The 50,758-nt window shown below is 72.1% G+C and carries 43 protein-coding genes, 1 pseudogene and 1 riboswitch; of the genes and pseudogenes, 25 read left to right on the top strand and 19 right to left on the bottom strand.

Going from position 1 to position 50,758, the window contains the following annotated elements; all coding sequences use genetic code 11:
• Positions 1-167 (bottom strand): annotated as a pseudogene (locus AB0L74_RS31185) (DNA primase); the annotation flags it as partial.
• Positions 168-785: 618 nt separating this feature from the next.
• Between AB0L74_RS31185 and AB0L74_RS31180 the strand changes: the two are divergent.
• Both AB0L74_RS31180 and AB0L74_RS31175 read left to right on the top strand, forming a co-directional pair.
• The gene (locus AB0L74_RS31180; protein WP_365659774.1) at positions 786-2,189 is read left to right on the top strand and encodes a PP2C family protein-serine/threonine phosphatase; all 1,404 of its coding nucleotides are present in this window, start codon (positions 786-788) and stop codon (positions 2,187-2,189) included.
• Between the two features lie 110 nt (positions 2,190-2,299).
• A complete protein-coding gene (locus AB0L74_RS31175) occupies positions 2,300-3,763 on the top strand; it encodes an aminopeptidase P family protein (protein WP_365659771.1) in 1,464 nt (487 codons plus the stop codon).
• A gap of 209 nt (positions 3,764-3,972) precedes the next feature.
• Here the strand turns inward: AB0L74_RS31175 and AB0L74_RS31170 are convergent, their stop codons facing one another.
• Positions 3,973-4,437 (bottom strand): ATP-binding protein, encoded by a 465-nt coding sequence (locus AB0L74_RS31170; protein WP_365659768.1) that lies wholly within the window; start codon positions 4,435-4,437, stop codon positions 3,973-3,975.
• 222 nt (positions 4,438-4,659) lie between these two features.
• Between AB0L74_RS31170 and AB0L74_RS31165 the strand changes: the two genes are divergently transcribed.
• From AB0L74_RS31165 to AB0L74_RS31125, 9 genes are all read left to right on the top strand, one after another.
• The gene (locus tag AB0L74_RS31165) at positions 4,660-5,547 is read left to right on the top strand and encodes a hypothetical protein (protein ID WP_365659765.1); all 888 of its coding nucleotides are present in this window, start codon (positions 4,660-4,662) and stop codon (positions 5,545-5,547) included.
• A gap of 440 nt (positions 5,548-5,987) precedes the next feature.
• Complete coding sequence (locus AB0L74_RS31160) at positions 5,988-6,728, top strand: YcnI family protein (RefSeq protein WP_365659762.1); 741 nt, start codon at positions 5,988-5,990, stop codon at positions 6,726-6,728.
• Positions 6,729-6,817: 89 nt separating this feature from the next.
• Positions 6,818-7,474 carry an SCO family protein gene (locus tag AB0L74_RS31155; protein WP_365659759.1) on the top strand — a complete coding sequence of 219 codons (657 nt, stop codon included), beginning with the start codon at positions 6,818-6,820 and terminating at the stop codon, positions 7,472-7,474.
• Positions 7,471-7,926 carry a copper chaperone PCu(A)C gene (locus AB0L74_RS31150; RefSeq protein WP_365659757.1) on the top strand — a complete coding sequence of 152 codons (456 nt, stop codon included), beginning with the start codon at positions 7,471-7,473 and terminating at the stop codon, positions 7,924-7,926. The genes AB0L74_RS31155 and AB0L74_RS31150 overlap by 4 nt, the downstream gene beginning before the upstream one ends.
• Before the next feature lie 10 nt (positions 7,927-7,936).
• Positions 7,937-9,892 (top strand): copper resistance protein CopC, encoded by a 1,956-nt coding sequence (locus AB0L74_RS31145; RefSeq protein WP_365659753.1) that lies wholly within the window; start codon positions 7,937-7,939, stop codon positions 9,890-9,892.
• Positions 9,893-9,900: 8 nt separating this feature from the next.
• Entirely contained in the window at positions 9,901-11,193 is a 1,293-nt protein-coding gene (gene efeB, locus AB0L74_RS31140) for an iron uptake transporter deferrochelatase/peroxidase subunit (RefSeq protein ID WP_365659750.1), read from the top strand.
• A gap of 70 nt (positions 11,194-11,263) precedes the next feature.
• Positions 11,264-12,196, top strand: coding sequence for a prephenate dehydratase (pheA, locus tag AB0L74_RS31135; protein ID WP_365659747.1), 933 nt, complete (start codon positions 11,264-11,266; stop codon positions 12,194-12,196).
• 719 nt (positions 12,197-12,915) lie between these two features.
• Positions 12,916-14,193, top strand: coding sequence for a serine--tRNA ligase (serS, locus tag AB0L74_RS31130; RefSeq protein ID WP_365659744.1), 1,278 nt, complete (start codon positions 12,916-12,918; stop codon positions 14,191-14,193).
• The gene (locus tag AB0L74_RS31125) at positions 14,190-15,008 is read left to right on the top strand and encodes an HAD family hydrolase (RefSeq protein WP_365659741.1); all 819 of its coding nucleotides are present in this window, start codon (positions 14,190-14,192) and stop codon (positions 15,006-15,008) included. Before serS ends, AB0L74_RS31125 begins: the two co-directional genes overlap by 4 nt.
• Before the next feature lie 72 nt (positions 15,009-15,080).
• Here the strand turns inward: AB0L74_RS31125 and AB0L74_RS31120 are convergent, their stop codons facing one another.
• From AB0L74_RS31120 to AB0L74_RS31105, 4 genes are read right to left on the bottom strand one after another with little or no spacing between them, the layout of a single operon-like run.
• Entirely contained in the window at positions 15,081-15,800 is a 720-nt protein-coding gene (locus AB0L74_RS31120; protein ID WP_365659738.1) for an ABC transporter permease, read from the bottom strand.
• 10 nt (positions 15,801-15,810) lie between these two features.
• Positions 15,811-16,722 (bottom strand): ABC transporter ATP-binding protein, encoded by a 912-nt coding sequence (locus tag AB0L74_RS31115; RefSeq protein ID WP_365659735.1) that lies wholly within the window; start codon positions 16,720-16,722, stop codon positions 15,811-15,813.
• A gap of 52 nt (positions 16,723-16,774) precedes the next feature.
• Positions 16,775-17,683 (bottom strand): ABC transporter permease, encoded by a 909-nt coding sequence (locus AB0L74_RS31110; protein WP_365659732.1) that lies wholly within the window; start codon positions 17,681-17,683, stop codon positions 16,775-16,777.
• A complete protein-coding gene (locus tag AB0L74_RS31105) occupies positions 17,673-18,653 on the bottom strand; it encodes an ABC transporter ATP-binding protein (protein WP_365659788.1) in 981 nt (326 codons plus the stop codon). Before AB0L74_RS31105 ends, AB0L74_RS31110 begins: the two co-directional genes overlap by 11 nt.
• A gap of 424 nt (positions 18,654-19,077) precedes the next feature.
• Here AB0L74_RS31105 and AB0L74_RS31100 point away from each other — a divergent pair, with 424 nt between their 5' ends.
• The 3 genes from AB0L74_RS31100 to AB0L74_RS31090 all read left to right on the top strand — a co-directional run bounded on the left by AB0L74_RS31100 (position 19,078) and on the right by AB0L74_RS31090 (position 23,011).
• On the top strand, positions 19,078-20,835 hold the full coding sequence (locus AB0L74_RS31100) for an SDR family oxidoreductase (protein ID WP_365659729.1): 1,758 nt from the start codon (positions 19,078-19,080) through the stop codon (positions 20,833-20,835).
• Between the two features lie 58 nt (positions 20,836-20,893).
• On the top strand, positions 20,894-21,796 hold the full coding sequence (locus AB0L74_RS31095) for an LLM class flavin-dependent oxidoreductase (protein ID WP_365659726.1): 903 nt from the start codon (positions 20,894-20,896) through the stop codon (positions 21,794-21,796).
• A 327-nt stretch (positions 21,797-22,123) separates the two neighbouring features.
• Positions 22,124-23,011 (top strand): Cof-type HAD-IIB family hydrolase, encoded by an 888-nt coding sequence (locus AB0L74_RS31090; protein ID WP_365659724.1) that lies wholly within the window; start codon positions 22,124-22,126, stop codon positions 23,009-23,011.
• Positions 23,012-23,032: 21 nt separating this feature from the next.
• On the opposite strand, the gene AB0L74_RS31085 is transcribed toward AB0L74_RS31090, so the two are convergent.
• The 5 genes from AB0L74_RS31085 to AB0L74_RS31065 all read right to left on the bottom strand — a co-directional run bounded on the left by AB0L74_RS31085 (position 23,033) and on the right by AB0L74_RS31065 (position 32,260).
• Positions 23,033-24,082 carry a M23 family metallopeptidase gene (locus AB0L74_RS31085; RefSeq protein ID WP_365659721.1) on the bottom strand — a complete coding sequence of 350 codons (1,050 nt, stop codon included), beginning with the start codon at positions 24,080-24,082 and terminating at the stop codon, positions 23,033-23,035.
• 165 nt (positions 24,083-24,247) lie between these two features.
• Positions 24,248-25,930 carry a GAF domain-containing protein gene (locus AB0L74_RS31080; protein WP_365659718.1) on the bottom strand — a complete coding sequence of 561 codons (1,683 nt, stop codon included), beginning with the start codon at positions 25,928-25,930 and terminating at the stop codon, positions 24,248-24,250.
• A gap of 217 nt (positions 25,931-26,147) precedes the next feature.
• Positions 26,148-29,678 (bottom strand): thiol reductant ABC exporter subunit CydD, encoded by a 3,531-nt coding sequence (cydD, locus tag AB0L74_RS31075; protein WP_365659785.1) that lies wholly within the window; start codon positions 29,676-29,678, stop codon positions 26,148-26,150.
• A gap of 51 nt (positions 29,679-29,729) precedes the next feature.
• Positions 29,730-30,734 carry a cytochrome d ubiquinol oxidase subunit II gene (cydB, locus tag AB0L74_RS31070; protein ID WP_365659715.1) on the bottom strand — a complete coding sequence of 335 codons (1,005 nt, stop codon included), beginning with the start codon at positions 30,732-30,734 and terminating at the stop codon, positions 29,730-29,732.
• Positions 30,735-30,754: 20 nt separating this feature from the next.
• The gene (locus tag AB0L74_RS31065; protein WP_365659713.1) at positions 30,755-32,260 is read right to left on the bottom strand and encodes a cytochrome ubiquinol oxidase subunit I; all 1,506 of its coding nucleotides are present in this window, start codon (positions 32,258-32,260) and stop codon (positions 30,755-30,757) included.
• Between the two features lie 202 nt (positions 32,261-32,462).
• Here AB0L74_RS31065 and AB0L74_RS31060 point away from each other — a divergent pair, with 202 nt between their 5' ends.
• Positions 32,463-32,858, top strand: a complete 396-nt coding sequence (locus AB0L74_RS31060; protein ID WP_365659711.1) for a cyclophilin-like fold protein — start codon at positions 32,463-32,465, stop codon at positions 32,856-32,858.
• 19 nt (positions 32,859-32,877) lie between these two features.
• Here the strand turns inward: AB0L74_RS31060 and hisC are convergent, their stop codons facing one another.
• A complete protein-coding gene (gene hisC, locus AB0L74_RS31055) occupies positions 32,878-33,957 on the bottom strand; it encodes a histidinol-phosphate transaminase (RefSeq protein ID WP_365659708.1) in 1,080 nt (359 codons plus the stop codon).
• A 466-nt stretch (positions 33,958-34,423) separates the two neighbouring features.
• Between hisC and AB0L74_RS31050 the strand changes: the two genes are divergently transcribed.
• The 3 genes from AB0L74_RS31050 to AB0L74_RS31040 all read left to right on the top strand — a co-directional run bounded on the left by AB0L74_RS31050 (position 34,424) and on the right by AB0L74_RS31040 (position 38,007).
• Positions 34,424-35,536: a LacI family DNA-binding transcriptional regulator gene (locus tag AB0L74_RS31050; RefSeq protein ID WP_365659705.1), complete on the top strand. Its 1,113-nt coding sequence runs from the start codon at positions 34,424-34,426 to the stop codon at positions 35,534-35,536.
• A gap of 302 nt (positions 35,537-35,838) precedes the next feature.
• Positions 35,839-36,930 carry a metallophosphoesterase gene (locus AB0L74_RS31045; protein WP_365659702.1) on the top strand — a complete coding sequence of 364 codons (1,092 nt, stop codon included), beginning with the start codon at positions 35,839-35,841 and terminating at the stop codon, positions 36,928-36,930.
• A 204-nt stretch (positions 36,931-37,134) separates the two neighbouring features.
• Positions 37,135-38,007: a hypothetical protein gene (locus AB0L74_RS31040; RefSeq protein ID WP_365659700.1), complete on the top strand. Its 873-nt coding sequence runs from the start codon at positions 37,135-37,137 to the stop codon at positions 38,005-38,007.
• A 169-nt stretch (positions 38,008-38,176) separates the two neighbouring features.
• Here the strand turns inward: AB0L74_RS31040 and thiC are convergent, their stop codons facing one another.
• Positions 38,177-39,970 (bottom strand): phosphomethylpyrimidine synthase ThiC, encoded by a 1,794-nt coding sequence (gene thiC / locus AB0L74_RS31035; protein WP_365659698.1) that lies wholly within the window; start codon positions 39,968-39,970, stop codon positions 38,177-38,179.
• A riboswitch (TPP riboswitch) is annotated at positions 39,963-40,152 on the bottom strand. (Overlaps the previous gene by 8 nt.)
• Positions 40,153-40,223: 71 nt before the next feature.
• Between thiC and AB0L74_RS31030 the strand changes: the two genes are divergently transcribed.
• On the top strand, positions 40,224-41,663 hold the full coding sequence (locus AB0L74_RS31030; protein WP_365659695.1) for a YibE/F family protein: 1,440 nt from the start codon (positions 40,224-40,226) through the stop codon (positions 41,661-41,663).
• Between the two features lie 49 nt (positions 41,664-41,712).
• On the opposite strand, the gene AB0L74_RS31025 is transcribed toward AB0L74_RS31030, so the two are convergent.
• From AB0L74_RS31025 to AB0L74_RS31010, 4 genes are all read right to left on the bottom strand, one after another.
• Complete coding sequence (locus AB0L74_RS31025; RefSeq protein ID WP_164389489.1) at positions 41,713-42,150, bottom strand: SsgA family sporulation/cell division regulator; 438 nt, start codon at positions 42,148-42,150, stop codon at positions 41,713-41,715.
• 99 nt (positions 42,151-42,249) lie between these two features.
• On the bottom strand, positions 42,250-43,047 hold the full coding sequence (locus AB0L74_RS31020; protein WP_365659782.1) for an IclR family transcriptional regulator C-terminal domain-containing protein: 798 nt from the start codon (positions 43,045-43,047) through the stop codon (positions 42,250-42,252).
• Positions 43,048-43,286: 239 nt separating this feature from the next.
• On the bottom strand, positions 43,287-43,499 hold the full coding sequence (locus AB0L74_RS31015; RefSeq protein WP_365659692.1) for a DUF5326 family protein: 213 nt from the start codon (positions 43,497-43,499) through the stop codon (positions 43,287-43,289).
• A gap of 156 nt (positions 43,500-43,655) precedes the next feature.
• Positions 43,656-43,973, bottom strand: a complete 318-nt coding sequence (locus AB0L74_RS31010; RefSeq protein ID WP_365659779.1) for a cupin domain-containing protein — start codon at positions 43,971-43,973, stop codon at positions 43,656-43,658.
• Between the two features lie 58 nt (positions 43,974-44,031).
• Here AB0L74_RS31010 and AB0L74_RS31005 point away from each other — a divergent pair, with 58 nt between their 5' ends.
• The 6 genes from AB0L74_RS31005 to AB0L74_RS30980 all read left to right on the top strand — a co-directional run bounded on the left by AB0L74_RS31005 (position 44,032) and on the right by AB0L74_RS30980 (position 48,835).
• A complete protein-coding gene (locus AB0L74_RS31005) occupies positions 44,032-44,409 on the top strand; it encodes a phage holin family protein (RefSeq protein ID WP_365659690.1) in 378 nt (125 codons plus the stop codon).
• A gap of 4 nt (positions 44,410-44,413) precedes the next feature.
• A complete protein-coding gene (locus AB0L74_RS31000; RefSeq protein WP_365659688.1) occupies positions 44,414-44,908 on the top strand; it encodes a low molecular weight protein-tyrosine-phosphatase in 495 nt (164 codons plus the stop codon).
• Positions 44,905-46,113 carry a cystathionine gamma-lyase gene (locus AB0L74_RS30995; RefSeq protein ID WP_365659686.1) on the top strand — a complete coding sequence of 403 codons (1,209 nt, stop codon included), beginning with the start codon at positions 44,905-44,907 and terminating at the stop codon, positions 46,111-46,113. The genes AB0L74_RS31000 and AB0L74_RS30995 overlap by 4 nt, the downstream gene beginning before the upstream one ends.
• Positions 46,114-46,335: 222 nt before the next feature.
• A complete protein-coding gene (locus tag AB0L74_RS30990) occupies positions 46,336-47,241 on the top strand; it encodes a LysR family transcriptional regulator (RefSeq protein ID WP_365659777.1) in 906 nt (301 codons plus the stop codon).
• A gap of 96 nt (positions 47,242-47,337) precedes the next feature.
• Positions 47,338-47,820, top strand: coding sequence for an NUDIX hydrolase (locus AB0L74_RS30985; protein WP_365659683.1), 483 nt, complete (start codon positions 47,338-47,340; stop codon positions 47,818-47,820).
• 148 nt (positions 47,821-47,968) lie between these two features.
• Positions 47,969-48,835: a GNAT family N-acetyltransferase gene (locus AB0L74_RS30980; protein ID WP_365659680.1), complete on the top strand. Its 867-nt coding sequence runs from the start codon at positions 47,969-47,971 to the stop codon at positions 48,833-48,835.
• A gap of 112 nt (positions 48,836-48,947) precedes the next feature.
• On the opposite strand, the gene AB0L74_RS30975 is transcribed toward AB0L74_RS30980, so the two are convergent.
• Together AB0L74_RS30975 and AB0L74_RS30970 are read right to left on the bottom strand one after the other, a co-directional pair.
• Positions 48,948-49,367 carry a heme-binding protein gene (locus AB0L74_RS30975; protein ID WP_365659677.1) on the bottom strand — a complete coding sequence of 140 codons (420 nt, stop codon included), beginning with the start codon at positions 49,365-49,367 and terminating at the stop codon, positions 48,948-48,950.
• Between the two features lie 184 nt (positions 49,368-49,551).
• Positions 49,552-50,758, bottom strand: a 1,207-nt coding sequence (locus tag AB0L74_RS30970) for an MFS transporter (RefSeq protein WP_365659674.1), incomplete at its 5' end; no start/stop codon positions are given.

The raw sequence follows: 50,758 nt of genomic DNA, 5'->3' as shown, positions 1-50,758 counted from the left end.
GGGTCCGGGCAGCCGCAGCGGGACCGTCCCCGCGAGCCGGCCGTCACGCCCGGAACTACGGGCCACTGCCATCGAGTCGCGAAGGTCAGGGCCGCGCTGATCGACTCAGGCTTCCCGTCCCTTCGCTGGGACAGGAGCCTGCGTCGCCTTCCGAGGATCTCGCGCATGAGCGCTCGTTCCTTTCCGTTGCACGCCTGGCAACACCGTGGTCCACATCACACCATGCGTCGATCTCTTCACTGTGCGTACCTGCTGGCGCATCACACCCCCGCGGCGGGCAGGGGACACCCCTCCGGGCCGAGCATGGACTGCGTCCGCGGCCACGGGTCCGTGCCGGTTCCATCAAAAGCACGGGCGTGGCGCGGGGGTGGCGAAGTCCGGCGTTTTGCCGTCGCGCGAATTTCTCTCCGCCTCCGCCACGGGAGGTTGGGGCACGGTCGTCGTGGTTAAGACGCCCGGGTCCGCCGCCAGGTTCCGGGTGGTACCCACCACCCCTGGTCTTCACCGAGTACGTACCCATCACGACCGCTGTGACGCTCTGTGGAGCACCCCCAGTCGACCGCAACAAGACGTCCTCTCGGGCAGTTTCAAGCCAAATTCGTTTCTCTGCAAGGGGGTCGGACCACACCTCGCTCACCTTCCCCGGACACCAGGAATCCTCGCAGGACAATGCTGGACATCTCCTCACGAGTGCGTGTACATGTGGAGACACTGCTAGCGGCGCAGAAGACATGGGGGTTTGCGATGCTTTTCAGCAGTACGCACCGGCCGGAAAGCCGGTTGCCATGAACGCCCCGCACCCTCCGAAAGTGGCCGGAATCGATTCGACGGTTCCGGCGCCCGCCCACACTGTCGCGTCCGCCGCCGGCACCGCCCCGGTCTGTCCGCGCCCCGCCCCGGCCGCCCCCGGCGCCCTCCTCCAGGACCGGCTGGCCGGCTGGGTCTCCGACCTCACGACCCTGCACGAGCTCACGGAACGCCTGGCGCGCACCGGCACGCTCGCCGAGGCCCTGCATGAGGTGCTGCGCGCGGGCTCCGCCCTGGTGGGCGCCCGGCGCGGGCTCGCCGTCCTGGAACCGTCCGACGGACTCGGCCCCGACACCACCGTCGGCCTGGGCCTGGCCCGCGCCGACCTCGGTCACCTGGAGACCGTGCCGCGCGGCTCGCTGCCGTACGGGCGGCTGCTCGACGCACCGGCCGCGCCGGCCGACGGCGAGAGCGGCATCGCCCAGCCCGACCTGCTCGCCGAGGAAGGGCTCGACCCGCGCCACCGCGAGGTTGCCGCCCGTCTCGGCTACGCCGCCAGCTACGCGCTCCCCCTGTCCACCGAGGCCGCGGGCCGCCTGGGCGCCGCCGTCTGGCTGTACGACGAGCCCACCGAGCCCGACCGCCGCCGGCGCCACCTCGTCGGGCTGTACTCCCGCTACGCCACCGCGCACCTCGCCCGGCTCCTGGAGGTCGAGCGCACACGCGCGTGGACGGCGACGATGTCCGAGGAGCTGCTGCCCTCGCGCCTGCCGCGCGTCGCCGGGGTCCGGCTGGCCGCCCGGCACCGCACCGGGCCGCGCGGCGGCGGCGACTGGTACGACGCGCTGCCGCTGCCCGAGGCCGCGCTCGGCCTGGCCGTGGGATCGGTCACCGGTTCGGGGCCCAGCGCGGTCGCCGCGATGGGCCGGCTGCGCGCCTCCCTGCGGGCGTACGCCGTGATGGAGGGCGAGGACCCGGTCGCCGTCCTGTCCGACCTGGAGCTGCTGCTGCGCCTGACCGAGCCGGCCCGCTCGGCCACCGCGCTGTTCGGCTACTGCGAGCCCGCGCTGCGCCGGATCACGCTCGCCGGGGCCGGGCACAGCCCGCCGCTGCTGGTCGGGGAGCGGCGCACCGAGTTCGTGGAGACCTCCGTCTCCGCCCCGCTGGGCATGCTCGCGTGCTGGGAGGCGCCCAGCGTGGAGATCGACGCGGAGCCGGGAGAGACGGTTCTGTTGTACACCGACGGGCTGCTGCGGCGCACCGGTGAACCGGCCGACCGCGCCTTCGCCCGGCTGCACGCGGCGGCGGCCGGCGTGCCGCGGGCGGCACGCCCCGACCCGGACGCCGTGGCCGAACACGTGCTGCGCACGGTGCTGCCGGACGGCCTGGACCGGACGCCGGACGAGGAGGACGTCGTCCTGCTGGCGGTCCGCTTCGACTAGCGCCGCGGCGAGAGATCCGCTCCGTGCGGCTCCTGTAAGGGTCCTTCGGCCCTGGGCCCCCTTCGTCCCGTCCGTACGATGGGGGGAGGTCCAGTGCCGTATCGAGGAGGATGACCGTGGCGGAGGAGCTCCCGGAGACCCCGGAGACTTCTGAGGAAGAGCCGATCAAGCAGCGCAAGAACGGCCTGTACCCGGGCGTGTCCGACGAGCTGGCCGAGAACATGAAGACCGGCTGGGCCGACACCGAGCTGCGCGACCTGGAGCCGATCGCCCAGGCCGCCGAGACCGCCGCCCGCCGGGCCGCGCTGTCCGCCCGCTTCCCGGGCGAGCGCCTGGTCGTCCCCGCGGGCAACCTGAAGACCCGCTCGAACGACACCGAGTACCCCTTCCGCGCCTCGGTCGAGTACGCGTACCTGACCGGCAACCAGACCGAGGACGGCGTTCTCGTCCTGGAGCCGAAGGGCGAGGGCCACGAGGCCACGGTCTACCTCCTGCCGCGCTCCGACCGCGAGAACGGCGAGTTCTGGCTCGACGGCCAGGGCGAGCTGTGGGTCGGCCGCCGCCACTCCCTCACCGAGGCGGAGAAGCTCTACGGCATCCCGGCCTCCGACGTGCGCGAGCTCACCGGCAAGCTGCGCGAGGCCACCGGGCCGGTGCGCGTCGTGCGCGGGTATGACGCCGGGGTCGAGGCCGCGCTGACCGACAAGGTCACCGCCGAGCGCGACGAGGAGCTGCGGGTCTTCCTCTCCGAGATGCGGCTGGTCAAGGACGACTTCGAGATCGGCGAGCTGCAGAAGGCCGTCGACTCCACCGTGCGCGGCTTCGAGGACGTCGTGAAGGTCCTCGACAAGGCCGAGGCGACGAGCGAGCGCTACATCGAGGGCACCTTCTTCCTCCGGGCGCGCGTGGAGGGCAACGACGTCGGCTACGGCACCATCGCCGCCGCCGGCCCGCACGCCTGCACCCTGCACTGGGTCCGCAACGACGGCCCGGTCCGCTCCGGTGACCTGCTGCTGCTCGACGCGGGCGTGGAGACGCACACGTACTACACCGCCGACGTCACGCGGACGCTGCCGGTCAACGGCCGCTTCAGCGAGATCCAGAAGAAGATCTACGACGCCGTGTACGAGGCCCAGGAGGCCGGGATCGCCGCGGTGAGGCCGGGCGCCAAGTACCGCGACTTCCACGACGCGGCGCAGCGCGTGTTGGCCGGGAAGCTGGTCGAGTGGGGCCTGGTCGAGGGCCCGGTGGAGCGGGTGCTGGAGCTGGGACTCCAGCGCCGCTGGACGCTGCACGGCACCGGCCACATGCTCGGCATGGACGTCCACGACTGCGCCGCCGCGCGGACCGAGACGTACGTCGACGGCGTCCTGGAGCCGGGCATGTGCCTGACCGTGGAGCCGGGCCTGTACTTCCAGGCCGACGACCTGACCGTGCCGGAGGAGTACCGGGGCATCGGCGTCCGCATCGAGGACGACATCCTGGTCACCGAGGACGGCAACCGGAACCTGTCCGCCGCGCTGCCCCGGAGCTCCGCCGACGTCGAGGCGTGGATGGCCTCGCTGAAGGGCTGACGGACGCGAGAGCTCAAGAGCTCAAGGGCTGAAGGGCTGAAGGGCTGAACAGCTGACGCGCGGTCGCGGGACGCGCCACGGCCGGGCACGGTGCGTGCCCGGCGTGCGCGTGCCCGGCGTGCGTGTGCCCGGGGCGCGCGTGCCCGGGGTGCGGCCTGCCGTGCCGTGCGGGTCGCGCGCTGCGGACCCCGCCGTCCGGGCCGTGGCGGTCAGACCGCCACCAGGGGGGCGTCCTTCCGCCACTTGAGGACCTTGTCGAAGCTCACCACGGCCCCGCCCCGTCCCGGCTCGTTGCCGATGTGGACGTGGTCGGCGAGCTCCTGGATGAGGCACAGCCCGCGTCCGTGCTCGGCGTCGGCGGCCGCCGGACGGGCCGGGGCTCCCGCCCGGCCGGCACCGCCGGAGGGAAAGCCGGGCCCCGCGTCGGCGACCTCGATGCGGCACCGCTCGCCGTCCAGGTAGGCGGTGACGCGGAAGGCCTCCGAGGGCCTGCCCCCACCGGTGCCGCCGCCGTGCTCCACGGCGTTGGCGCACGCCTCGCTCAGGGCGATGGAGAGGTCGTAGGAGATGTCGGGGTCGACGCCCGCGGTCTCCATCGTGCCGAGCAGCAGGCGACGCGCCAGGGGCACACTCGCAGCCTCACGCCGCAAATGGAGTGACCACCAGATGCTCATGCTCCAGCCTCCCGGCCGCGGCTCGACATATCGTTACGTATTGCCCCGAGTGCGCGGACGTAAGCGCAGAGTTGACGCGAGAACGTCCATACGGCGGATGCGCCCGTTGCGACGATCGGTGTATGCGCGGGCGGTCCGCGCCCCGCGGACTTTTCCGGTCGTACGTCATTTTGCGGACCTGCCCTACGGCCGGGACCGGCCCAGTGCGATGATGAGCCCGCCATGACTGCCCCCCACCAGCGCGCGGCGCGCTCCGGAAGCGAGCCGAGGGAGCCGCGGGTCCCGCGGGTCCCCGGCGGCGCTTCGGACCCCGGTGACCCGCGGGATCTGAGGATCCTGCGGGCCGTGGTGTTCGCCGCGCTCTGCGTGGTGCTCTCCGCGGCCGGGCATGTGCAGGCCTCCTGCGCCTCCGTCCCGCTGTGGGCCCTGGGCGCCGGTTTCCTGGCCACGGCCGCGGTGGCCGTGCCGCTCGCCGGGCGGGCCCGTTCGCTGCCCGCCATCTCGGCACTGCTCGCGGTCGGCCAGATCGCCCTGCACACCCTGTTCGGGCTGGGGCAGCACGGAGCGGCGGCCGCCGCGTCGGCGGGGCAGCCCGGTTCCGCCGGTGACCTGTCGGCGGCCCAGCAGGCCGCCCGCCTGGTGTGCGGGGCCACCGCGGCGTCGCTCAGCCCGGCCGAGGCCCAGCGGATCCTCGCCGCCGCGCGGATCGCCCCGGACCCCGGTGCCGCCACGCACCATCCGGCGGACGTGCTCTCCACCGCCGCGGGCCCGTCGGCGTCGCTGCTGCCGTCCCTGCCCATGCTCCTCGGCCACCTGTGCGCGGCGCTCGCCGCGGGCTGGCTGCTGCGCCGCGGCGACCTGGCCCTGGCCCGGCTCGTGGAGCTGTCGGCCCACTCGGCCCAGCTGGTGGCCGAGGGCGCGGCCGTACGGGCCCTGCGCGGGGCGCTCGCGCTGGTGCGGGCCCTGCGGGCCGGGCTCCCGAACGCGCCGGAGAACGATCCGCGTCCGCGGGGCGCCCTGCCGGTGCCGCCCCGGCTGCGCACCCTCGTCCTTCAGCACACCGTGACCAAGCGCGGGCCGCCGCACACCGCGTTCGCTCTCGCCGCCTGACACGACGCGTCCACCACCGCGCCGCCGCTTTCCGTCCGGAAGCCCGGGGACCGGAGGGGGCCGCCGTCGTGCGGCACGCGCGCGTGCGCCCGCATCCGTGCCCGCGCGGTCGCCACGGCCTCGACGGCCGCGGTGGACCGCGGGGTTCCGCGGCCGCGTGATCCGCGCACGGTCTCCGTGACCGTCCGTCCCGGCATCGCCGTCCGTCCCCGCGTGACCGTCCGTCCGTGCGTGACCCGGTGTCCCGCACCTCGCGGAGGCCCGCGTCCCGCAGGGGGCCGCGCCGGCACGGCGGCCACCGGCCGGGCACGGTCACGCCCGTCACGGTTCCGCCCCCGGGACCACGGATCGCCGCCGCACCCGCGCGCACCCTTCCGTAGGTCTTCCCACCGTTCCGGTGCCCCGCGCCGGAGCCCCACTCGAAGTGGAGTGCTGTGCCCATGAAGGTCTCCCGTTTCGCCGCCGCAGGTGCCGTCGCCGGTACCGCCGTCCTCGCCCTGTCCGCCCCCGCCTTCGCGCACGTCACCGTGCAGCCCGAGGGCGAGGCCGCCAAGGGCGGGTACGCCGTCGTGAACTTCAAGGTCCCCAACGAGCGCGACAACGCCTCCACCACCAAGGTCGAGGTCAGCTTCCCCGCCGACCACCCGCTGGCGTCCGTGATGCCGCAGCCGGTCCAGGGCTGGGACATCAAGGTCACCAAGTCCACGCTGGACAAGCCGATCGAGTCCCACGGCCGGAAGATCACCGAGGCCGTCAGCAAGGTCACCTGGACCGCTGACGGGGACGGCATCGAGCCGGGCTTCTTCCAGAAGTTCCCGGTCTCCGTCGGCGCGCTGCCCGAGAACGCCGACCAGCTGGTCTTCAAGGCGGTCCAGACGTACTCCAACAAGGAGGTCGTCCGCTGGATCGAGGTGCCGCAGGAAGGCCAGGAGGAGCCCGAGAGCCCGGCCCCGGTGCTGGAGCTGTCCGAGGCGGAGGACGACCACGCCCACGGCGCCTCCGGCGCCTCCTCCGAGGAAGCCTCCGACGACACCGCGCCGGCCGCCGAGGACTCCGCGTCCGGCGCGTCGTCCGACACCACCGACACCACCGCCCGGGTGCTCGGCATCGCCGGCATCGTCGTCGGCGCGGCGGGCGTGGCCTACGGCGTGCTCGCCGGGCGCCGGCGCGGGACCGCCTGACGCTCTCCTCGTACGCGGTGCGCACCGGGGCCGGCCGGCCCGGACGACCCCGGTGCGCGCCGGATCACTCACATCTGGGACATTTTTCTATGCGCAACAAGACGTTCGCCGCGGCCGCGGCACTGATCGCCGCCGCCTCCCTGACCCTCACCGCCTGCGGCGGCGGAAGCGACGGCGACCAGCCCGTCGCCGCGGTCTCCGAGGAGTCCGGCAGCCGGCAGGCCGCCACCGTGCTCGACAAGCCGTTCGAGAAGCCCGATCTGGTCCTCACCGACACGCACGGCGAGAAGTACGACTTCCGCAAGGAGACCGCGGGCCGGCCGACCCTGCTCTACTTCGGTTACACCCACTGCCCCGACGTCTGCCCGCTGACGATGAACAACATCGCCGTGGCCAAGAAGCAGCTGCCCGAGTCCGAGCAGGACAAGCTGCGGGTCGTGTTCGTCACCACCGACCCCGAACGCGACACCCCCGCCGCGCTCGGCACCTGGCTCAAGGGCATCGACTCGCAGATCGTCGGACTGACCGGCGACTTCGGCACCGTCCAGGCCGGCGCCCGCGCCCTCGGCATCTCCATCGACCCGCCGCGGAAGGACAAGAACGGCAAGGTCACCTCCATGCACGGCACCCAGGTCATCGCCTTCTCGCCGAAGACCGACGCGGGATACGTGCTGTACGGCGAGGACACCGGCGTCGACGACTACACCGAGGACCTGCCGAAGATCGTCGCGGGAGAGAAGCCGTGAGGCGTCCGGCCGTTCCCGCCGTCGCGGCACTCGGCGCCGCACTGCTCCTGGCCGGCTGCGGCGCGGACGACCCCGCCTCCCCCCCACGGCTGTCGGTCAGCGCGGCCTATATACCGCGGCCCGTCTCCGATTCGATGGCGGCCGGCTTCCTGACCCTCACCAACGAGGGCGGCACGAAGGACCAGCTGACCTCGGTCACCAGCGACCTGGGCGAGGTCACCGTGCACGAGACCGTCGACGGGAGGATGAAGGAGGCCGGTTCCCTCACCGTGCCCGCCCACGGCCGGCTCGTGCTCGAGAGCGGCGGCAGCCATCTGATGTTCGAAAAGCTGGAGCGCCGGCCGAAGGAGGGTGAGAAGGTCTCCGTCGAGCTGCACTTCGCCCACTCCGGCCCTCTGCGGGCCGAGCTGCCGGTGAAGCCGGCCACGTACCGCCCGGCCACCGGCCACTGAGGGAGGACCTGTGACACGATCCATCGCCCCCCGCGTCCGGGCCCTGGTCCTGATGCTCCTGGCGGTCGCCGGCACGCTGCTCGCCGGTGCCGGTCCGGCCTCCGCGCACGCCGCGCTGACCGGCAGCGACCCCCGGCAGGGGGCGGTGGTCGACCAGGCCCCGGCCGTGGTGTCGCTCACCTTCTCCGAGGAGGTGTCGACGGACGGCGACTCGCTGCGGGTGCTCGACCCCCGGGGCAAGCGCGTCGACGACGGCGCGCCGGCGGCCGTCGGCGGCACGACGTACGCCGTGAAACTGCGCCCGGGCCTGCCCGACGGCACGTACACGGTGACCTATCAGGTGGTGTCCGCCGACAGCCATCCCGTCGCCGGTGCCTACACCTTCTCCATCGGCGCCCCCTCCGAGACCTCCGTGCCGGTCGCCGCGCAGTCGGCCGGCGGCGGGGTCGTCGGCTGGCTGTACGGGCTCGGGCGGTACGTGTCGTACGCCGGTTTCATCGTGCTGGCCGGCGGTGCCGCCTTCGTGCTCGCCTGCTGGCGGCGGGGGGCGGGGGTGCGGGCCGTGCAGCGGCTCGTCGTCTCCGGGTGGGTGGCGCTGACCGCGTCCACGCTGGTCCTGCTGCTCCTGCGGGGCTCGTACACCGGCTCCGGGAAGATCGGTGACATCTTCGACCTGGAGCTGCTCGGGCAGGTGCTCCAGACCAAGACGGGTGCGGCGCTGGTGTCCCGGCTGCTGCTGCTCGCCGCGGCGGCGCTGTTCGTCGCCGTGCTCTTCGGCGTGTACGACAAGCGCCAGGGCGCCCGGGACGCCGAGGGGCGCGACCTCACCTTCGGGCTCGCGGTGGGCGGCACCGTCGTCGCGGCCGGGCTCGCGGCGAGCTGGGCGATGGCCGAGCACGCCTCCACCGGACTCCAGCCGGGCATCGCCATGCCGGTCGACGTGGTCCACCTGCTGGCGGTCGCCGCCTGGCTCGGCGGGCTCGCCGCCCTGCTCGTCGCGCTGTACCGGGCGCCCGCCGAGACGCCGGTCGAGGCGTCGGCCGTACACCGGTTCTCGCGTCTCGCCTTCGGCAGCGTGGTGGCCCTGGTCGCCACCGGCGTCTACCAGTCCTGGCGCCAGCTCGGCTCCTGGTCGGCGTTGACCGACACCCGGTACGGACGGCTGCTGCTGGTGAAGATCGGGCTCGTCGTGGTGCTGGTCGCCGTCGCGGCCACCTCGCGCCGGTGGACGGCGCGGCTGGCCGAGGCGGCCCCGCCGGCCGTGCCCGAGCGGGAGAGGGAGCACGCCGGGGGGCGTGCCGCCGCCGAGGGGTCCGCGCCCGCCGCCGGTGACGCGGAACCCGCCCGTGAAAGCTCCGCCACCGCCTCCGGGGAGCCCGTCGGCGACCCGGTGCGCGCCGCTCAGCTCGCCCGGCAGCGGGCCGCGAGGGACGCCGCGCGGCAGAAGCGGATGCGGGACGCCGATCCGCACCGCTTCGGGCTGCGCCGCTCGGTGCTCGCCGAGGCGGGCATCGCGGTGGTACTGCTCGCCGTCACCACCGCGCTGACGCAAAGCGAGCCCGGGCGTACGGAGCGGGAGGCCCGGGCGGCCGTCTCGGCTTCGTCATCGGCCGCATCGCCGTCCGGGACGCTGAGCCTGGACCTGCCGTTCGACACCGGCGGCGAGGACGGCGAGGGCGTCGTGCGGATCGACCTCGTTCCCGCTCGGGTGGGCGGCAACGACGTGCACGTCTACGTCGAGCGGCCGAACGGCCGTGCCTTCGACGTCCCCGAGGTGAAGCTCGCCTTCACCCTGGAGTCCCAGGACATCGGGCCGCTGCCCGTCGCCCCCGACCACATCACCACCGGACACTGGTCGGCGAGCGGAGTGCAGATCCCCATGGCCGGCGACTGGAAGGTCGCCGCGACCGTGCGGACCTCCGACATCGACCAGGTGACCGTCTCCAAGAACGCGAAGATCGGCTGAACCGCACCATGGCTGACCAGTCCATTCCGCAGGCCCGCACACCGGACGGGGCCCTTGAGGGGGCGGCTTCGAAGGAGCCCTCCCCCCGGGGCGGCATCTCCCGGCGGCGGTTGCTCGGCACCGCCGGGGCCACCGGCCTCGTGCTCGGCGCGGCGGGCGGTGCCGTCGGGTACGCCGCCGCGCCCTCCGGGGCGACGCCGCTCACCTCGCTGGGCAGCGGGCGGGTGATGTTTCACGGGAAACATCAGCCCGGCATCACCACGCCGATGCAGGCGCGCGGCCATCTGGTCGCCTTCGACCTCGCCGCGGGCGCCGGCCGCAAGGAGGCCGCCGCACTGCTGCGCCGCTGGTCGGAGACGGCCCGGCGGCTGATGGCGGGCGAGCCGGCCGCGCACGGGGACACGGACGTGGCCCGGGACGCCGGGCCGTCGTCCCTGACGGTCACCTTCGGGTTCGGGCACGGTTTCTTCGCCCGCACCGGACTGGAGAAGCAGCGCCCGGCCGCCCTCGACCCGCTGCCCGACTTCTCCTCCGACCGGCTCGACAAGAAGCGCAGCGACGGCGACCTGTGGGTGCAGATCGGCGCCGACGACGCCCTCGTCGCCTTCCACGCCCTGCGCGCGATCCAGAAGGACGCCGGCTCCGCCGCCCGCGTCCGCTGGCAGATGAACGGCTTCAACCGCTCACCGGGCGCCACCGCCCACCCCATGACGACCCGCAACCTGATGGGGCAGATCGACGGCACCCGCAACCCCAAGCCGTCCGAGGCCGACTTCGACCGGCGGATCTTCGTCCCGGCGGACGGGGAGCCCGCCTGGATGGCGAACGGCTCCTACGTCGTCGTACGCCGTATCCGCATGCTCCTCGACGACTGGGAGAAGCTGTCGGGCAGGGAGCAGGAGGACGTCATCGGGCGCCGGAAGGCAGACGGGGCGCCACTGTCCGGGGGCACCGAGACGACCGAGATGGACCTGGAGAAGACGGACGCCGAGGGCAATCCGGTCGTCCCGGTCAACGCGCACGCCCGCATCACCCGCCCCGACCAGAACGGCGGCGCGGCCATGCTCCGGCGGCCCTTCTCCTACCACGACGGCTTCGACTCCGACGGGGCCCCGGACGCGGGCCTGCTCTTCGTCTGCTGGCAGGCCGATCCGCTGCGCGGGTTCGTGCCGGTGCAGCGCAAGCTGGACCGGGGGGACGCGCTGTCGCCGTTCATCCGCCACGAGGCCAGCGGCCTCTTCGCGGTGCCGGGCGGAGCCGCGGAAGGCGAGTACGTGGGGCAGCGGCTGCTGGAGGGGTGAGCCGCCGCCCGGTGGGGGGCGGTTCCCGGAACCGTGCCACCTGCCGCACCAGGCCCATTAGGGTGAGGACATGCCAGCGAGCTATGCGTATCTCGGCCCTGAAGGAACCTTCACCGAAGTCGCCCTGCGCACGCTCCCGGAGGCGGCGACCCGGGAGCTGGTCCCCTACGTGTCGGTGCAGTCCGCCCTGGACGCGGTGCGCACCGGCTGCGCCGAGGCCGCCTTCGTACCCATCGAGAACTCCGTCGAGGGGGGCATCACCACCACCCTCGACGAACTGGTGGCGGGCCAGCCGCTGATGATCTACCGCGAGGTGCTGCTGTCGATCACCTTCGCGCTGCTGGTCCGCCCCGGCACCCGGCTGTCGGACATCAAGACGGTGACCGCGCACCCGGCCGCCCAGCCCCAGGTACGCAACTGGCTGAACCGGAACCTGCCCGACGTCGTGTGGGAGTCGGCCGCCTCCAACGCCGACGGCGCCCGCCTGGTGCAGGAGGGCCGCTACGACGCGGCCTTCGCCGGCGAGTTCGCCGCCGCCCGGTACGGCCTGGAGGCCCTGGAGACCGGGATCCACGACGCCGAGAACGCCCAGACGCGGTTCGTGCTGGTGGGTCGGCCCGCCCGGCCGGCCGCGCCGACCGGTGCCGACAAGACGTCCGTCGTCCTGTGGCAGCGCGACGACCACCCCGGCGGCCTGCGCGACCTGCTGGGCGAGTTCGCCACGCGGGGCATCAACCTGATGCTGCTCCAGTCCCGCCCGACCGGCGCCGGCATCGGGAACTACTGCTTCTGCATCGACGCCGAGGGCCACATCTCCGATCGCCGGGTGGCGGAGGCGCTGACGGGGCTGAAGCGGATCTGTCTCCAGGTGCGCTTCCTCGGCTCCTATCCGCGTGCCGACGTGGCGACGGCGGATGTGCGGCCGCCGCTGCCGGGTACCTCGGACGAGGAGTTCGTGGCGGCCGCGGACTGGGTGGCGCGCTGCCAGGACGGCAGGTTCTGAGCCGGGGGCGTGTGTACGCCCCCGCTCGCGCGTACTCCCGCCCGCATACGCGTACGTCACCCGCATGCGTCGGCGCCCGCTCGCTCCCCCGCGCGTGCGGAGGCGCCCGCTCGCAGTCGGCGCCCCCTGGCTCGCCCTCGGTGGTCGTGCCCGGCCTCAGCGGCGACATCCGGACACATCCGGCCGCGGATGGCCGTCGCCGAGCGGTGACGTTTTCCACAGAAGTTATCCACAGGTCCTCATCTCGACCTGGGGACAAGTCGACAACAGGGAGCCGCTCGGTCGACAAATCACCCTGGAGGCCCCACTTCGTCCACAGAGGGGCAGGTCCCCCTTCGTCCACCCGTTTCCCCCGCTCCACTCGTCGGAGTGACCCGTTTCCACTCGAAAGTGAGCCGGGATCGGGTTTGGACGGGGAATTCTTTGCCCCGGATGCCCGGTTCGGAAAGATCGATTCTGTGGTCCACAGAACTTTCGCACAGCCTGTGGATAACTCTCCCGGGGTGTGGATTCCTGTGGACAGCACGCCCCCCAAGTTCCGCTGCCCACAAGGGAATCCGGTCAACCGGACGCCTGCCGCATCCGCCCCGTCCAGGTAATGAGACGCTTTTTGTTGACGCTCGGGAATACAGAGGGACAATCGCCGCATAACGGAACCCTGGGCGGCGCGGCGAATAGTGGGTCGTGGGCTGTCGCGCCGCACCGGTAGCCTTGACCGCGTGATTGACCTTCGCCTGCTCCGTGAGGACCCCGACCGTGTGCGCGCCTCCCAGCGCGCTCGTGGAGAGGACGTCGCGCTCGTCGACTCCCTCCTCTCCGCCGACGAGCGGCGCAGGTCGTCCGGCGTCCGCTTCGACGAGCTGCGCGCCGAGCAGAAGTCGCTCGGCAAGCTCATCGGCAAGGCCACCGGCGACGAGAAGGCCGAGCTGCTGAAGAGGGCGAGCCAGCTCGCCGCCGACGTCAAGGCCGCCGACGCCGAGCGCGACGCGGCCGACGCCGAGACCCAGGAGCTTCTCCAGCGGCTCGGCAACCTCGTCCACCCCGACGTTCCCGTCGGCGGCGAGGAGGACTTCGTCACGCTGGAGACGCACGGCGAGCCGCGCGACTTCGCCGCCGAGGGCTTCGCGCCCAAGGACCACCTGGAGCTCGGCCAGCTGCTCGGCGCCATCGACGTCGAGCGCGGCGCCAAGGTCTCCGGCTCGCGCTTCTACTTCCTCACCGGCGTCGGCGCCCTGCTGGAGCTCGCCCTGGTGAACGCGGCGATGGCGCAGGCCACCGCGGCCGGCTTCACCCCGATGCTGACCCCCGCGCTGGTCCGCCCCCAGTCCATGGCGGGCACCGGCTTCCTCGGCCAGGCGGCGCAGGACGTCTACCACCTCGACAAGGACGACCTGTACCTGGTCGGCACGTCCGAGGTGGCGCTCGCCGCGTACCACATGGACGAGATCCTGGACGCCGACCGCCTGCCGCTGCGCTACGCCGGCTTCTCGCCGTGCTTCCGCCGCGAGGCCGGGTCGCACGGCAAGGACACGCGGGGCATCTTCCGCGTCCACCAGTTCGACAAGGTCGAGATGTTCTCCTACGTCACCCCGGAGGAGTCGCAGGAGGAGCACCGGCGGCTGCTGGAGTGGGAGAAGCAGTGGCTGACCTCGCTGGAGCTGCCGTTCCGCGTGATCGACGTCGCCTCCGGTGACCTCGGCTCCTCGGCCTCCCGCAAGTTCGACTGCGAGGCGTGGATCCCGACCCAGGGCAAGTACCGCGAGCTGACCTCGACCTCGGACTGCACCGAGTTCCAGTCCCGCCGGCTGTCGATCCGGGTCCGCGAGGGCAAGCAGGTCCGGCCGCTGGCCACGCTCAACGGCACGCTGTGCGCCGTACCGCGCACCATCGTGGCGATCCTGGAGAACCACCAGCAGGCCGACGGCTCGGTGCGCGTGCCCGAGGTGCTGCGCCCGTACCTGGGCGGCCGGGAGGTCCTGGAACCGGTGGCCAAGTGAGCGAGCCGCCTCCCGCCGCCGGTTTCCCCTACCGGCTGATCGCGACCGACCTGGACGGGACGCTGCTGCGTTCCGACGACTCGGTCTCGCGTCGCACCCGTGAGGCGCTCACCGCGGCCACCGCGGCGGGCGCCGCCCACATCGTCGTCACCGGGCGCGCGGTGCCGTGGACCCGGCACATCCTCGACGACCTCGGCTACGACGGGCTCGCGGTGTGCGGCCAGGGCGCCCAGGTGTACGACGCCGGTGCGCACCGCCTGCTGACCTCGGTCACCCTGGACCGGCAGCTGGCCGGGGTGGCCCTGGCCAAGATCGAGGCGGAGACCGGTCCCCTGTACCTGGCGGCGAGCCGCGACGGGCTGGACGGCGAGGTGCTGGTCGGCCCCGGCTACGAGGTGCACGGCTCCCTGCCGGCGACCCCGTTCACCGACGCCTCCGACCTGTGGTCCGCGCCGCTGAACAAGATCTATGTGCAGCACCCGGCCCTGTCGGACGACGAACTGGCCGAGGTGGCCCGGCGGACTGCGGGCGGCTTCGTCACGGTCACCATGGCCGGCGCGGGCATCGTCGAACTGCTCCCCCTCGGCCTGTCCAAGGCGACCGGCCTCTCCCTGGCCGCCCGCCGCCTGGGCATGAAGGCCGCGGAGACGATCGCCTTCGGCGACATGCCCAACGACATCCCGATGTTCGGCTGGGCGGAGCGGGGCGTGGCCATGGCCAACGCCCACGAGGAACTCAAGGCGGTCGCCGACGAGGTGACGTCCTCGAACGACGAGGACGGCATCGCGGCGGTGCTGGAGCGGCTGCTGGGCTGACGCCTCACGAGGCGGTGGGGCGGGGCCCCCGCCTCATGAGGCGGCGGGGCCCCGGCCCGGGACCGGGGCCCGTCACTCCTCCCCGGCCAGCGTCAGGGAGCGGAGCTTCTGCCCGGCGTACCAGGTCGCCAGCACCGTCACCGCCACCAGCAGCACCGTAGCCGTCGGCAGGCCGACGTCGGAGGTGACCAGGTTGCCGTCGGCGACCTTCTGCGCCACCGCCAGCGACCACTGCTGGACGCTCAGCGTGCGCGCCCCGGGCACCAGGGAGCCGAACAGGGCCTCCCAGACCAGGGCGTAGACCAGCCCGAACACCACCGCGTGCCGGGAGACCGTGCCCAGCAGCAGGAAGAGGGCGGCGTACGCGATCGAGGCGACCAGCGCGGCCACCGTGTAGGCGACGGCGACCTGCTGGCCGTTGCCGTTGAGGACCAGGCCGGCGATCATCGTCGGCACGGCGGAGAAGACCATCGTCACGGCGATCGCGACGATCAGCTTGGTGAAGATGATCGTCGGCCGTTTGACCGGCTTCGACAGCAGGTACACCACCGAGCCGTCGTCGATCTCCGGGCCGATCGCGCCCGTTCCGGCGATCACGCCGATGATCGGCACCATCGTGGCGAGGGCGAACCCGCCCAGCACGTCGGCCGCGGTCTGGTCGTCGGCTCCGGACAGGCCGCGCACCGCCACGGCGATGACGAGCAGCAGCAGGGGCAGCGCGCCGAGGATGAGGGCCCGGCGGCGGCCGAGCAGGGCCCGGTAGGTGAGCCGGGCGACTGTGGGGTCGTACATCTTCGGCCTCCTACGCCGCGACCAGATACGAGAAGACGGACTCGAGGGACTCGTCGGACGGCGAGACCGTGAGCAGCCGGATGCCGTGGGCCCGGGCCACCCGCGGCAGCAGGGTGGTGAACCGGCCGAAGTCGACGGCCTGGACGCGCAGCGCGCCCTCGGCGAGGTCGACCTCGATGCCGGACGTCGACGGGTCGGCGATCAGAGCGGCGGCCAGGACCCGGTCGTCGCTGGAGCGCACCAGGTAGCGGTGGGGGCGGTCGGTCATCAGGCGGCGGATCCTGCGGTAGTCGCCGCTGGCCGCGTGGCGTCCGGCGACGACGACCTCGATGTGCCAGGCGAGCTGCTCGACCTCTTCGAGGATGTGGGAGGAGAACAGCACCGTGCGGCCCTCGTCGCCCATGCGCCGCAGCAGGTCCATCAGCTGCATGCGCTGGCGCGGGTCCATGCCGTTGAACGGCTCGTCCAGCAGGAGCAGCGACGGCTCGTGGACGAGGGCGCTCGCCATCTTCACGCGCTGGCGCATGCCCTTGGAGTAGGTGGCGATCCTCCGGTCCTGCGCGTACTCCATCTCCACCGTGGCGAGCGCCCTCTGGGCGGCCTTGGCGCCCAGGCCGTGCAGCTCCGCGTTGGCGAGGACGAACTCGCGGCCGGTGAGGAAGTCGTACATCGCCTCCCGCTCGGGGACGATGCCGATGTGCCGGTAGATCGCCTCGTTGCGCCACACCGGCTGCCCGTCGAGGGTGACGGCGCCGGTGGAGGGGGCCAGGAAGCCGCCCATCATGTTGATCAGCGTGGACTTCCCGGCGCCGTTGGGGCCGAGGAGTCCGGTGACGCCGGGGCCGATCGTCATGGTGATGTCGTTGACGGCGACCACGTTGCCGAACCAGCGGGAGACGTGGTCGAGGGAGAGAGTGCTCATGGGCGCGGCCCGTTCCTTGGAAAGGGTGGTGACGGGAGACGGGTGGGCGCGGTCACAGTCCCACCTTCTTGTAGCGGCGCATCAGCAGGCCGTAGCTCGCGGCGATCAGGCCCAGGGTGACCAGGAGGTGGACCACGCCCTGCGCGGTCGTCGGGCCGGTCCCGCCGGGGTAGGCCGAGGTGGCGCCGAGGAACGCGGTCTGCACGCCGTCGATGAGCGTGATCGGCGAGAACAGGCCGATCCAGGCGATGGCCCCGGTGCTGCCCTGTACCTCCGCGATGGCCTGGAGGGTGGAGACGGCGCCGTAGGTGATGGTCAGGACGGCGATGACGGCCGCGATGCCGAAGCCGCGCCGCGGGGTGACCGAGGCGATGACCAGGCCGATGCCGGCGAAGAGCAGGGAGAGCAGCGCCACGGAGACCAGTCCCTGCGCGAATCCTTCCGTCTGGTCGGCGAAGTCCAGCTTGGCCAGCAGCGCGCCGGCGTAGAGCACCAGCAGCGGGGCCGCGGTGAGGAGGAACATCGCCGAGGCCAGGGCCGCGTACTTGGCGCGCACGTAGTCGGCGGTCTCGATGGGCCGCGAGAAGTACAGCGGTACGGTCTTGAAGCGCAGGTCGCGGGAGACGGACTGGGGAGCCTGCGAGGCGAGGTACAGGCTGATGAGGGCCTGCATGACGATCGCGTAGCGCGTGTAGTCGAGCGGCAGGTCGTTCGCCTTGGTGACGACGGCCACCGCGACCATGATCGCGGCGGGAAGGCACATCACCACGAACAGCAGCATCGGCAGCACCTTGGACTTGGCCGAGCGGCCGAGGCCGTAGGCGCCGCGCAGGGACTGCGAGTAGAGGGAGCGGCGGGCATAGGCGCGGCCCAGGCGCGGGCCGTCGTAGGTCCGGTAGCCGATGTTGTGGATGCGGGTCTGCTCACCCGGGGGTGCCGCCGTGGGCTGTTCAGCCGCCATGGCCGACCGTCTCCTTCCGCTGCTCGTCGCGCTCGTCCCGCCCGTCACCGGCGGTGAAGACCTCGGCGATGTGGTGCCGGCGCTGTTCCATGCGCACCAGGCCCAGGCCGAGGTCCGCGATGACGTCCCGGACCAGGTCGTAGGTCTCCTCGCCCGCCACGGTGAGCAGCAGCAGGTGGCCCGCGCCCGGCAGGCCGCTGCCTTCCTGGAGGGTCACCCCGCGCGCGCGGAGCGCGTCGCGCACCGCGCGGGTGCCGTCCGGGTGCGCGTCACTGTCCGTGACCTCGACCGCGAGGGTGGTCGTGGTCTGGGTGAAGTCGGTGGTGGAGCTGGCGCGCAGCAGCTTGCCGCCGTCGATGACGACGACGTGGTCGCAGGTGCGCTCCAGTTCGCCCAGCAGGTGGGAGGTGACCAGGACCGAGATGCCGAAGTCGGTGTGGACGCGGCGGATCAGGCCGAGCATCTCGTCGCGGCCGACCGGGTCCAGGCCGTTGGTCGGCTCGTCGAGGAAGACCAGCCGCGGGTCGTGGACGAGTGCCTGGGCGAGCTTCACGCGCTGCTTCATGCCGGTGGAGTAGCCGCCGATGGGACGGTAGCGCTCCTCGTAGAGGCCGACGTGGCGCAGGGTGTCCGCGGTGCGCTCGCGCGCCGCGGCGGGGGGCAGACCGGACATGCGCGCCATGTGGACGACGAACTCGGTGGCCGAGACGTCCGGCGGCAGGCAGTCGTGCTCCGGCATGTAACCGACCCGCTCCCGGATGGCGGCGCCCTCGGTGGCGACGTCGAGTCCGAGCACCTCGGCGCGGCCCTCGGTGGCGGGGGACAGGCCCAGCAGGATCTTGATCAGGGTGGACTTGCCGGCTCCGTTGGCGCCGACGAGTCCGGTCACACCGGGCCCTATGTCCACGGTGAGCCGGTCGAGAGCGGTCACCCTGGGGAACCGCTTGCTCAGGCTTTCGGTCGCGATCACAGTCACGGTTCGACGGTAGGGACACCCGCCGCGCCGGTCGTCAGACCGGAGAGCCGTCTTGGCATCAGCCTCCAGTCGTACGGGCCCGTAGGGGATCCCCTGCCTGAGCGGGACGGCCGGGCACCCGGGGCGGGGCGAAGCCCGCCGCGCGACGGCCGGTCTCCGGGGCACACCCCCTATTGACGCTTGGTCTAACGACTGGGAGATTCGGCCGCGACACGTCGCGGACGCGCGGCTCGGCCCGGTGCCGGCCGCCGTCATCCGGCCGAGCCGGTGCCCGTACATGGATGCCGAGCCGGCGATCGTACGTGGATGGATCACGGCCGGTGCGGACCGCCGCCTTTCCGGCGGCTGACCGGACCGGCATCGGGTACGCGCGCCGTGACCGGCGGTCCGCCGCACACGCGGCGCTGGGCGGAGGGAAGTGACGATGCTCGAAGGTGCGCGGGAACGGCGGGTGCGCTCCGGCGGGGTCGACCTGTGCGTGGCCGAGACGGGGAACGCGCGGCGGCCGACGGTCGTCCTGGTGCACGGTTACCCGGACAGCAAGGAGGTCTGGTCGGAGGTGGCCGCACGCCTGGCGGACCGCTTCCACGTGGTGCTCTACGACGTCCGGGGCCACGGCGGATCGACGGCGCCGCGCCCCTTGCGGGGCGGGTTCACGCTGGAGAAGCTCACCGACGACTTCCTCGCGGTCGCGGACGCCGTCAGCCCCGGCCGGCCGGTGCATCTGGTGGGGCACGACTGGGGGTCGGTGCAGGGCTGGGAGTTCGTCACCACCCGGCGTGCCGAAGGACGGATCGCCTCCTTCACCTCGGTGTCCGGCCCGTCCCTTGACCACTTCGGGCACTGGCTCGCCGAACGGGCCGGACGGCCCACCCCGCGCCATATCGGCCAGCTCCTCGGCCAGGGGGCCAGGTCCTGGTACGTCTACGCGCTGCACACGCCCGTGCTGCCCGAGCTGGCCTGGCGCGGTCCGCTCGGCAGGCGCTGGCCGGGCATCCTGCGCCGCGTCGAGAAGCCGCCCGCGGACGGCTATCCGACCGGCTCGCTGCCGAGGGACGCGGCCCACGGGGCGTGGCTGTACCGGGACAACGTACGGGCCCGGCTGCGCCGCCCGCGTCCGGACGCGTACGCCCACGCGCCGGTGCAGCTCGTCGTCCCCCTGAAGGACGCCTTTCTCTCCGAACGGCTCTACGACGGGCTGGAGCGGTGGGTGCCGGACCTGACCCGGCGCACGCTGCCGGCCCGGCACTGGGTCCCGCGTACCCGGCCCGACCTGCTGGCGGGCTGGATCACGGAGTTCGTCACCGCCGTGGAGAGCGGCCGTCCGGCGGTGGTGGCGGACGGGGCGTACGCCGACCGCTTCGGCGGGCAGCTGGTCCTGGTCACCGGCGCGGGCGGCGGCATCGGGCGGGCGACCGCGCTCGCGTTCGCACGAGCCGGGGCCCGTGTGGTGGCCGTCGACCGGGACGCCGGGTCAGCGGCGCGTACGGCGGAGCTGGCCCGCGGCGCCGGTGCCCCCGCCGCCTGGTCCGAGACCACGGACGTCTCCGACGGACAGGCGATGGAGAAACTGGCCGCGCGGGTCGCCGCCGAGTACGGCGTGGTGGACGTCCTGGTGAACAACGCCGGGATCGGGCTGGCGGGCTCCTTCTTCGACACCACCCCCGAGGACTGGCAGGGGGTTCTCGACGTCAACCTGTGGGGGGTGATCCACGGCTGCCGCCTCTTCGGCCGGCAGATGTCCGAGCGCGGCCAGGGCGGCCACATCGTCAACGTCGCCTCGGCGGCCGCGTACCAGCCCTCCCGGGCCCTCCCCGCCTACAGCGCCTCCAAGGCGGCGGTGCTGATGCTGAGCCAGTGCCTGCGCGCCGAGCTGGCCGGCCGGGGCATCGGCGTGACGGCGGTCTGCCCGGGCCCGGTCACCACCGGCATCACCGCCACCGCGCACTTCGCCGGGGCCGACGCCCACGAGGAGGAGCGGCGCCGGAAGCGCGTCGCGCGCCTGTACGCGAGGCGCAACTATCCGCCGGAGAAGGTGGCCGACGCGATCCTGGACGCGGTCGCGCGCGACCGGGCCGTCGTGCCCGTCACCCCCGAGGCGCGGGCGGCGCGTCTGCTGTCCCGGTTCCTGCCGCGGGTCTCGCGGGCGGTGGCGCGGGTGGAGCCGCCGCTGTGAGAGGGGGCCGGGGCGCCGGTTTCACGTGAAACGCGCCCGGGAGCTTAGGGTCGGGCGCATGAGTCTGCGTCTGAGCACCGTGATCCTCCCGTACCGCCGCTGGCACGAAGGGGGTCGTCAAGCCTGGACGCGTGCCGAGGAGCTCGGCTTCCACGCGGCCTACACCTACGATCACCTGTCGTGGCGGAGCTTCCGGAACGGCCCCTGGTTCGGCGCCGTGCCCACGCTCACCGCCGCCGCGGCGGTCACCGAGCGGCTGCGCCTGGGCACCTTGGTGACCTCGCCGAACTTCCGGCACCCGGTGACTCTCGCCAAGGAGCTGATCACCCTCGACGACATCTCCGGCGGGCGGATCACCCTGGGCATAGGCGCGGGCGGCACCGGCTTCGACGCCACCGCGCTGGGGCAGGAGCCGTGGACGCCGCGCGAGCGGGCCGACCGGTTCGCCGAGTTCGTCGCCCTCCTCGACCGGCTGCTCACGCAGGACTCGGTGTCGTACGAGGGTGACTTCTACGCGGCGCACGAGGCGCGCAACATCCCCGGGTGTGCGCAGCGGCCCCGGCTGCCTTTCGCGGTCGCCGCCACCGGACCGCGCGGGCTGCGGCTCGCCGCGCGGTACGGACAGGCGTGGGTGACCACCGGTGACCCGAAGCTGTACGAGAACGGCACCCCCGAGCAGTCGGTCCAGGCGCTGCGCGGGCAGGTCGAGGGGCTGGCCGACGCCTGTGCCGAGGCCGGGCGCGACGTCACCGGGCTCGACAAGGTCCTGCTCACCGGTTTCACCCCGGACCGGGGCCGGCCGCTGGAGTCCCTGGACGCGTTCGTGGACTTCGCGGGCCGGCATCAGGAGCTCGGCTTCACGGAGATCGTCGTGCACTGGCCGATCCCGGAGTCGGACTTCGCGGCCGACCAGAAGGTCTTCGAGCAGATCGCCATGGAGGCCCCGGCACAGCTCCGCTGAACCCGCGGGCCGGTCCGGGGCCGCGGGTCTCGTCCGGCGGCGGCCGCCGGGGCGCGGTTCCCGGGCCGCATGACTCGCCCCGCAGCGGTCCGCCGGGGGCGGTTTCCCAGGCCGCACGACCCGTCCGGCGGCGGCCCGCCGGGCCCGCGGTCCCCCGCGCCGTGCCACTCGCCCGGCGGCGGCCCGCCGGACCGTGGCTCCCGGTCCGCCGGTCCCCGGTACCGCACGCGGGAAGGCGACGGCCGCAGGCAAGCACTCGGACAACGGGACCACACAAGAGAGCCATACCTCACAGATGTGCGGACTCTCGCACGGGCGTGCGGGCATATGCGGGACAATGACCGGGTGACCTCAGCGACTCGACAGCCAGAGACACCGATCCGGGCCGTTCCCCCGCGGCTGATCGCCACCGACCTCGACGGCACGCTGCTGCGGGACGACAAGTCGGTCTCCCCGCGCACGGTCGCCGCGCTGGCCGCCGCCGAGGAGGCCGGCATCGAGGTCTTCTTCGTCACCGGCCGCCCGGCCCGCTGGATGGACGTCGTCAGTGACCACGTCCACGGTCACGGCCTCGCCATCTGCGGCAACGGCGCGGCCGTCGTCGACCTGCACGGCGGCCCCGGTTCCCACCGGTTCGTGAAGGTGCGGGAGCTGGCCCGGGAGAACGCGCTGGACACCGTACGGCTGCTGCGCGAGGCGGCGCCGGGCACCGTGTACGCGGTCGAGCAGCCGCACGACTTCAACCAGGAGCCGGAGTACCCGAAGCTGCACCTGGAGGTCCCCGACGTGCTCGCGCCCGCCGAGGAACTCCTCGGTCCGGACGGGCCCGCCGCGGACGACCCGGTGCTGAAGATCCTGGCCTTCCACCCCGGCCTCGACCCCGACGCCTTCCTCACACTGGCCCGGCTGGCCGTCGGCGACCGGGCCACCGTGACCCGGTCCAGCCCCAGCGCCCTGCTGGAGATCAGCGGCCCGGGTGTCTCCAAGGCCAGCACACTCGCCCTGTGCTGCGCGGAGCGCGGCATCTCCCACGAGGAGGTCGTCGCCTTCGGGGACATGCCGAACGACGTCGAGATGCTCACCTGGGCGGGACAGTCCTACGCGATGGGCAACGCGCACCCCGACGTGATCGCCGCCGCGTCGGGCCGGACGGACGCCAACAACGAGGACGGGGTCGCGGTCGTCATCGAGCGAATGCTGGCGGAACGTTTCTGATCCGCCGGGCCGCCGCGTACCTCACAGCGTCACCCCCCGCTGCGCCAGCCATGGCACCGGATCCAACGCCGAGCCCATCGACGGAGTGACCCGCACCTCGAAGTGCAGGTGCGGCCCGGAGGAGTTGCCGGTGCTGCCCGACTGGCCGATCCACTGGCCCGGAGCCACACGGTCCCCCTGGTCGACGGCGACGGCGGCGAGATGGGCGTACTGCGTGTAGTAGCCGCCCGCGTGCTGGACGACGACCTGGACGCCGAAGGCTCCCGCGCACGCCACCTGCACCACCCGGCCCGCGCCCACCGCGCGCACCGGCGTGCCGACCGGAACCGCGAAGTCCTGCCCGGTGTGCCGGTTCGCCCATCGCGTGCCGCCGCTGCCGAAGGACGCGGACAGTTCGTAGGTCTCCACCGGCGCCACCCACGCGCGCGAGAAGTTCGCCTTCGGCTGGCCCAGCCGGACCGCGCCGGGGCACGCACCGGCCGCCACCGAGGCGTCCGCCTGTCCCTGCAACCGCACCCGCGCCGCTTCGAGTTTGCGCTCGATGCTCTGCTTCAGCCCGGCCAGTTCGGCGTTGCGCCGTTCCAGCCGCTGCCAGGCCGCCGCGGCCCTCGCCTCGTCGGCGGTGAGCCGCGCCTCGGCCCGCCTGCTCTTCTCGATGGCGTTGTTGACGGCGAGATCCGCCTGCCACACCGCCCGGTGACCACGCATCAGCTCCTCCGGGTCATCCGCGAGGATCATCTGCGCGGTCAGCGGCAGACCGCCGCCACTGCGGTACTGCTCACGCGCCATCCGCCCGAGGTCCTTGTGGATCACCGCGATCTCCCGGCGCTGCCGGTCGAGCAGTGCCTCGATCCGCCGGGCCTTCGCCCGCTGTCTCTCGGCCGCGCGCCGCCCCGCCTCGTACTTCTGCGTCGTCGCGGCGGCCTCCTCGTACAGCCGGGCCACCTCCGTGCCCAGCCGCGCACCGGAATCCGAGGGGTTGTCCGTGACATCGGTGGGGCGGGCCGCGAGCACGGCGAGCGCGCACAACAGCGCCGGAACGAGCAGCCGTAGGCGGCGATATGAGCGCATGCCAGTGATCCTGTCCCGGGCGACCGCGTACGGCCCCGCCGGTGTGGTACGGCCGGGGGACACGTTGCTGCACACGGCTCAGCACGGCTGCTGCACACGGGGCAACACCCGCACCCGCGCCGGAACCTCCGGGAAGGGCGCCCCGGACGGGCCGGGCGCGGCGGCTCAGTACGGCGCCTCCCACACCAGCGTGGTGCCGCCGCCGTCCGCCCCGACGCCCGGCCCGTGCCGGCTGGATCCGCCCAAGGACTCGGCGCGGCGCCGCAGGTTCGCCAGTCCGCTGCGCCGCCCGCCCTCGGGGATGCCGACACCGTCGTCGGCGACAGTCAGCCGGACGCCCGGCCGGCCGCCCTCCAGGGTCACGGTCGCGTCGACGAGGACGTCGATCCGGGAGGCCCTGGCGTGCCGGAAGGCGTTGGAGAGACCTTCCCGCAGGGCCGCGACGAGGTTCTCGCCCGTCGCCTCGCCCACCGCGCTGTCGACGGGACCGGCGAAGCGGCAGGAGGGCGTGAACCCCAGCGGCACCGCGGCCGTGGTGATCTCACGCAGCACCCGCCCGCGCAGCCCCGGCTCCTCCTCGGCGGGCTGCCGCAGGGCGAAGATGGCCGAGCGGATCTCCTGAATGGTCACGTCGAGTTCGCCCACGGCCCTGCCGATGCCGTCGCGCACCTCGGGCACCGCCGACCGGCGCCGGGCGCGCTCCAGCAGCATCCCGGTGGCGAACAGCCGCTGGACGACGAGATCGTGCAGATCGCGGGCGATGCGGTCACGGTCCTCGTACACCGCGAGCCGTTCCCGGTCGCGCTGCGCCTCGGCCATCATCAGCGCGAGCGCGGCCTGCGCGGCGAACCGGACCGCCAGGGCGCGCTCGGTCCGCGAGAACGGGCGCTGCCCGCGCGCCCGGGGGGTGACGAGGCCGCCCAGCACTCGGTCGCCGCTGCGCAGGGGCAGCAGCATGGCCGGTCCGTAGCCGCGCGCGAGGCCGGTGTCCAGGCGGGGATCGGTGGCGGCGTCCTCCACGAACACGGCGCGTCCGTCCAGAAGCTCGGCGACGGCCCCGCGCCCCGGCGGGAACACCGTGCCCAGCGCCTCGGTCGGCCCCTCCGAGGCGACAGCCGCGATCTCCAGACCGCCCCCGCCGGCCGGCAGCAGGACGATCCCGGCGGCGGCTCCGGACAGCCGGCGGGCCTGCTCCGCGACCACGTGCAGGGCGTCTTCGCCGTCGTCACCGGAGAGCAGGGCCGTGGTGACGGCGACCGACCCGTCGATCCAGCGCTCCCGCTGCTGGGCGGCCTCGTACAGCCGCGCGTTGCCGATGGCGATGCCGGCCTCGGCGGCCAGCACCCGCACCATCGCGAGATCGTCGTCGGTGAACGGTTCGTCGCCGCGCTTGTCGGTCAGATACAGGTTCCCGAAGACCTCGCCCCGCACCCGGATCGGGACGCCGAGGAACCCGCGCATCGGCGGATGGTGCGCGGGGAACCCGTACGCGCGCACGTCCGCGGTCAGATCCTCCAGCCGGACCGGCTCCGGGTCACGGATGAGGGCGCCCAGCAGGCCCCGGTGCCCGTCGGGCGGGTGCCCGATCCGGCGGGCCGTCCCCTCGTCGACGCCGTGGTGCACGAAGTCGGCCAGTCCCTCGCCGTCCTCGGCGATGACGCCTATCGCCGCGTAGCGGGCGCCCGCCAGGCCGGCCGCCGTCTCACAGATCCGGACCAGCGTGGAATGCAGCTCCAGCCCGCTGCCGACGGACCGCACCGCCTCCAGCAGCCTCGGCACCCGCGCGGCGAACTCGGCGGAGATCCCCTGCGGGGACGGCCGGGGCCCGGGATCCGGTGCGGTGGGCATAGCCCGAGCCTAATGAGCCACCTTTGTCAGGGAAAGTCGGATTTTTTGCGGGCCGGACGACCGCGGCCCCGCCGAACCCCCGCTCCAGCAGCCGCGTGGGTTCGACGGCTTCACCACGGCCCCGCGCCACCGGCCGAACGAGCCCCTGAGAGCTCCCACGAGCTCCCACGGCGTCGCCACCGCCCCCGCGCCGACACCGGTACCGGGCCCCGCGACCTCATCGCGCCGCCACCAGCAGGTCCGACGCCGCCTCCCGCTCGATCATCGACCGCAGCGGGCCCTCCACGACGGCGAGCTCGTCGAACGTCCCCCGCTGCGCGACGCGGCCCTCGTCCAGGACGACCACCTCGTCCACGGCCGCCAGGCCCGCCAGCCGGTGCGTGATCAGCAGGGTCGTACGGCCCTCGGTGGCGGCCAGCAGATCCGCGGTGAGCGCGTCGGCGGTCGGCAGGTCGAGATGCTCGGCGGGCTCGTCCAGCACCAGGACGGGGAAGTCGGCGAGCAGCGCCCGGGCCAGCGCCAGCCGCTGCCGCTGGCCACCGGACAGCCGCGCCCCGTGTTCCCCGACCAGTGTGTCGAGGCCGTCGGGCAGACCATCGGCCCACTCCAGCAGCCTGACCCGTGCCAGGGCGTCCCTCAGGGCGGCGTCGGTGGCGTCCCTCCGGGCCAGCAGCAGGTTCTCGCGCACCGAGCTGTCGAAGAGGTGCGCGTCCTGGGCGCACAGCCCGACGAGCCGCCGCACCTCGTCCCCGTCCAGGGTGCGGGCGTCGACCCCGGCCAGCGTGTACGCGCCCGCGTCCGGGTCCAGGAACCGCAGAAGCACCTGCGCCAGGGTCGTCTTGCCCGACCCGGACGGCCCGACGACGGCGATCCGGCGGCCCTCCGCCAGCGTCAGGCCGATCCCGGCCAGGGCGTCACCGTCCTGCCCCGGGTGGCGGGCCGTCAGGTTCTCGACCACGAGCGGGAAGGGCGCGGCGGGCGCCTGCCGGGGCCGCGCCGGATCCCGAACCGGCTCCGGCGCGTCCAGCACCTCGTGGACGCGCTCGGCGCTCTTGCGCACCCGCTGCCGGAACTGCGCGGCGAGCGGCAGCCCGAGGACGGCCTCGAAGGCGGCCAGCGGGGTCAGGACGACGACCGCCGCCAGCAGGCCGTCGAGCCTGCCGTCGGCCACCGCGCGCACCGCGACCAGCGCGGCGGCGGCGACGGTCAGCCCGGACACGAGGGCGGTCAGCCCGCTGCCGAGCGCGGTGGCGGTGGCGGCGCGTGAGGTGATCCGGGTGAGGGCCGCGTCGGCCCGCCGCACCTCGGCGGTGCGCACGGGCAGGGCACCGGCCACGGTCAGTTCGGCGGTGCCGGTGAGCAGGTCGGCCACCCGGGCCGCCAGGACTCCGCGGGCGGGCGCCAGCCTGCGCTCGGCCCGCCGGGCCACGGCGCCCGTGATCAGCGGAACGCCCGCACCGGCCGCGAGCAGCCCGGCCGCGAGGACGGCACCGGCCTCCGGCAGCAGCCAGGCCGTGAAGCCGGCCGACGCCGCGGAGACGGCCACCGCGGCGGCGGCCGGCAGCAGCCAGCGCAGCCAGTAGTCCTGCAACGCGTCCACATCGGCGACGAGCCGTGCCAGCAGATCGCCCCGGCGGTGGTGCCGCAGGCCCGCGGGCGCGAGCCGCTCCAGCCGCCGGTAGACGGCGACCCGTGTGTCGGCCAGCATCCGCAGCACCGCGTCGTGCGACACCAGCCGTTCCCCGTACCGGAAGACGGCCCGTCCGATCCCGAAGGCGCGCGTCGCCGTCACGGCCACCATCAGATAGAGCACGGGCGGCTGTTGCGACGCGCGGGAGATGAGCCAGCCGGAGGTGGCCATGAGGCCGACGGCGCTGCCGAGCGCGAGGCTGCCCAGCAGCAGCGCGAGCCCGAGCCGCCCACGCCGGGCGGCGGACATCGCCCGTACCCGGGCCAGGACACCGCCGCGGACGCCGGCGGCGGTGCCCCCGGTACCGGCCGGGCCGGTGCCGGGGACCGCGGCCTCCTCCCCGGCGCGGGCACCGGCCGGCTCCTCGATCGGGCGGGGCGCGTCCGAGATCGCCGGACGCGGTCGGCGGGCAGCCGCCGGCTCCGTCAGGCGCACCACCCGGTCCGCCACCTCCAGCAGTGCCGGCCGGTGCACCACCAGCAGCACGGTCCGCCCCCGCGCGAGCCGCCGCACCGCGGCCACGATCTCGGCCTCGGTCGCCCCGTCCAGGGCGGCCGTCGGCTCGTCGAGCAGCAGCACCGGCCGGTCCGCGAGGAAGGCGCGCGCCAGCGCGAGCCGCTGCCGCTGCCCGGCGGACAGCCCGGCCCCGTCCTCGCCGAGCACCGTGTCCATCCCTCCGGGCAGCGCCTCCACGAACGACAGCGCGCCGGCGTCCCGCAGAGCCCGCCGCACGGCGGCGTCGTCCGCCTCGGGCCGGGCCAGCCGTACGTTCTCGGCGATGGTCCCGGCGTACAGGTGGGGCCGCTGCGGCACCCAGGCCACACGGGCGTGCCACTGCGCGAGGTCCAGTCCGGACAGATCGGCTCCCCCGATCCGCACCCGGCCCGCCACCGGCCGTACGAATCCCAGCAGGACGTTGAGCAGAGTGGACTTGCCCGCCCCGCTCGGCCCCACGAGCGCGACCGTCTCTCCGGGCTCGACGGTGAGCGTCAGGTCCGACACGGCCTCCGCGGACCGTCCGGGGTAGCGGACGGTGACGCCCTCGAAGGAGAGGGAACCGTCCCTCGGCACCGTCCCGGTGCCCGGCTGGGGCGCGGAAGTCTCCAGGACCTCGAATATCTCCTCGGCGGCCGCGAGTCCCTCGGCCGCCGCGTGGTACTGCGCCCCGACCTGCCGCAGCGGCAGATACGCCTCGGGCGCGAGGACGAGGATCACCAGTCCGACGTACAGGTCCATCTCGCCGTGGACGAGGCGCATGCCGATCGTCACAGCGACCAGCGCCACCGACAGGGTGGCGAGCAGTTCCAGCGCGAAGGACGACAGGAAGGCGATCCGCAGGGTCCGCATGGTGGCGCGCCGGTACTCGCCGGTGATGTGCTTGATCGACTCCGCTTGTGCCTTGGCCCGCCCGAAGACCTTCAGCGTCGGCAGTCCCGCCACCACGTCCAGGAAGTGCCCGGACAGCCGGGACAGCAGCCGCCACTGCCGGTCCATCCGGGACTGCGTGGCCCAGCCGATCAGCACCATGAAGATCGGGATGAGCGGCAGGGTGCCGACGATGATGGCCGCCGAGACCCAGTCCTCGGTGACGATCCGGGCCAGCACCGCCACCGGTACGACCACCGCGAGCCCGAGCTGCGGCAGATAGCGGGAGAAGTAGTCGTCGAGGGCGTCGACGCCGCGAGTGGCGAGAGCGACCAGAGAGCCGGTCCGCTGGCCGCTCAGCCAGCCGGGCCCCAGCGCGGTCGCCCGCTCCAGCAGCCGGCCCCGCAGCTCCGACTTCACCGCCGCGCTCGCCCGGTGCGCGGCCAGCTCGGTGAGCCAGCCGACCAGCGCCCGGCCGACGGCGACGGCCGCCAGGAGCAGCAGGGGCGTACGGAGACCACCGGCCGTCAGGCCGTGCTGGAAGGCGCCCACCACCACATCGGCGATGAGCATCGCCTGCGCGATGACCAGCCCGGCGCCGACAGCGCCCAGGGCGATGACCGCGAGCAGGAAGAGACGGGTGGCACGGGCGTGGTGCAGCAGGCGCGGATCGATGGGTTTCACGTGAAACATGCCCTTCGGCCCGGGGGTGTGTTCCACGTGAAACACACCCCCGTGACGGAATCAGTGCGCGGCGTCGGCGAGGTGCTGGGTACCGATGCGCTTGCGGAAGACCCAGTAGGTCCACCCCTGGTAGAGCAGGACGACTGGCGTGGCGATCGCCGCGAGCCAAGTCATGATCTTCAGGGTGTAGGGGCTGGACGAGGCGTTGGTGACGGTCAGGCTCCAGTCCGCGTCGAGCGTGGACGGCATGACGTTCGGGAAGAGCGTCAGGAAGAGCATCACCACGGTGGCCACGATCGTGACGCCGGAGAGGGCGAACGCCCATCCCTCACGGCCGGCCTGGTTGGCCATCAGGGCCACGACCAGCGCGGCCACGGCCACCACCAGCGCGACCAGGCTCGTGCCGTCACCGCTGTCGACTTGTGTCCACAGCAGGAACAGCACCGCGAATACCGCCGTGACCAGGCCGACGCGCAGAGCCAGCGCCCGCGCCCGCTCCCGGATCTCCCCGACGGTCTTGAGCGCCGTGAACACCGTCCCGTGGAAGGTGAACAGGGTCAGCGTCACCAGGCCGCCGAGCAGGGCGTACGGGTTGAACAGGTCCCAGACGCTGCCCACGTACTCCAGCTCGCGGTCGATCTTCACGCCCCGGACGATGTTGCCGAAGGCCACACCCCACAGGAACGCCGGGATCAGCGAGGTCCAGAAGATCGCGGTCTCCCAGTTGCGCTGCCAGTTCTCCTCCGGCCGCTTCACCCGGTACTCGAAGGCGACACCCCGGACGATCAGACAGAGCAGGATGACCAGCAAGGGCAGGTAGAACCCGGAGAACAGCGTGGCGTACCACTCCGGGAAGGCGGCGAACGTAGCGCCGCCCGCCGTGAGCAGCCACACCTCGTTGCCGTCCCAGACCGGGCCGATGGTGTTGATCAGCACCCGCTTCTCGGGTCGGTCACGGGCGAGGAGCTTGGTGAGGACGCCGACCCCGAAGTCGAAGCCTTCCAGGAAGAAGTAGCCGGTCCACAGGACGGCGATCAGGACGAACCAGACGTCGTGCAGTTCCATGACGGTGCAACTCCCTCGGCCTAGTACGAGAAGGCCATCGGCTTGTCGGCGTCACGGATGTCGCCGCCGATCTTCGTGGGCGGGTTGAGGTCGGCCTCGGTGAGTTCGGGTGGACCGGCCTTGACGTACTTGGCGAGCAGCTTGACCTCGATGACGGCAAGGGTCGCGTAGAGCGCGGTGAACGCGATCATGGAGGTGAGGACCTCGGCCTGCGAGACGCCGGGGGAGACCGCGTCACGGGTCTGGAAGAGGCCGTAGACGACCCACGGCTGGCGGCCCATCTCGGTGAAGATCCAGCCCCAGGAGTTGGCGATCAGCGGGAAGCCCATCGTCCACAGCGCCAGCAGCCAGTACAGCCGGGTGAGCTTCGACCCGAGCGGCTTCTTCAGCAGCACCAGGTGCGGCACCTCGTCCTCCCCCGTCCGCCACGCGGCGGGCAGCAGGAACTTCTTCCGGGTAAGCCACAGCCCGAGCAGTCCGAGCGAGAAGGACGCCATGCCGAAGCCGATCATCCAGCGGAAGCCCCAGTAGGCGACGGGAACGATGGGCTTGTAGTCACCGGGCCCGAACTTCTCCTGAAGTGCCTCATTGGTGTCGTTGATGCCCGGCACGTACGACTCGAAGTCGCTGTGCGCGAGGAAGGAGAGGAGGCCGGGTATCTCCAGGGCGACCTTGTTGTGCCCCTCGTCGACGTCCCCGTAGGCGAAGACCGAGAAGGGTGCGGGTTTCTCGCCGTCCCACAGTGCCTCGGCGGCGGCCATCTTCATCGGCTGCTGCTCGTACATGACCTTGCCGAGCGTGTCACCGCTGACCGCGGTGAGCAGGCCGCCGACCGCCAGAGTGACCAGGCCGAGCCGGAGCGAGGTCCGCATCACCGGGATGTGCTTCTTGCGCATCAGATGGAAGGCGGCGATGCCCACCATGAAGGCGCCCCCCGTAAGGAAGGCCGCCGAGAAACTGTGGAAGACCTGGTTGAGCGTGGTGTTCTGAGTGAGGACGGCCCAGAAGTCGGTGAGCTCGGCCCGTCCCTTCTCCTCGTTGATCCGGTAGCCCACCGGGTGCTGCATCCACGAGTTGGCCGCGAGGATGAAGTACGCCGACAGCAACGTGCCGATCGAGACCATCCAGATGCAGGCCAGGTGGATCCTCTTGGGCAGCTTGTCCCAGCCGAAGATCCACAGTCCGATGAAGGTGGACTCGAAGAAGAAGGCGATCAGCGCCTCGAAGGCGAGCGGCGCACCGAAGACATCACCGACGAAGCGGGAGTAGTCCGACCAGTTCATGCCGAACTGGAACTCCTGCACGATGCCCGTGACGACGCCCATGGCGATGTTGATCAGGAACAGCTTGCCCCAGAACTTGGTCGCCCTGAGGTACTTCTCCTTCTCCGTCCGCACCCAGGCGGTCTGCAACCCGGCCGTCAGGGCAGCCAGCGAGATCGTCAGGGGGACGAAGAGGAAGTGGTAGACGGTGGTGATACCGAACTGCCAGCGCGCCAGGGTCTCCGGCGCCAAAGCCATGTCCACGTCGTCGCTCTCCTTACATCGCCGTGGTCAGCGGCAGTTTGTGCGTGTATGTCGCACCTATCTCGGGAGCTATCAGACACGCTTGTGAACGCGTTCACATTCACAAGCAATTATGACCTACTGTTTTTCGACGCTGGAAGGGGGGTCCCCTGTGACGTCAACCCCCTTGGCAGGAACTTCAACATCTTGTTGAATCCGCCGCATGGACACACAGGGACAGCAGACGCGGATACGGATCTCATGGCCCGCGGGACACCTCACCGCGACCCTCGACGACACCCCCACGGCACAGGCCCTTCGTAAGGCCCTGCCGCTCACCTCCACAGCCCGGACCTGGGGCGAGGAGGTGTATTTCGATACGGGAGTGTCGGTTTCACGTGAAACGGACGCCCGGCAGGTCGTCGATCCGGGCACGGTCGCCTTCTGGACCGAGGGCGACGCACTGGCCCTTCCCTACGGGCCCACACCGGTCTCGCGGGGCGACGAATGCCGCCTCGCGAGCCCCTGCAACGTGCTGGGCCGCCTCGACGGAGACCCCCGCCTGCTGGCGACGGTCCGCGACGGCGACCCGGTACGCGTCGAAGCGGCCGGCGCCTGACCCACCGGCCCGCCGACGGCTACGCCTCCGTGCGGAACTCTTCCGCCACCTTCAGGAAGATGTCGTTCGCCTCGTTCTCCCCGACCGTGACCCGGACACCCTCACCCGGGAACGGACGGATGACCACGCCGGCCCGCTCGCACGCCTCCGCGAAAGCGACCGTGCGCTCCCCCAGACGCAGCCACACGAAGTTCGCCTGGGTATCCGGCACCGTCCAGCCCTGGCCGCGCAGCGCGTCGACCACGCGCGTGCGCTCGCACACCAGCGAGCCGACCCGGCCCAGCAGCTCGTCCTCGGCCCGCAGGGAGGCGATCGCCGCCTCCTGCGCGAGCTGGCTCACGCCGAACGGCACCGCCGTCTTGCGCAGCGCCGCCGCCACCGGTTCGTGGGCGATCGCGAAGCCCACACGCAGCCCGGCGAGGCCGTATGCCTTCGAGAAGGTCCGCAGGACGCAGACGTTGGGCCGCTCACGGTAGAGCTCCACACCGTCGGGCACCTCGGGGTCGCGGATGAACTCGCGGTAGGCCTCGTCGAGCACCACCAGCACATCGCCGGGCACCCGGTCGAGGAACCGCTCCAGCTCGGCCCGCCGCACCACCGTGCCGGTCGGGTTGTTCGGGTTGCAGACGAAGACCAGCCGAGTGCGGTCGGTGACGGCGTCGGCCATGGCGTCCAGGTCGTGCACGTCACCCGGGGTCAGCGGCACCTGCACCGACCGCGCGCCGCTGATCCGCGTGATGATCGGGTACGCCTCGAAGGACCGCCAGGCGTAGACGACCTCGTCGCCCGGGCCGGACGTCGCCTGGATCAGCTGCTGAGCCACACCGACCGACCCGGTGCCCGTGGCCAGATGGGAGACCGGCACCCCGAACCGCTCGGACAGCTCGTCCATCAGGCCCGTGCAGGCCATGTCGGGATAGCGGTTGAACGAGCAGGCCGCGGCCGTCACGGTCTCCATCACGCCCGGCAGCGGCGGATAGGGGTTCTCGTTGGAGGACAGCTTGTAGGCCACCGGACCGTCGGCCGCGGCGGGCTTGCCCGGCTTGTAGGTGGGAATTCCCTCCAGCTCGGCGCGCAGCTTGGGGCTCGTCTCGCTCACCGCAGTCCTCCTTGTGACCACCACCGGCATCGAATACTCCTCACCCTATGAGGATTCGAGTCCCCTGCGTATAGGTGCGCGAAGAGGTGCGCGAACCGCCGGCCGCCCTCCCCCCACGCACCGAGCGACCCCGTCGGTCCCTTCCTCCTGCTCGGGTACCAAGGGCATCAGCGCACAAAGGCGCGCGACGGGGGGACACCCCGAGGGGGCGCGCCAGACATATATCCACGCGCCGGTAGCTCACGCCGTAGCGCGCATCACCCGTGCAGGTGAGTTGGGACCTCTTCGCCACCACGAAGACGTGCCAGATCAGCGTGCTCCGACACGTCACCTACCGACTCGACAGCAGCCAACTGCCTTGCAATCTCAGGGAGTTCACGCTCCTCGATCATGCAGAAACGTACCTGTCAACGCGTGCATATGCGTCCGCCCCGCCCCGTCGCATGAGCCCTACTATCGGCTCGCCATGACAGCAGCAGGGAAGCACCAGGTGAGCCGCGCGGAAACCTCACGCCGAGGCAGCCGGCCGGGCCGGGCAGGCATCAGAGACGTGGCTGCCGCCGCCGGAGTCTCCATCACGACCGTCTCCGACGCCCTCAACGGCAAGGGCCGGCTCCCGGACGCCACCCGCCGCCATGTCCGCGAGGTCGCCGAACGGCTGGGTTATCGCCCCTCAGCCGCCGCCCGTACCCTCCGTACCGGCAAGTCGGGTCTCATCGGCCTGACCGTGACGACGTACGGGGATGAACCTTTCACCTTCACCGAATTCGCCTACTTCGCCGAGATGGCGCGCGCCGCCACCTCCGCCGCGCTCGCCCGCGGCTACGCACTCGTCATCCTGCCCGCGACCTCCCGCCACGACGTCTGGTCCAACGTCGCCCTGGACGGCACGGTCGTCATCGACCCCTCCGACCAGGACCCGGTCGTCAGCGAGCTGGTCCGCCAGGGCCTGCCGGTCGTCTCCGACGGCCGCCCTGCGGGTCCCCTCCCGGTCACCGCCTGGGTGGACAACGACCACGAGGCCGCCGTCCTCGACATCCTCGACCACCTGGCCGCCGCAGGTGCCCGCCGCATCGGCCTCCTCACCGGCACCACGACCGACACGTACACCCATCTGTCGACCACCGCCTACCTGCACTGGTGCGAGCGCGTCGGCCAGGAGCCCGTCTACGAGGCATACCCGGCACACGACCCCTGCGCGGGCGCCGTCGCCGCCGACCGGCTGCTCGCCCGCCCCGACCGGCCCGACGCCGTCTACGGCCTGTTCGACCCCAACGGCACCGACCTGCTCGCCGCCGCCCGCCGCTACGGTCTGCGCGTCCCCGACGACCTGCTGCTGGTCTGTTGCAGCGAGTCCACCGTGTACGCCAACACCGAGCCGCCCGTCACGACCCTGTCACTCAAACCGCGCCACATCGGTACGGCCGTGGTGCAGCTGCTCATCGACGCCATCGAGGGAGTCGAGACGGAGCGGCCGCTCGAGCAGGTCATACCCACCGAGCTGATCGTCCGCACGTCGTCGCAGCGCCGCGCACCGCGTACGACGGTCAGCCCGCCCCGGTCATCCGAGGGGAAGTGACGCACACCGCGCACCGCGCGGAGGAGCCCCAAGACCTCCTCAGCGCGGCGTGCCGGACACGGACGGCGGGCAGCGGACAGGCGAAGGAGTCGCGGGAGGAAGGCGAAGAAAAGCGGGGAACGGACGGTCGCGGGACGGCCGAAGCCCGGCCCAATCGGGGCGAAAGCCGCAGCGAACCGGGAGTCGTGCTCTGATTCACCACCCCGGGGTCATCACATGGCGCGAGCCGCATTCCTATGATGGGCGCACGACACCGCGGGCCGCTGCGACCAGGCAGTCCGAAGCGGTGCAGATGCGGCGCGATGGTGGAGGGGTCGATGACTCAGGGGGCCGGTCAGGGACCCGAGGTGGAGCGGACGGCGACGTTGCGCGACTTCCGCGTGCCCGCGTACGTCCATGAGTCCGGCCCGTACCTCCAGGGCTCGCACCCGGGCGACATCGCACCACCCCACGAGGAGCCCTACCCCGACGGGTACACGCCCACCGAGCGCGACGTACCGGTGATCGATCCGGGCGACACGCCGCAGCTGCCCGTCGACCCCGCCGCCGCGCCGGCCGCGCAGCCCCCGGTGGGCCCGGGCCCGCTGTACGTCGTCGGCGACGTGCACGGCTACCTCGACGAGCTGGTGGCCGCGCTCCAGGACAAGGGCCTCATCGACGCCGCCGGCCACTGGTGCGCCGGCACCGCCCGGCTGTGGTTCCTCGGCGACTTCACCGACCGGGGCCCGGACGGCATCGGCGTCATCGACCTCGTCATGCGGCTGTCCGCCGAGGCCGCCGCCGCCGGCGGCTACTGCAAGGCGCTCATGGGCAACCACGAGCTGCTGCTTCTGGGCGCCAAACGCTTCGGCGACACGCCCGTGAACTCCGGAGCGGGTACCGCCACCTTCCAGGCGGCCTGGCTGCTCAACGGCGGCCAGAAGACCGACATGGACCGCCTCCAGGACCACCACCTCCAGTGGATGGCCCGCCTCGACGCCCTGGAGGAGGTCGACGGCCATCTGCTGGTCCACTCCGACACCACCGCCTACCTCGACTACGGCCGCTCCATCGAGGAGGTGAACGACACGGTCCACGAGACGCTCACGCGCAACGACGCGGACGAGGTGTGGGACCTGTTCCGCAAGTTCACCAAGCGGTTCTCCTTCCGGGACGAAGGGGGCGCCGACGCGGTCCGCAGGCTGCTGGACGCCTACGGCGGCAGCCGCATCGTCCACGGCCACAGCCCCATTCCCTACCTGCTGGGCGAGGTCGGCTCCGAGGACGGGGAGGACGGCTCCGGCCCCGTGGTCGAGGGCCCGCATGTGTACGCCGACGGGCTCGCCATCGCGATGGACGGCGGCGTGACCATGGCCGGAAAGCTGTTGGTGCAGCAACTCCCGCTCCCTGGCTGACCGTTCGCCCGCTGTTCTGTCTCCCGGCATCGGCGCGGGTCAGCACGGGTTTCTTGGTGCGGGGCGACCCCAGACTCCCGGAAATCCCCTGTCACCGCGCGCCGTCACCGCCCTACCATCGGCTTATCCGTAGCAGGCTCCCCTCCGTTTCTGCCCGCCGGCTCGTCAGCGTGCCGAGCCCCAAGCCCTACGGAGCATCGGGGGATGCACATGAACAGCGTTCCGCAGCAACTGTTGAGCGAGGACCGACAAGAGTACGAGCGGGTCCTCGACGAGGCACTGCGCCTGGCACCACACCGTCCGGAACTGTCCGGCCTCGGAGAGCGGCTCGATCCCGAGCAGCTGCGCGCGATGGCGCTCAGCGCCACCGCGCTCATCACGGCCGCCGCCGCGGCCGAGTACCGGCACTACGTCACGGTCCGCGAGGAACTGCGCCATCCGGCGGCGCCGGCTCCCGGGTCCTCCCTCCGTGAGCCTGGCTCCGCCGAGCCGGAGCCGCGGGTGACGGGACCGTCCGCCGTCAGAGGGCAGGACGCCGGGACCGCAGGCGCGGGCGCCGTCGCCGTCGTCGCGGTTCTGACGCCCGTCCTCGCCGGGACGGCGGCGGCGATCTTCCTGCTCGTGGGGTACGTCCTGTGGATGCTCGACCCGGGGCAGGCGTTCGCCCGGACCATGCTCACCACCGGCTGGGTGTTCGGTGCCCTCACCGCGGTCGCGGTCCTCGCCGCCGCCGTCGGACTGCTGATCACCGCACTGCGCAACCGCCCCCGCGCCGAAGCCGGGCCGGACCGGGAGCTGAGCCGGGAGGTGGCCGAGGCCCGCGAGGCCTGGCGCGTCGCCCTGCTGGAACGCGGTGTTCTGCCCTTCCTGCGCGACGCCCTCGGCGACCGGGGCACGGCGGGCGCACCACCGCGTACGACACCGTCCGTGCCGGCCAGCCGTATGCCGGCCCTCGGCTACGACCGCCCCGGTTTCACCAGCCCGGGCGACAGCCCGGCCGCCGGGCACCGCCCGAGCTACACGAGCCCGGACTACACCAGCCCGGACTTCGGCGGACCGGAGCACCGGCCGGAGTAGTGGCAGGAGTCAACGGCCGGTGCGGGTCCGGAATGCCGCAGGGTGCCCCGGAGCGACGGGCGACGGCGGACGAGGACTGCCGGGCGACGGTGTCGGAGGGAGGGGGCGGGCCGGAAGGCCGCCCCCTCGTCACTCCGTCAGCCCTGTCCCTCGCACGGCGACGCGAGGTTTAGTCCGCGATCGGCAGATACACGCGGTTGCCCGAAGCCGCGAACTCCTTCGACTTCTGGGCCATGCCCTGCTCGATCTCGGCCTGGCTGCCACCGTGCTCGCGACGGATGTCCTGCGAGATCTTCATGCTGCAGAACTTCGGACCGCACATCGAGCAGAAGTGAGCCGTCTTGGCGGGCTCGGCCGGCAGCGTCTCGTCGTGGAACTCCCGTGCCGTGTCCGGGTCGAGGGCCAGGTTGAACTGGTCCTCCCACCGGAACTCGAAGCGGGCGTCGGACAGCGCGTCGTCCCACTCCTGCGCCCCGGGATGCCCCTTGGCAAGATCGGCCGCGTGGGCGGCGATCTTGTACGTGATGACGCCGGTCTTGACGTCGTCCCGGTTGGGCAGGCCCAGGTGCTCCTTCGGCGTGACGTAACAGAGCATGGCCGTGCCCCACCAGGCGATCATCGCGGCACCGATGCCGGAGGTGATGTGGTCATAGGCCGGCGCGACGTCCGTCGTCAGCGGACCGAGCGTATAGAACGGAGCTTCCTCGCAGATCTCCTGCTGAAGGTCGATGTTCTCCTTGATCTTGTGCATCGGGACATGGCCCGGGCCCTCGATCATGGTCTGGACGTGGAAGCGCTTCGCGATCCGGTTGAGTTCCCCGAGCGTCCTCAACTCCGCGAACTGGGCCTCGTCGTTGGCGTCCGCGATCGAGCCGGGCCGGAGGCCGTCGCCGAGGGAGTACGTCACGTCGTACGCCGCGAGGATCTCGCAGAGCTCCTCGAAGTTCTCGTACAGGAACGACTCCTTGTGGTGCGCCAGGCACCACGCCGCCATGATCGAACCGCCGCGCGAGACGATGCCGGTCTTGCGGTTCGCCGTCAGCGGCACGTACGCCAGGCGGACGCCCGCGTGGACCGTCATGTAATCCACGCCCTGCTCGGCCTGTTCGATCACCGTGTCCTTGTAGATCTCCCAGGTCAGCTCTTCGGCCTTGCCGTCCACCTTCTCCAGGGCCTGGTACAGCGGCACGGTGCCGATGGGTACGGGGGAGTTGCGCAGCACCCACTCGCGCGTGGTGTGGATGTTCCGCCCGGTGGACAGATCCATGACCGTGTCGGCGCCCCAGCGGGTCGCCCAGGTCATCTTCTCCACCTCCTCCTCGATGGAGGAGGTCACGGCGGAGTTGCCGATGTTCGCGTTGACCTTCACCAGGAACCGCTTGCCGATGATCATCGGCTCGATCTCCGGGTGGTTCACGTTCGCGGGCAGCACCGCCCGCCCGGCGGCGATCTCCTCGCGGACGACCTCGGGCGACACGTTCTCCCGGAGGGCCACGAACTCCATCTCCGGCGTGATCTCGCCCCGGCGCGCGTACGCCAGCTGGGTCACGGCCTTTCCGTCCCGGCCGCGCCTCGGCTGACGCGGGCGCCCGGGGAAGACCGCGTCGAGGTTGCGCAGGCCCCCGCGCGGCGAGGTGTGCTTGATCCCGTCGTCCTCGGGCCGGACGGGACGGCCCGCGTACTCCTCGGTGTCGCCGCGGGCGACGATCCAGTTCTCGCGCAGCGGCGGAAGGCCCCTGCGGACGTCGGTGTCAACGAGCGGATCGGTATACGGGCCCGATGTGTCGTACAGCGTGACGGACTGCCCGTTGGTGAGGTGCACCTGGCGGACCGGCACTCGCAGATCGGGGCGTGAGCCCTCGATGTACGCCTTGTGCCAGCCGATGGACTTCCCGGCCTCCGCGGACTGTCCGTCGACGGAGTCGTTCGTGGAGGCAGGCGTGCGTGCGTCCTTGATGGTCATGAGACCTACTCCCTACGCCGGCATTACCCGGTAACAGGTTCGGCGGTCGACGCAGCGGCTTCCGTCTGCCGACGTTCCGTGGGAAACATCACTCGTCTTCGGTGACGTTTCATGTGAAACATCGGCGGGACGGAGGTCAGCGCCCTCTCAGCCCGGTGCTCCGAGCTCCCGCGTGTACAAAGGTGCCCCCACGCTAGCGTTACTTCGGGCGCGGTGAACAGAGGGCCCCCCTGGTTCTTGCGATGATCGGTCGGTGACCACGACGCAGCATCCCCCCTATCCCCCGCCCGACCCGCCCCGCGGCCCGGGTGCAGGCAGCGGCCCTGGCGCCGGTGGTCCTGGTGCCGGAGGCGGACGCGGCCCCGGATCCGGGGGCGGCCATGGGCACTCGCACGGCCACGGACACGGGCATGGGCACGGTCCCGCGGCACCGGTCTCCCGGCACCTGCGCAAGGTCATCGCGGCGGTCCTCATCCCGTTCGCCGCGGCGGTGGTGGTCGGGCTCGCGGTGCTGTGGCCGGGCGGTGCGCCCCCACACGAACGCACCGGTGTCGGATTCGACCGGCAGACGCAGCAGGCCACGGTCACCCGGGTGCTCGAGGTGAGCTGCAAGGACGTCAACGCCTCGGGCGTCCCCCCGACCGGCGACACCTCCACCGCCGAGGGGTCCTCCGCGGTGCAACAGGCCGGCGGCACCTGCAAGAAGGCCACGATCCGGGTCGACACCGGCAAGGACAAGGGCCGGACGTTCACCGAGATCGTGCAGCCCGACCAGTCCCGGCAGCTGCGACAGGGCCAGAAGGTCGTGGTCGCCTACGAGCCCTCGGCACCGAGGGACCTGCAGTACTCGGTCGCCGACATCAACAGGCGCCTGCCGATGGCGCTGCTGGCCGGGATCTTCGCGCTCGCCGTCGTGGTCGTCGGGCGGCTGCGGGGTGTCATGGCGCTGGTCGCGCTGGCCATCAGCTTCCTGGTGCTGAACTTCTTCATCCTCCCGGCGATCCTCCAGGGGTCGAACCCGCTGCTGGTGGCCGTGGTGGGGTCGAGCGCCATCATGCTGATCGCCCTGTACCTGTGCCACGGCCTGTCCGCCCGCACCTCCGTGGCGGTGCTCGGCACCCTGATCTCCCTGCTGCTGATCGGCGTCCTGGGATCGCTGTTCATCGGCTGGGCCGCGCTCACCGGCAACACCGACGACAACACGGGGCTGATCCACGGCCTGTACCCGACCATCGACATGAGCGGTCTGCTGCTGGCCGGTGTGATCATCGGTTCTCTGGGTGTCCTCGACGACGTGACCGTCACGCAGACGTCGGCGGTCTGGGAACTGCACGAGGCCAACCCGTCGATGGGCTGGCGCGGGCTGTACCGCGCGGCCATCCGGATCGGACGCGACCACATCGCGTCCGTCGTCAACACGCTCGTCCTCGCCTATGCGGGCGCCGCGCTCCCGCTGCTCCTGCTGTTCTCCATCGCGCAGAGCAGCGTGGGAACGGTCGCCAACAGCGAGCTCGTCGCGGAGGAGATCGTCCGCACTCTGGTCGGTTCGATCGGCCTGGTGGCGTCGGTTCCGGTCACCACGGCCCTCGCGGCCCTGGTGGTCTCGGCCGACCGCAGCGGGCGGGAAGCCACGGCGCAGGGCACCGGGTCCGGGCCGGCCCGTGGCGGACGAGGACGGCGCCGCAAGCGCTGAGACCGCGCGGCGAAGCGTTCCGCCTCCGTCCCCCGGTTGGCGTAACGCTTCAGCCGGTGCTCTGCTCCTCCGCCAGGATGCGGTCCAGAGCCTCGTCGAGATGGGCGTCGAAATCGGCGAGCGAACCCTCCTGGCCCAACGGCACCAGCTTGTCGGTGCGGTCGAGGAAGGCCACGAGCGGTGCCGACGAGGAGCGGAACAGCGCCTGGTCACCGCCGACCTGAAGCCGGATCAGGACCTCGCCGAGGGCTTCCGGTTCCACCGGGGTGATGCGCACATCGCCCTCACCACACGGGCGGCCCACCCCGTCGATCAGCAACTCGCGTCCGAAAGCCCAGGTCACCGGTGCGTCTCCGGGCAGATGGAAAGTAAGCCGCACGGCATAGGGATCACAGGTCTCGTAGCGCAACTCCACCGGGATGCGGAAGGAGAGCTCCTCGGACACAAGAAAGCTCATCATGACTTCTGCTTGTACGGACTCGCGCATCATGTACCCCGTCGTTCGCCGTCGACTGGCCGGGAATCAAACCTCTGACACTGCTGGCATCTTGCTGAACGTACACACCAGATCACAAGGAGTGAGTTTTCACATACTGATAGAGATCGCGAGCGACCCCAGGCGGCGGCCTACCTCCTGCTGGAGCTGCCGTACCGCGGGCAGCAGCCGATCGGCATGCTGGGAGGGCAGGGAAATGGCCATCGTCGCGGCCGTGGTGCCCAGGGTGATGGGGATCGCCGCGCACACCGTCCCGAGCGCGTACTCCTGGCGCTCGATGACCGGCTCCATGTGCCGTACGCGCTCCAGCCGCTTGAGCAGGCTGCGGTCGTCGTCCACCGTGTACGGCGTGACCGGCTGGACCGGGTACCGGTCGAGGTGGTCCCGGCGGGCTTCCTCGTCCAGCTGTGACAGCAGGCACTGCCCGATGGCGTGCGCATGCCCGGTCTCCCGGAAGTCGGCCCACTCCTCGACCGCCGGGTTGCCGGGAGTGTCGGAGACGCACATGACGTGGATGTCGCCGTCGCGGTACATCGCGTAGTACACGGGCACGCCGAGGGCGTCCCGCCAGCAGGCCAACGCGTCGACAACCGTGCTGCGACGTTTCTGCTGGGCGCCGCCGGCGGCGAGCCGCTCGGCCGCCTCACCGAGGAAGAAGAGACCTTTCTCCCGGCGCAGATAGCCCTCGTGGACGAGGGTGCGCAGCAGGTGGTACGCCGTGGGGAGCGCCAGTCCGGTCTCACGGGCCAGTTGCTTGGCGGGCGCTCCGTGCGCGTGCTCGGCTACGCGTTCGAGCAGACGCATCGCGCGCTGTACCGAGCCGATGAGGGTCGTCGAGCGGACGCGGGGCGCCGAAGGAGGCGGAGCGGGGGCCCGCTGGGACTGCACGGCGGTGGCGTGCAGCCCGGCGGATGGCGTGTCAGCCGTGGCCAAGGATCACTCCCGGAACGCGAGGGGCAGCCCGTGCGGGGAGACACGGGCGGGTGTACTCCGCTCGCGGGGTCGTCCCCGCGTGGAGGTTCCGGACTCTAATCGTCCGTTCCCACCCGCAGGCCGACTGTCCGGGAAACCTCCCCCGCACGAGGGAACCGGTGATTCCTGTTACCGCTCACCGGTGCCCCAGGTCCTCACCAGTCGCCGCGTGACGAGGAACGCGACGTGAACTTGCGCACGACGTAGATCAATCCGCCGACCAGCGCGACGAAGACCAGCACCTTGAAGAGCAGTCCGACCAGGAAACCGACCACGCTGGCTATCAGTCCGCCGAACACGACCAGGGCGATGACCGGCACCGCGATCCACTTCACCCACCACGGCAGTCCCGCGAAGATCTCTCGCATCGCCTTCGTCCTTACCTCTCCGCCGGTCACATGTCCTGGATTCGATGCTAGGGCCGAAGAAGGCCCGGGCGGGGGCCCGGCATCCCTTGTTCTCCCCTGACCGGTCCCCTAGGGCCTGTCCAAACGACAGGCCCTGGGGAACCCTGAGACGGCGGCTCAGGTCTCCGGCGGAGAGAAGACCACCAGCACCCGCAGGTCCTCGCTGATGTGGTGGAACTTGTGGGCGACCCCGGCGGGCACGTAGACCACACTGCCGCGGGCGACCTCGGTCGTCTCCAGGCCGACGGTGAGCGAGGCCCGGCCGCTGACGACGAAGTACACCTCGTCCTGGCCGTGCGGCTGCTGCGGGTCGGGCTGGCCCGCGTCGAGGGCGTAGAGGCCGACCGACATGTTCCGCTCCCGCAGGAACTGGAGGTACGCCCCGTCGTTGGCGGCCCGCTCCGCCTCCAGTTCGTCCAGCCGGAATGCCCTCATCGCCCTGTCCACCCCTGTCTCCCACTCGGATCCGATCACGTCTGCCACGATCAGACACATGAAGAATTTCCTAGTCAAGACGATCGCCAACGCGGGTGCCCTCGCGGTCGCCGTCTGGCTGCTCGACAAGATCACCCTGACCGGGGACAGCACCGGCAAGAAGGCCGGGACCCTGATCCTCGTCGCCCTCGTCTTCGGTCTGGTGAACCTTCTGGTCAAGCCGGTCGTGACGGTGCTGACCCTTCCCCTGTTCATCCTGACCCTCGGCCTGTTCACCCTGGTGGTGAACGCGCTCATGCTGCTGCTCACCTCGTGGCTGGCCGACAAGCTGGACCTGAGCTTCCATGTGGAGGGATTCTGGACCGCGGTCCTGGGCGGCCTGATCGTCTCGGTCGTCTCCTGGGCCCTGAACGTGGTCCTCCCCGACAAGGACTGAACCGATGACCTACCGCGTCTGTTTCGTGTGCACCGGCAACATCTGCCGCTCCCCGATGGCCGAGGCGGTCTTCCGCGCGCGCGTGGCGGAGGCCGGGCTGGAAAGCGAGGTGGAGGTGGACAGCGCCGGCACCGGCGGCTGGCACGAAGGGGAGGACGCCGACCCGCGCACCCTGGCCGTCCTGGCGGACCACGCCTACGACCTCGATCACACGGCCCGGCAGTTCCAGCCGTCCTGGTTCTCCCGGCTGGACCTGGTCATCGCCCTCGACGCCGGTCACCTCCGGGCACTGCGCCGCCTCGCGCCCACCGAGCAGGACGCGGCCAAGGTACGGCTGCTGCGCTCGTACGATCCCGCCGCGCACGACGGCGACCTCGACGTGCCCGACCCGTACTACGGGGGCGTGGACGGCTTCGAGGAGTGCCTTGAGATGGTGGAGGCGGCGAGCGCGGGTCTGCTCGCCGCCGTACGCGAGCACGTGGAAGGACGGGCGGCATGAACGATTCTGCTACAGACACCGAGGGCGGTACGCGACAGCAGGGGCACCCCTCCCGTGCGGCGGACGGCGGGAACGCCGCGGGCGGCACCGGTGACGGCACGCGCGCGGTGCGGGCCGGGCTGCCGGAGCCGGTGAAGCATGAGCCGACCCTGCCCGGTCCCGTGTTCGCCGCGCACTTCCATCTGCCGGGCGACCCCACCGGCCCGTACACCTACGGCCGTGACGAGAACCCGACGTGGACCCTGCTGGAGCGCGCCATCGGCGAGCTGGAGGCGCCCGGACGGGACGATGCCGAGACGCTCGTGTTCGCTTCGGGCATGGCCGCGATCTCGGCGGTGCTCTTCTCCCAGCTGCGCGCCGGGGACGCGGTCGTCCTGCCCAGTGACGGCTATCAGGTACTGCCCCTGGTACGCGCCCAGCTGGAGGCGTACGGCGTCGAGGTGCGCACCGCGCCGACCGGTGGCGACGCCCAGCTCGAGGTCCTGGACGGCGCGAAGCTGCTGTGGATCGAGACGCCGTCGAACCCGGGGCTGGATGTGTGCGACGTCCGGCGGCTCGCCGAAGCGGCCCACGCGCGAGGCGCGCTGGTCGCCGTCGACAACACGCTCGCGTCCCCGCTCGGGCAGCGCCCGCTGGAGCTCGGCGCCGATTTCTCCGTGGCCAGCGGCACCAAGCAGCTCACCGGCCACGGTGACATCCTCCTGGGGTACGTCACCGGCCGCGACGCCCAGGCCATGACCGCCGTACGGCGCTGGCGCAAGATCGTCGGGGCGATTCCCGGGCCGATGGAGGCATGGCTGGCGCACCGGTCGATCGCCACCCTCCAGCTGCGCGTCGAACGGCAGAACGCCACCGCGCTCAAGGTCGCCGAGGCCCTTCGGGAGCGGCCCGAGGTGTCCGGGCTGCGCTACCCGGGACTGCCCGACGACCCTTCGCACAAGATCGCCTCCCAGCAGATGCGGCGCTATGGATGCGTCGTCTCCTTCACGCTCCCCACGCGCGCGCGTGCCGACCGTTTCCTCGACGCGCTGCGGTTCGTGGACGACGCGACGAGCTTCGGTGGAGTGCGGTCGACGGCCGAGCGCCGCGGCCGCTGGGGCGGGGACTCGGTGCCGGAGGGCTTCATCCGCCTCTCGGTCGGCGCCGAGGATCCCGAGGACCTGGTGGCGGACCTGCTGCGGGCGCTGGACGAGTCCGCCGACTGATCGGGCGCGGTACGGCGCCGGTCGTGCGGTGCCGTGAGACGGACGGTCCGAGCCTCCCCCCTCGTGGCTCGGACCGTCCCGGTTCTGCCGCGAGAACCGCGCCAACAAGGCTAGTTGACTCTCTGTCAGTGTCCAATCACAGTAGCGACAGAGACCTATCGACATATTTATAGTTGGACGATGCCGGGGGCCGTGAACAGACGGCCCGAGGGGGTTGTCACTGTGGACCTGGCCCTGTTGCGCACCTTCGTGACCGTGCACCGAGCCGGATCCTTCACCCGTGCCGCGGCCCTGCTCGGCCTGTCCCAGCCGGCCGTCACCTCACAGATCCGCTCGCTGGAACGGCAGCTGGGCCGCCCGCTCTTTCTGCGACAGGCCCGCGGAGTGACGCCGACCACGGTCGGCGACGAACTCGCGCACAAGGCCGCCCCCCATCTGGACGCCTTGGTGGAGATAGTCGGAACCGGCCGGGACGACGCCTCGTCCTCACGGACACTGCACCTCGCCGGCCCTCCCGAGTTCACCGCCGAGCGGGCGCTTGCCGCACTCACCGGGCTGACCGGTGCCGACGGACAGGGCTACACGCTGCGCACCTCGTTCGGCATCACGGAGGAGGTCCTGGACGGGCTGGCCGCGGGCCATCACGATCTGGCCATCAGTACGGTCCGGCCGCGAGGCGGCCTGCTCACGGCGACGACACTCTGCGACGAGGAGCACATCCTGGTCGCGGCGCCGCGGTGGGCGGAGCAGATCGGCGCCGGCAGGCTGGACCGCGGCGGCGCTCCCGCGCTGGATCACGTCCCCGTGATCGAGGTGCACGAGTCGTTGCCGTTCGTCTCCCGTTACTGGGCCTCCGTCTTCGACGCCCGCCCGGCCGGGCCGGGCACCGTCGTCGTCCCCGACCTGCGGGCCGTACTGGCGTGCGCGGTCGCCGGGGCCGGGCTCGCGGTGCTGCCGCGCTATCTGTGCGCGGACACCCTGAAGCGCGGGGATCTGGTCGCCCTGCACCAGCCCGCGGTTCCGCCGCTGCGGACGTACTTCCTCGTGGTCCGCACGGGCACCCTCGCGTTGCCGCACATCGCGCGGGCCCACGAAAGGCTGCACCGCGCGGCGGCCGACTGGAACTGAACGGGTGCCATCGGCACGGGGCCTGCCGCCTCGCGCGGTCCGGGCCGTGCCGACGCGCGATGTTTCACGTGGAACCAGCCGGGCGACATTTCTCCCATGACCGTCCGCCCCGTGGTCAAGCGCACCGCCCGTGCCGTCCTGCTCGACGGTGACGACCTGGTCCTGATCAAGCGCACCAAGCCCGGCGTCGATCCCTACTGGGTCACCCCGGGGGGCGGGGTCGAGCCGGGAGACCCGACCGTCGTCCACGCCCTGCACCGCGAGGTGCACGAGGAGCTCGGTGCGAAGATCACGGACGTGGTCCCCTGCTTCGTGGACACCGTGGAGCACATCGGCGAGGACGGTGGCGCGACCGGCGTGAAGGTGCAGCACTTCTTCGTCTGCCGGCTGGAATCCATGAATCCGTCCCTGCGGCACGGCCCGGAAGTCGATCAGCCCGCGGGCGAGTACGAGATCGTCCGGGTGCCGTTCACCCGGATCGGGATCGCCTCCGTCCACCTCGTACCGCTGTCCCTGCGGCACTATCTGGACGGCAACATCGAAGGGGTACGCGCGCTGCTCGCCCCCGACCTCGGCTGATAACCGCCCTCCGCCGGCTCACGGCGACGCGGGCGGCCGACCGCGTCGTCCGGTTGGCGGGATGACGGCCCACGGCGTGGCCAAAAGCCCGTACGGGTCAGCCGAAACAGGTGGACGCCGAGGGCTCCCGTCGGACAGCCTGACGTGCGTGCCGACTCCTTCCCTCACCGCTCTGCCCATCCGCCGACTGACGCTGCGGGATCTCGCCGCCTGCGCCGACCTGTCCGAAGACCGGGGGTGGCCACGCGAAGAACACAAGTGGGGCTTCCTTCTCACCGCCGGGAGGGGGTACGGCATCGACGACCCCGACGGCGGACTTGCCGCCGCCTGTGTCGTCACCCTGTACGGGCCCCACGAGCGCCCGGCACTCGCCGCTCTCGGCATGGTTCTGGTCGCCGAGCGGCATTCCCGCCAGGGGGTGGGGCGACGGCTGATGCGGCATGTGATCACGGCCATGGGCACGGTCCCCATGACCCTGCACGCGACCCCGTACGGCCGCCCGCTCTACGAGGAGCTCGGCTTCAAGGTCACCGGACGGGCGGAGATGGTGAGTGGGAGCCTCGTACCGCTCGGGGACGCCCCGCGGATCGCGACACGAGCCGCCACCGCGGAAGACCTGACCGCCATCCTCCGGCTCGATGAAGAGGTGTTCGGCGCGGATCGCACGCATATCATCACCCGCCTGCCCGCCTTCGCCGATCAGCTGCGCGTCGCCGAGGAGGACGGCCGGCTCATCGGATACGCGGCGGCCTGGCCCAACATGGACACCCAGGTGGTGGGCCCGCTGATCGCCCGCGACACGGAGACCGCGAAGGCGCTGCTCGTCTCGCTCGCCGCACACACCGACCGCCCGCTGCGCACCGACATCGACGTGCGCCACACCGACCTGATCACCTGGGTCAAGGAACGCGGACTCGCCTCCGTCGCCTTCAACGACGTCATGACCTACGGGATCACGGAGCTGCCCGGCGACTGGGCCCGGCGGTTCGCCCCGGTGACCGTGGCGGCCGGCTGACGGACCCCGAGCGGGCGGGCCCGCGCCGACGCGGCTCACCGATACGGCTACGACGACGCCGGCTCCCGGGGGTCCCGGGAGCCGGCGTTCGCACGGTGGTGGGACGGGGCCGTCAGGCCAGGGCCTCCACGGCCGCCGTGGCGAAGGCATGGTCCTGCTCGGGGGCGCCGCCGCCGACCCCGATGGCTCCGATCAGCCGGCCGCCACGGTGGACCGGCACACCGCCCGCGATGAACAGCAGCGGCCGGTCGAGCGCGGTGGGCAGGGTGTGGAAGAGTCCTCCGGGCCGCACGGCGTCGACGAGGTCGGCGGTGGGGGCGTTCAGCTGGAGCGCCGTGTACGCCTTGCGGGTGCTGGTCTCGCCGGAGATCAGCACGGCCCGGTCGTCGCGCCGGAAGGCAAGCAGGTGACCACCCGCGTCCAGAACGGTGACACTGACCGTGACTCCGGCGGCCTCGGCGGCCTGGCGGGCCACGGCGACGAGGGCTTCGGCGTCCTGAAGGGTCAGCGGGGTGACGGCGGTGGTGCTCATGAGGGGTTCTCCTGTGGGCTGACTTGCGGTGGTACGTGTGCGTACGGGGCGGCACCGCTCGGTTGCGGGAGACGGCGCGCCCCGCCCGGTCCCGGATGGTCCCCGGGATGTCCGGTCGTGGGGTGGTGCGCGGCCGGGCGCCGCGGGGGCGGCCCTGGTCCTGCGGCCCGGTGGCACCGGTGGCTCAGTGGTGGACGGCGGTCCGCTGCTGTCCGGCCGGGACGGACGCCGCGATGACGTCGCTGGGGACGCCGCCGCCGCGCCGCTCCAGGGCGGCCGAGAGGACGGCGAGGACCAGGGCGGACGCGGCCAGGACGGCACCCACCCAGTTGGGCGCGGTATACCCGAGGCCGGCCGCGATGACGAGGCCGCCGAGCCATGCCGCCAGCGCGTTGCCGAGGTTGAAGGCGCCGATGTTCACCGCCGACGCCAGCGTCGGCGCGCCCTGCGCCTGGTCCAGGACGCGCTTCTGGAGCGGCGGCACGGTGGCGAATCCGAGTGCGCCGATCAGCGCGATGGTCACGGCAGCCGCGATCTTGTGGTGCGCGGTGAGGGTGAAGAGCGCGAGGACGAGGGCCAGGGCGCCGAGCGAGACGTACAGCAGGGGCATCAGGGCCCGGTCGGCGAACTTGCCACCGACGAGATTGCCGCCGACCATGCCGAGGCCGAAGAGGACGAGCAGCCATGTGACGGATCCGTCGGCGAAGCCCGCGGCGTGCGTCATCATCGGCGCGATGTAGGTGATGGCCGCGAAGACCCCGCCGAAACCGAGGACGGTCATCGCCATGGCGAGCAGGACCTGGACGTTCTTGAAGGCGGCCAGTTCGTGGCGCAGGCGCACCCCTTCCGGCTTGGGCAGGTCGGGAACCAGCTTGGCGATGCCCGCCAGACCGATCACGCCGAGGGCGGCGACGACGGCGAAGGTGACACGCCAGCCGAGGGACTGTCCGACGAGCGTGCCCAGGGGGACACCGACGACGTTGGCGACGGTGAGACCGGTGAACATCATCGCGATCGCGCCGGCCTTCTTGCCGGGCGCGACCAGCTCGGCCGCGACCACCGAGCCGATGCCGAAGAACGCTCCGTGGGCGAGCGAGGCGACCACACGGCCGATCAGCATGATCGCGAAGGCGGGGGCAAGGGCGGAGAGCAGATTGCCGGCGATGAACAAGCCCATCAGCAGCATCAGCATCCGCTTGCGCGAGATCTTGGTGCCCAGCACGGTCATGAGCGGAGCCCCGAACATCACGCCGAGCGCGTATCCGGTCACCAGGAAGCCCGCCGTGGGGATGGAGACCCCGAAGTCGCCCGCGACCTCGGGCAGCAGACCCATGATCACGAACTCGGTCGTTCCGATCCCGAAGGCCCCGATCGCGAGGGCCAGGAGCGCG

Origin of the sequence: Streptomyces sp. NPDC052020, from assembly GCF_040680575.1 — a bacterium.
In the GTDB taxonomy this organism is placed as follows: Bacteria; Actinomycetota; Actinomycetes; order Streptomycetales; family Streptomycetaceae; genus Streptomyces.
This window is presented reverse-complemented; position numbering and strand designations above follow the sequence as displayed.

Bases quoted from the DNA above. Each gene is read 5' to 3' on its own strand.
- AB0L74_RS31180 (WP_365659774.1), top strand. From the start codon at position 786: ATGAACGCCCCGCACCCTCCGAAAGTGGCCGGAATCGATTCGACGGTT.
- AB0L74_RS31175 (WP_365659771.1), top strand. From the start codon at position 2,300: ATGACCGTGGCGGAGGAGCTCCCGGAGACCCCGGAGACTTCTGAGGAA.
- AB0L74_RS31170 (WP_365659768.1), bottom strand. From the start codon at position 4,437: ATGAGCATCTGGTGGTCACTCCATTTGCGGCGTGAGGCTGCGAGTGTG.
- AB0L74_RS31165 (WP_365659765.1), top strand. From the start codon at position 4,660: ATGACTGCCCCCCACCAGCGCGCGGCGCGCTCCGGAAGCGAGCCGAGG.
- AB0L74_RS31160 (WP_365659762.1), top strand. From the start codon at position 5,988: ATGAAGGTCTCCCGTTTCGCCGCCGCAGGTGCCGTCGCCGGTACCGCC.
- AB0L74_RS31155 (WP_365659759.1), top strand. From the start codon at position 6,818: ATGCGCAACAAGACGTTCGCCGCGGCCGCGGCACTGATCGCCGCCGCC.
- efeB (WP_365659750.1), top strand. From the start codon at position 9,901: ATGGCTGACCAGTCCATTCCGCAGGCCCGCACACCGGACGGGGCCCTT.
- pheA (WP_365659747.1), top strand. From the start codon at position 11,264: ATGCCAGCGAGCTATGCGTATCTCGGCCCTGAAGGAACCTTCACCGAA.
- AB0L74_RS31120 (WP_365659738.1), bottom strand. From the start codon at position 15,800: ATGTACGACCCCACAGTCGCCCGGCTCACCTACCGGGCCCTGCTCGGC.
- AB0L74_RS31115 (WP_365659735.1), bottom strand. From the start codon at position 16,722: ATGAGCACTCTCTCCCTCGACCACGTCTCCCGCTGGTTCGGCAACGTG.
- AB0L74_RS31110 (WP_365659732.1), bottom strand. From the start codon at position 17,683: ATGGCGGCTGAACAGCCCACGGCGGCACCCCCGGGTGAGCAGACCCGC.
- AB0L74_RS31095 (WP_365659726.1), top strand. From the start codon at position 20,894: ATGAGTCTGCGTCTGAGCACCGTGATCCTCCCGTACCGCCGCTGGCAC.
- AB0L74_RS31090 (WP_365659724.1), top strand. From the start codon at position 22,124: ATGCGGGACAATGACCGGGTGACCTCAGCGACTCGACAGCCAGAGACA.
- AB0L74_RS31085 (WP_365659721.1), bottom strand. From the start codon at position 24,082: ATGCGCTCATATCGCCGCCTACGGCTGCTCGTTCCGGCGCTGTTGTGC.
- AB0L74_RS31080 (WP_365659718.1), bottom strand. From the start codon at position 25,930: ATGCCCACCGCACCGGATCCCGGGCCCCGGCCGTCCCCGCAGGGGATC.
- cydD (WP_365659785.1), bottom strand. From the start codon at position 29,678: ATGTTTCACGTGAAACCCATCGATCCGCGCCTGCTGCACCACGCCCGT.
- cydB (WP_365659715.1), bottom strand. From the start codon at position 30,734: ATGGAACTGCACGACGTCTGGTTCGTCCTGATCGCCGTCCTGTGGACC.
- AB0L74_RS31060 (WP_365659711.1), top strand. From the start codon at position 32,463: ATGGACACACAGGGACAGCAGACGCGGATACGGATCTCATGGCCCGCG.
- AB0L74_RS31050 (WP_365659705.1), top strand. From the start codon at position 34,424: ATGACAGCAGCAGGGAAGCACCAGGTGAGCCGCGCGGAAACCTCACGC.
- AB0L74_RS31045 (WP_365659702.1), top strand. From the start codon at position 35,839: ATGGTGGAGGGGTCGATGACTCAGGGGGCCGGTCAGGGACCCGAGGTG.
- AB0L74_RS31040 (WP_365659700.1), top strand. From the start codon at position 37,135: ATGCACATGAACAGCGTTCCGCAGCAACTGTTGAGCGAGGACCGACAA.
- thiC (WP_365659698.1), bottom strand. From the start codon at position 39,970: ATGACCATCAAGGACGCACGCACGCCTGCCTCCACGAACGACTCCGTC.
- AB0L74_RS31025 (WP_164389489.1), bottom strand. From the start codon at position 42,150: ATGCGCGAGTCCGTACAAGCAGAAGTCATGATGAGCTTTCTTGTGTCC.
- AB0L74_RS31015 (WP_365659692.1), bottom strand. From the start codon at position 43,499: ATGCGAGAGATCTTCGCGGGACTGCCGTGGTGGGTGAAGTGGATCGCG.
- AB0L74_RS31010 (WP_365659779.1), bottom strand. From the start codon at position 43,973: ATGAGGGCATTCCGGCTGGACGAACTGGAGGCGGAGCGGGCCGCCAAC.
- AB0L74_RS31005 (WP_365659690.1), top strand. From the start codon at position 44,032: ATGAAGAATTTCCTAGTCAAGACGATCGCCAACGCGGGTGCCCTCGCG.
- AB0L74_RS31000 (WP_365659688.1), top strand. From the start codon at position 44,414: ATGACCTACCGCGTCTGTTTCGTGTGCACCGGCAACATCTGCCGCTCC.
- AB0L74_RS30995 (WP_365659686.1), top strand. From the start codon at position 44,905: ATGAACGATTCTGCTACAGACACCGAGGGCGGTACGCGACAGCAGGGG.
- AB0L74_RS30985 (WP_365659683.1), top strand. From the start codon at position 47,338: ATGACCGTCCGCCCCGTGGTCAAGCGCACCGCCCGTGCCGTCCTGCTC.
- AB0L74_RS30975 (WP_365659677.1), bottom strand. From the start codon at position 49,367: ATGAGCACCACCGCCGTCACCCCGCTGACCCTTCAGGACGCCGAAGCC.